Origin of the sequence: Pseudomonas sp. O230, from assembly GCF_045447035.1 — a bacterium.
Taxonomy (GTDB): domain Bacteria; phylum Pseudomonadota; class Gammaproteobacteria; order Pseudomonadales; family Pseudomonadaceae; genus Aquipseudomonas.
The window spans coordinates 111,572-169,242 of the sequence record NZ_JBJGXN010000014.1 but is presented as its reverse complement, the minus strand read 5'-3'; the positions used below and the strand labels follow the sequence as shown (position 1 = coordinate 169,242).

Below are 57,671 nucleotides of genomic sequence, written 5' to 3'. Positions count from 1 at the left end.
GACATCGACGCGATATCGTCGATGGTCAGATTCAACTCCTGGAAACTGAAGCCGCCCGCCTTGCGAATGGCCCCGCCGAGCAACTGATTGCCGGTGATCGACAGTGGATGGCTTTCGGACCAGGCCGTACCGTCCAGCTTGCGCTCGACGCCCAGAAAGCCGTTGGCATCCAGTCGCAGAATTTTCGCGCCCATCACATCGACCGCGTGCAACGCATCCCCGATGATCATCTGTTGCGCAGCGAAGCTTGGGTCCAGCCAGTTGAGCGAAGGCTGGCCTTCCTTGAAATAATGCAGATACACCCAGCGCCGCGGCTTGCCGTCGACACCGATCACCACGGGCGTTGCACTCCAGTCGGTTTCCTTCACTCCCGGCTCGAAGAAAATCACCCGCTGTAACTGACCGACGATGTAATGCTTGTCCCGCAACGCATCGACCTGCAGCGGACCGAGATTCTGTGCATCGCGCCCCTCGAGCACATCCGGCAGCAACGGCCAGTCTTCTTCGCGGATTTCCACCATATGGTAGAGCCCCGGATAGTCCTCATAGGCCATCTCCGCGAGACGAAAATCCGCGCCTTTACCGGTGTGAGACGGAATCACATCGTCGATGATGACCGCGTTGTGTGCCGCGGCGATTCGGCTCAGCCCTTGCAACTGCGCCTCGGTGCCCAGCTCAGGATCAATGCCGAAGCTGATGCGATCGAAATTACCGTCGATGGTCGGCGTGTGCTCGCACCCCTGCAAACCACCTGAGGTTTTCAATGGCCCGTTGTGAATGCCTTGAATGCCGATTTCCGACAGTGCATGCCAAAGCGTTTCATTGCTTAGCGCCTGCAAGACCGTCTCGCCTTCTGCGGTGATAATCGACGCGGGATATGCGGTGAACCACACAGAAGCGAGTGCCGAGGCATCGCGGGGCCGGGTATGGGCGAAGGGTTGCTGCCACATTCGCCCTTGCCCGGAGTACAGTTTCGCTCGCTGTCTGGCCGTATTCAGCATCGATTGCTCAACCAGCCAAGCCACATAATCCTTGTCTGCCATCGTCATAAGCCCATTCACTCGCAGTCGGAACCCAGGCGCGGGTAGTGTTTATATGAGCCTGCGAGCGGCCGATCGTTGCATGCCGAATTCAAACCACCCGGTGCGTGGGCGCCTTCGCCGAAAAAAAGGCACAAAAAAAGAGGCCTGAGCCTCTTTTCCGAAGACGAAATGACAAATAGCACACAAACAAAAACGCCACTCATTGAGTGGCGTTTTTGTAAATCTTGGAGCGGGAAACGAGACTCGAACTCGCGACCCCGACCTTGGCAAGGTCGTGCTCTACCAACTGAGCTATTCCCGCGTCTTGGTGTGGCGCATTCTATAGAATCCAGAAGCCCCGTCAACCCTTTGATTCAAAAAAGTTTATTTCTTTTCCACGTCGGTCTTCAGATGCGGCCAGGCAGCCCGCAAATATTGGACCATGGACCACAATGTCAGGCCCGCAGAGATCAGCAGCAAGGCGTACCCCACCAGAACCCAGAACGTGAAGTCCGACGGATTGGCCAGCAGGATCACCAGCGCGAGCATTTGCGCGGCCGTTTTCCATTTGCCCAGGTTCGACACCGCGACGTGAGCGCGAGCACCGAGCTCGGCCATCCACTCGCGTAGCGCCGAGACGACAATCTCGCGCCCGATGATCACGGCGGCCGGCAGTGTAAGCCACAAATTACCGTGCTCCTGCACCAGCAGCACCAGCGCCACGGCGACCATCAGCTTGTCAGCCACCGGATCGAGGAACGCCCCGAACGGTGTACTTTGCTCCAGACGGCGCGCCAGGTAACCGTCCAGCCAGTCTGTGGCAGCGGCAAAAGCGAAGACCGAAGCGGACGCCAGGTAGCTCCATTGGTAAGGCAGGTAGAACAGTAAAATGAAGATCGGAATGAGCAGGACGCGTAGAACGGTAATCAGATTAGGGATATTCATCGGCACAACTGGCTACGAGGTGAGGTGGCATTCTACTCGCTGTGCAGATTTGCATAAATCAACTCTGCGAGCTTTTTACTGATCCCGGGTGCTTTGGCGATCTCTTCGATGCTGGCACGAGACAGCTCCTGCAATCCACCAAAATGTTTCAACAAATCGCGCCGCCGGGTCGGACCCACCCCGGCTACGCCCTCAAGCGTAGACGTGCGGCGCGTTTTGCCACGACGGGCACGGTGCCCGGTAATGGCGAATCGGTGGGCTTCATCGCGGATCTGCTGAATCAAATGCAGCGCCGGAGAATCGCCGCGCAAGGTAAATTCGTGGGCGGCATCGTTGAGGTACAAGGTTTCGAAACCGGCCTTGCGTGTCGCGCCCTTGGCCACGCCCAGCAAAATCAGGTCCGGCACCGCCAGTTCGTTGAGTACGTCGCGCGCCATGGATAACTGCCCCTTGCCGCCGTCCACCAGCAGAATGTCCGGCAGCTTGCCCTCCCCGTCCTTCAGTTTACTGAAGCGTCGGGTCAACGCCTGGTGCATCGCGGCGTAGTCATCGCCCGGCGTGACGCCTTCGATGTTGTAACGACGGTAATCGGACTTGATCGGACCTTCGGGACCGAACACCACGCAAGACGCCACGGTCGCTTCGCCGCTGGAGTGACTGATGTCGTAGCACTCCAGGCGCTGCGGCGGCTCATCCAGCTTCAGTACGTCGGCCAGCGCCTCGAAACGTGCCGCAACATGTTGGCGGTTGGCCAGACGTGCGCCCAGTGCCTGCTCGGCGTTGGTCACGGCCAATTGTTGCCAGCGTGCCCGCGTGCCACGAACCCTGTGGCTGATGGTCAGCTCGCGACCACGCAGCTCGTCGATGGCGGCGATCAGGGTCGGGAAGTCTTCGTGAACCACGTTGACGATCAGCTCGCTCGGCAAATCGCGCTCGGGGCTGCTGACGTAGTACTGACCAAGAAATGCGGCCATGACCTCAGAAACGTCTTCTTCAATACCCACCTGCGGGAAAAAGTTCTTGCTCCCCAGCACCCGCCCCCCGCGCACGCTGATCAAATGAACACAGGCACCGCCCGGGTTGACGAACGCTGCGATGACGTCGACGTCCCCCGTCCCGCCTTCCATGCTCTGTTGATCCTGGACCCGACGCAGCAACGAGATCTGGTCGCGCAATTCGGCGGCACGCTCGAACTCGAGGTTGATCGCCGCCTCTTCCATGCCGGCGGACAACTCGTCGGTCAGCGCATTGCTGCGCCCTTCGAGGAACATCACCGAGTGACGAACGTCCTCGGCGTAGACCTCCGGTTCCACCAGCCCCACACATGGCGCCTTGCAGCGTTTGATCTGATATTGCAGGCACGGCCGCGTGCGGTTCTTGTAGTAGCTGTCTTCACACTGGCGAACAAAAAAGGTCTTTTGCAACAGGCTCAGGCTTTCGCGAATCGCCCCGGCGCTGGGATAGGGACCGAAATACTTGCCCTTGGCCTTTTTTGCGCCGCGATGAATGCTCAATCGCGGGAACTGGCCATCCGAAAGAAACACGTAAGGATAGGATTTGTCGTCGCGCAGCAGGATGTTGTAGGGCGGACGCCATTCCTTGATCAGCGTCTGCTCAAGCAGCAAGGCTTCGGTTTCGTTGGCCGTGATCGTCGTTTCGACCTGGGCAATACGCGCTACCAGCGCAGCGGTCTTCGGTGCGAGGCCGGACTTGCGGAAATAACTCGACAGCCGATTCTTGAGGTTCTTGGCCTTGCCGACGTAGAGCAGGCGTGCCTCACTGTCGAACATGCGATAGACGCCGGGGCGTCCGCTGACCGTCGACAGGAAAGCACTTGGATCGAAGGTGTCAGTCATTTTCAGAGGCTGGCATCAACCATGCCGTGACGAACCGCCAACAGCGTCAATTCGACATCGCTGCTGATCGAAAGCTTTTCGAAAATTCGGTAACGGTAGGTGTTCACGGTTTTGGGCGACAGGCACAGTTTGTCGGAAATGATCTGGACCTTCTGGCAGCCGACAATCATCAACGCGATCTGGATTTCCCGCTCCGACAGTGCGTCGAAGGGCGAATCGTTGGTCGGCTGAAAGGATTTGATCGCCAGTTGCTGGGCAATCTGCGGGCTGATGTAGCGCTGCCCGGCAAACACCAGACGGATGGCCTGGACCATTTCCGGCAACCCGGCGCCCTTGGTCAGGTAGCCTGCGGCCCCGGCCTGCAACAAACGTGTAGGAAACGGATCTTCTTCGCACACAGTGACCGCGACAACCTTGATATCAGGATGACTGCGCAACAGTTTGCGCGTTGCCTCAAGACCACCGATTCCCGGCATCTTGACGTCCATCAGCACCACATCGGGTTTCAACTCACGCGCCTTGAGCAGGGATTCTTCCCCGGACTCAGCCTGGCCGACTACTTGCAGGCCATCGATGTCAGCCAGCATTCGTGTAATGCCTGTACGAACGAGATCATGGTCATCGACTACTAGCACCCTAATCAAGCAGACACCTCGCGATATGGTCTTATTGAGTTGCCGACACCTTAGCAAAAAGCGACTGGCAGACCTAGCGGCAAGCGTCATATAAAAAGTATCAATACGTCTGGAAAGGCTTGTTTTATGCGTGTTTCAGCGATACGAGGTATCGACATCACGCTGCATTCTCAGGAAACACTCATCTTTGCCTGCCACTGTCAGGCCCTTTCGCTCATATAACGCTTTCGCCGGATTATTTTCAAAAACCGTCAGGCGCAATGCCGGGCGTCGCTCCTTGCACGCCATTGCCAATACCTGATCAATCGCCCAGGAACCGGCGCCCTGCCCCCGGAACGCTTCGAGCACGTGCAACTCACGGATGTACAACGCCCTTGCATCTCGACTCAGGCTCACATAACCCAGCCGCACATCCTCACGGACGATCAGCCAGTTTTCCCGCCCGGCCCAGGCCACATCGAAGGCCTCGTCCTGCCACAGCAGATCGTGCTGGATGTAATAGCGGAGCATGGTTTTACAAGTCAGTTCACGAGCAAAGTCGAGGTCCCGCGACGTCGCCGGACGTAATTCGAACCCCATCAGGCCTCCGCCACGGCGACGACTCGCCCCGCCCAGCCGTCAGCCTTGCGGCTTGCAACGACCAGAAGATTGCCAGTACCGGGTGCAGCGGCAATCAACGAACCGTCCGACGCCCAGATGGCGCTGCGTCCTGCCGTCCCCCAGCCACCCGTCGCACCGCCATGGTTGGCCATCAGCACCACCATCGAATGCGTGACGGCATAGCCTTGCAACAACGCGGTATCGGGGGCGTAGCCGTTTTCGGTGATCAACACGCCTGCGGCATACAGGTCGGCACCCTGTTTCGCCGCTGCGGCCGCATGGCTGGCGTGGGAAAAGTCGGCGCACACTGCCAGGGCGACCGTATCGTCGCCGAGGGTCAGGGTCGAACCGCCAGCGCCCGGTGAAAATGCGACTTCCTCGCCAGGATGCAGATGCTGTTTGCTGTAGACACCGAGTGAACCATCGGCGCCCAGTACCAGCGCCCCAATCAACACTGGCGAGTTATCCGACAGACGAATCGGCATCCCGACCACAGTCGTTACGCCGATTTCCTGCGCAAAATCCCGCAGCGGCTGCAGCACAGCGTCCTCCGGCGCAATGGCCAGCTCAGCGGCCAACTCACGCTCATACCCGGTCAGCGACAGTTCCGGAAACACCAGCAACTGTACGCCCTGCTCCGCCGCCGTCTGCATGAAGCGTTGATGCCAGGCGATATTGGCGACCAGGTCTCCCGCGATAGAGATCGATTGAGCGGCAGCGATGGTCAGAGGCGTCATGGTTCGTCCTTGCGACAGGGTGTTTTTGTTTAAGTGGCGAGTGTGTCACAACCCTCGACGCACTCAAGCGATAGAAAACGCCACGACTGATCGATAGCAATTTGTGATTGAATCCATGTACCGGCCTCTAGTAAGCTCGGCGCATCCATCGGAGACAGACCATGTTCAACACCCTCTCACAGCTTCGTACCGTCAGCGCCCTGCGCTCGGTTGCGGCTGCCCGGGTGAATGACGTTTGCGCTCCGGTCAGCTTTTATTTTGGGTATTGGTTTAGCCACTGGCGCGCCTGATACCCACACGGCGCCCACTTTAAACGGGTCGCCACCAGAGAATTCTCAACCCCCGGTCGGCTTCCCGATCGGGGGTTTTGTTTTTTCGGCCCCAAACTTTTTAGCAACAGCCAGACACTTTGAGGATTTACGACATGAACTACGCCATTTATTACCGTCACGACAGTTTTACCGCCTGGCGATTTAGCAGCCTCCGCTCGGGACAGCCTGCCGCCTCCGATCGGTCACCCACAGGTGGCAAGCAGCACACACACGCAGCCAATCCGGCCAATTGTCGAACACCCCAGTAGGGCCGAGCGCGCGGGAACAAACCCGCCGCCCGCCCAGGAAGCCTGAACATGAACTCGTCCGTCTCTGCTTTGCCGCTGTCCACCCTGAGCCCTGCCAATGAAGCGCTGACCTTGCGCCTGCCGAGCTCATTGCAACTCAAACAGCAACTGCCCCTCAGCAACGCCCTGACCCGGCAAGTCGCCGCCCACCGCGATGCGGTCCGCGCGATTCTCAACGGTGAAGACTCCCGTTTGCTGGTCATCGTCGGCCCTTGCTCGATTCACGATTCGCAGTCCGCCCTCGAATACGCCAGTCACCTCGCCCGCCTCGCTGCTGACGTCAGCGATGAAATGTTGCTGGTGATGCGCGCCTACGTTGAAAAACCCCGCACCACCGTCGGCTGGAAAGGCCTGGCCTACGATCCGCACCTGGACGGCAGCGATGACATGGCCGGCGGCCTGACCCTGTCCCGGGAGCTGATGCGCGAAATGCTTCGACTCGGCTTGCCGATTGCCACCGAACTGCTGCAACCGATGGCCGCCGGTTACTTCGACGACCTGCTCAGTTGGGTCGCCATTGGCGCCCGCACCACCGAATCGCAGATCCACCGGGAAATGGCCAGCGGCCTGAGCATGCCGGTCGGCTTCAAAAACGGCACCGACGGCGGTGTGGCCGTTGCCAGCGACGCCATGCGCTCGGCCGCCCATCCGCATCGGCATTTCGGAATAGACAGTCAGGGGCACCCTGCAATCATTCAGACCCCGGGCAATCCCGATACCCATCTGGTACTGCGCGGCGGCCATCGCGGCCCGAACTACGACCGCGACAGCGTCGCCCAAGTGAACAGCGACTTGGCCAAACTGAAGATCCCGGCACGGATCATGGTCGATTGCAGCCACGCCAACAGCGGCAAAGACCCGTTGCGGCAACCGGCGGTGTTCAACGATGTGCTTGAACAACGTTTGCAAGGTGATCGCTCGCTGATCGGGATGATGATCGAGAGCCATCTGTTCGAGGGTTGCCAGCCGTTGAGTCCGTCGCTTCAGTACGGAGTATCGGTGACGGATGGCTGCCTCGGATGGGACGGGACGGAGGCGTTGTTGCGTTCGGCGGCGGATCGGTTGCGGGCGACACACGGCTGACAGGCAAATGACATTTCGGAGGTAGGTCATTGCAGAACTCTGCGCTACCTCCGATTGAAGGACGTCCGAATACTCCGAAAAAGACCTCGTGTTGATTCGAGTTTACGTACATTTCCTATTCCGTTTTCACCAGTTCACAGCGGCTTTTTCATACATCGCGCAAACGTTCGAGTGCTTTAGAGTGGGCCTCGAACACACCCACGAACTCCCGCGAAAAGGTACGAACATGCAACGGAATGCAAGCACTCTCCATCCCATCCTGTTGGTCCACGGCCTGTTTGGTTTCGAGCGGATCGGCCCATTCGAACTGTTCCATGACATCAAGCGAACCCTCAGGAGCGCCGGCGCCAGGGTGTTCATCCCGCACCTGTCGGCTACCCATACCAATGAGGCTCGCGGTGAACAGCTTCTGGCACAGATCGAACGGGTGCTGGAAGGCACCGGTGCAGACAAGGTCAACCTGATCGGACACAGCCAGGGTGCGCTGGCCGCCCGATATGCCGCAGCGATAGCGCCGGAGATCGTTGCATCGGTGACCTCCATCAGCGGGCCCAACCATGGTTCGGAATTGGCGGATTTTTTGCGCAAGGCGCTGACGCCCGGGCACCTGCCGGAGCAGGTCGCCGAAAAGGTGGCCACTTTATTCGCTGACTTCCTTTCCTTACTGAGTGGCGACCGCCATCTGCCGCAAAACGCGATCGCAGCGCTCAATGCCTTGACCACTGAAGGCGTCAGTGCGTTTAACGAGAAGTATCCTCAAGGGCTGCCGAAGACCTGGGGTGGTAAGGGCAGCGAGCGGGTCAACGGCGTTCGCTACTACTCCTGGAGCGGCACCCTTCAGGGCAACCTCCTCGATGAAGGGCTCAATGCACTTGACCCACTGAATGGATGTTTCCGGGCTTTTGCCCGGTACTTCACCATCGAGGCCGAGCAGAACGACGGCATGGTCGGCCGTTTCAGCTCTCATTTGGGCAAGGTGATCCGCTCCGACTATCCGCTGGATCATCTGGACAGCGTCAGCCAGACAGTCGGTCGGGCTCGTAAAGACATCGATCCGATTGAACTGTACGTGCGACATGCCGAACGTTTGCGCACGGCGGGTCTGTGAGCCGGTCGGAACTTTGAGGAGAAATAGACTACTGAATCCGGTAGGCTGAGCACCTTACTGAACATTGAAAGGAGTATTTTTCCATGGCTAAAGCCACTGCCCGTCACATCCTGGTTGCCAGCGAAGACAAGTGCAACGAACTCAAAGCCCAAATCGAGGCTGGCGCCGACTTCGCCGACGTTGCCAAAGCCAACTCCACTTGCCCGTCGAGCCGTCAGGGCGGTGATCTGGGTTCGTTCGGTCCAGGCCAGATGGTCAAGGAATTCGACACCGTGGTCTTCAGCGCACCGATCAACGTCGTGCAAGGCCCGGTCAAGACCCAGTTCGGTTTCCACTTGCTCGAAGTGACCAGCCGTCAGGACTAAGTGATTCGCGAAGTTTCAAGCACAACGGCCCGCCTTTTGGCGGGCCGTCGTGTTTCGGGTACGTGATACGGCTGGCGAGGGACGCGCCGCTAGCGTACAAATTACGGTTATCGATTACCCGGCTCTAAGGCTGACAATGCGACTGGCTTTCCCTACTTTGTTGTTCACTGCCGTGGCCCTGTTGTTGGGCGCCGCCGGTGTGAACGCCGCACCGCAACATGCGCTGACCGTCTACGGCGAGCCGGCGAAATACCCTGCCGGCTTCAGTCATTTTGCCTACACCAATCCGCAAGCGCCCAAGGGCGGCACGATGCGTCGCTCGGCGATCGAGATCGGGCATTTCGACCATGTCCTGCCTTATATAGACAAAGGCATCGGCGTGTCGCAGATCGACGGCTTGATCTATTCGCCGCTGGCCCAGCGCTCGCAGGACGAGCCTTACACCGTATACGGTCTGGTGGCGCAGAAAATGGAGCGTTCGGACGACGGGTTATCGTTGCGCTTCTACCTCAACCCCAAGGCCCGCTTCGCCGACGGCAAGCCGATCACCGCCGAAGACGTGCGCTACACCTTCGACCTGCTGATGACCCAGGGCAGCCTGCGTTATCGCACGCAATTCGCCGACGTCAAAGGCGTCGAAGTGGAATCGCCGGGCACCGTTCGTTTCGACTTCAAGAGCAACGAAAACCGCACCCTGCCCCTCGACATCGCGACCTTGCCGGTGTTTCCCGAGCACTGGTGGAAAACCCGTGACTTCGCCAGCGGCGGTGGTTACGAGCCCCCCCTGGGCAGCGGCCCGTACAAGGTGAGCAAGGTCGATTCCGGACGCAGCATCACCTTCGAACGCAATCCGGACTGGTGGGGCAAGGACCTCCCAGTCAGCCGTGGGCTCTACAATTTCGATCACTTCAGCATCGAGTACTTCGGTGATACCGATGTGGCGCGTCAGGTGCTGCGCGGCGGAGCCTACGACTACAACCGTGAATTCTCCGCCACCGGTTATTCCATCGGCTACGAAAGCCCGGCCCTCAGCGACGGTCGCCTGCAAAAGTCGCACCTGGCCAGAGAAGCGCCGCAGCCGGCCCAGGGCTTTGTGTTCAATCTGCAAAACCCGATGTTCCAGGATCGCCGCGTCCGTCAGGCGCTGGTGATGCTGTGGGATTTCGAATGGAGCAACCGGCAGATGATGCGCGACCTCTATATCCGCCAGCAGAGCTTTTTCTCCAACACCGACCTCGCCGCCCGTAGCCTGCCGGATGCCGCCGAACTGGCGATTCTTGAACCCTTGCGCGGACAGATCCCCGACGAAGTATTCACTAAAGTCTTCGAGGCACCGAAAACCGACGGCAGTGGCGTTATCCGCGACAAACAACTGCAAGCGCTGGCGTTGCTCGAACAGGCCGGCTGGACACCCGATGGCGATCAACTGGTGAATACCGAGGGCAAGCCGCTGAGCTTTACCTTCCTGGTCAGCCAGAACGGCATGGACCGTCTGCTGCTGCCCTACAAGCGAACGCTGAAGCAAATCGGCATTGACCTGAACATCCGCCGCATCGACTCGTCGCAGTACGTCAATCGCCTGATGTCCCGGGATTACGACATGATCGTCACCGGCTACCCGGTCACCACGTCGCCGGGCAACGAGTTGAACAATTACTTTGGTTCGGCAGCGGCCAACGATCCGGGCTCCAACAATTACATGGTGTTGAAGAATCCGGCGGTCGATACGCTGGTCAACGGCCTCGTCCGCGCCACCACCCAGGCCGACATGTTGCGCTACGCCCACGCCCTCGACCGGGTGCTGCAATGGAACTACTACTGGATTCCCAACTATTACCCGCCGGGCAGTTCGACCGTGTGGTGGAACCGTTTCGGCATTCCCAGCGTGCAAGCGGCCAATGACGAAGCCATCGAGAGTTGGTGGGAAGTGAGCACCACGCCGCTGACCAACCAACAAATGACCGCCGAACTGATCAAGCGCGGCAAACCCGGAGGGCCGCACTGATGTGGGCTTATATTCTGCGGCGCCTGCTGCTGATCATTCCGACGCTGGTAATCATTCTGCTGGTCAACTTTGTCATCGTTCAGGCCGCACCGGGCGGCCCGGTGGAACAGGCGATCGCGCACCTGCAAGGCATCGGCGGCGCCAGCGTCGGCGGCGGGTCCAGCGAAGTCATGAGCGGCAGTTCGCGAGCCAGTCGCGGCCTCGACCCGCAACTGATCAAGGAGATCGAAAAACAGTACGGTTTCGACAAACCGGCCCACGAACGCTTGTGGCTGATGCTCAAAAGCTATGCGCAACTGGACTTCGGCAAGAGCTTTTTCCGTGGTGCCACGGTCACCGACCTGATCCTCGAAAAAATGCCGGTGACCATTTCCCTCGGACTCTGGGCCACGCTGATCACCTATCTGGTGTCGATCCCGCTGGGCATCCGCAAAGCCGTGCACCACGGCAGCCATTTCGATATATGGAGCAGCACCGCGATCATCATTGGCTACGCGATGCCGGCGTTCCTGTTTGCGATGTTCCTGATCGTGGTGTTCGCCGGCGGCACGTCGCTGAACTGGTTCCCGGTGCGCGGCCTGGTCTCGGACAACTTTGAATCGCTGTCCACCGTGGGCAAGATCGCCGACTACTTCTGGCATCTGGTGTTGCCCGTCACGTCGCTGGTGATCGGTGGATTTGCCACATTGACCATCCTGACCAAAAATTCCTTCCTCAATGAAATCACCCGCCAGTACGTGGTCACGGCGCGGGCCAAAGGCATGAGCGAACGCCGCGTGATCTACGGCCACGTGTTCCGCAACGCGATGCTGTTGGTGGTATCGGGGATTCCCCAGGCGTTCATCAGTGTGTTTTTCGCCGGCTCACTGCTGATCGAAGTGATCTTCTCCCTCGATGGCCTGGGCCGCATGAGCTACGAAGCGGCGGTGTCGCGGGACTATCCGGTGGTGTTCGGTTCGCTGTTCATCTTCACGCTGTTCGGCCTCCTGATAAAACTGGTTGGCGACCTGTGCTACACGCTGGTCGACCCGCGCATTGACTTCGCCGCGAGGAACGCCTGATGCTCAAGCTTTCGCCGTTGGCGCGTCGCCGTTTCGAACGATTCAAGAAAAACCGCCGTGGCTGGTGGTCGCTGTGGTTGTTTATCGGCCTGTTTATGCTGACCCTCGGCGGCGAGCTGATCGCCAACGACAAACCGCTGGTGGTCAGTTATCAAGGCTCGCTGTACTTCCCGGCTTTCAAGCGTTACACCGAGCAGGAATTCGGCGGGCAATTGCCGTTCCAGGCGGATTATCGCAGCGACTATGTGCAGAAGCTGATCAAAAAGGACGGCGGCTGGTTACTGTTCCCGCCGATCCCTTTCAGCGACGACACGCCCAACTATGACTTGAACAAACCCGCGCCGAGCCCACCCTCGAATGTGAATTGGCTGGGCACCGACGACCAGGCGCGCGACGTGTTGGCGCGGGTGATTTTTGGCGCGCGGGTGTCGATTCTGTTTGCGCTGATGCTGACCGTTGTCAGCGCACTGATCGGCATCGCCGCCGGCGCGCTGCAAGGCTATTACGGCGGCTGGGTCGACCTGATCGGTCAGCGTTTGCTGGAGGTCTGGTCGGGTCTGCCGGTGTTGTACCTGCTGATCATTCTGTCGGGGTTTGTCGAGCCGAATTTCTGGTGGCTACTGGGAATCATGGCGTTGTTTTCCTGGCTGGCGCTGGTGGACGTGGTGCGTGCCGAGTTCCTGCGCGGGCGCAACCTCGAATACGTCAAAGCCGCGCGTGCATTAGGCCTGACCGACCGCAAAGTCATCGTGCGGCACATCCTGCCCAACGCGATGAACGCGACGCTGAGCTACCTGCCGTTCATTTTGACCGGGGCCATTTCGACGCTCACCGCGCTGGACTTCCTCGGCTTCGGCATGCCGGCCGGCAGCGCCTCGCTGGGCGAATTGATCGGTCAGGGCAAGCAGAACCTGCAAGCGCCGTGGCTGGGATTGACCGCGTTTTTCACCCTGGCGCTGATCCTGTCTTTACTGGTGTTTATCGGCGAGGCGTTGCGAGATGCCTTTGACCCTCGATCCTGACGCGGACTGTTGATATGAGTAACAACCTGATCGAAATCCGTGACCTCAGCGTGGCCTTCAGCGGCCAGACCGTGGTGCGTAACCTGTGTCTGGACATCCGCCCCGGTGAATGCCTGGCGCTGGTGGGTGAGTCGGGTTCCGGCAAATCGGTGACCGCGCACTCGATTCTGCAATTGCTGCCCGAGACCGGCACCGAAACCACCGGCAGCATCCGCTATCGTGGCAAGGAGCTGCTCGGCGCCTCATCGAAGGTGTTGCGGGAGTTGCGCGGTAACCGCATTGCGATGATCTTCCAGGAGCCGATGACCTCGCTCAATCCGCTGCACAGCATTGAAAAGCAGATCGGCGAAACCCTGCTGCTGCACAAGGGTCTGACCGGCAAAGCCGCGCAGGCGCGGATTCTGGAGTTGCTGCACCTCGTGGGCATCCAGAAGCCCAAAGAACGGCTCAAGGCTTATCCGCATCAACTTTCCGGCGGGCAACGGCAACGGGTGATGATCGCGATGGCACTGGCCTGCGAGCCGGAGTTGCTGATCGCCGACGAACCCACCACCGCGCTCGACGTTACGGTGCAGCGCAAGATCCTGATCCTGCTCAAGTCCCTGCAACAACGGCTCGGCATGTCATTGTTGCTGATCAGCCACGACCTCAATCTGGTGCGCAGCATCGCTCAGCGCGTGTGCGTGATGAAAGCCGGGGAAATCGTTGAACAAGCGCCGTGCGAAACGCTGTTCACCGAGCCGAAACACCCCTACAGCTGCGTGCTGCTGAACGCCGAACCGGAAGGCCAGGCGCTGCCCCGGGACGAGCGCGAGAATGTTCTGGAAGTGGACAATCTTTGCGTGCGCTTCGCCCTCAGTGGCGGACTGTTTCAGCGCAAAACGTACTTGCAGGCCGTGGACGGCATCAGCCTGAATGTCCAGCGTGGCAAGACATTGGGCATTGTCGGTGAATCCGGCTCGGGCAAGTCGACGCTCGGCCAGGCGATCCTGCGTCTGCTCGACTCCGAAGGCAGTATTCGTTTTCAGGGTGAAGCGCTGGACGGTTTGACACAAAAGCAGCTGCGGCCGTGGCGCAAGAAAATGCAGGTGGTGTTCCAGGACCCTTTCGGCAGCCTGAGCCCACGAATGTCCGTGGCGCAGATCATCAGTGAAGGCCTGGAGGTGCATAGCCAGTTGACGGCGGAGGAATGCAAGGCCGAAGTGATTCGGGCACTGGAGGAAGTCGGTCTCGACCCGCAAAGTCGTCATCGCTATCCCCACGAATTCTCCGGTGGCCAGCGCCAACGCATCGCCATCGCCCGGGCACTGGTGCTGAAACCGGCACTGATCCTGCTCGACGAACCGACCTCGGCGCTGGACCGCACGGTGCAAAAACAGGTGGTTGCCCTGCTTCGCCAGCTCCAGGAAAAACACGGCCTGACGTACCTGTTTATCAGCCACGACCTGGCGGTGGTGCGCGCCCTCGCCCACGACATGATCGTGATCAAGGACGGCAAGGTGGTGGAAAGTGGTGCCAGCCACGACGTGTTTGATTCGCCGCAGCATCCGTACACCAAAGAGCTGTTGGCGGCGGCGCATCTGCAGTAGGCATAATCCAGTGCCCGGCTTTGGACCGAGCCGCCGCCGTCGCGGGCAAGCCCGCCTCCCACAGGTTCTGCGGTGCTCACCAATACAGTGGTCACACCGCGACACCTGTGGGAGCCGGGCTTGCCCGCGATGGCGTCAGTACAAGCAATACACAATCAGGATCAGCCGACATGAACACCACCGAAAGCCTCAAGGATTACCAGCGCGTTCGCCTGCTGGCGATCCGTTCGCTGTTCGAGATCATCGAGCAGTCCAGCGAAGGCACGGTGATTGTCGATCGCGACGCGAACATCGTCTGGATGAACGAACGTTACGCCCGACGCTTCGGCCTGGAGTCGGCGCAAGTGGCGATCGGCAAGGCCTGCGAAAGCGTGATCCCCGGCAGCCTGCTGCGTGAGGTGGTGCGCACCGGACGGCCGATTCTGCTCGACATGCAGGACACCCCCAAAGAACCGTTGGTGGTGATGCGCCTGCCGATCCACGACGACGCCGGCGTGGTGATCGGCGCGATTGGCTTTGCGTTGTTCGATGAGTTGCGCAGCCTTTCGCCGATGCTCAAGCGCTACATGAGCATGCAGGAGGAACTGGCCTCCACCCGCTCGCTGCTGCGCGCGCGGCAAACCAAATACAACTTCGCCCATTTTATCGGCACCAGCGCGGCCAGCCTCGAAGTCAAACGCCGGGCCCGGCGCAGCGCCAGTGCTGACTCTCCGGTTTTGCTGCTGGGCGAAACCGGCACCGGCAAAGAGCTGCTGGCGCAGGCGATTCACGGGGCGTCGCCGCGTGCGCACAAGGCGTTCGTCAGCATCAACAGCGCAGCGATTCCCGAGGCGCTGCTCGAGGCCGAATTCTTCGGCACCGCCCCCGGCGCGTTTACCGGTGCCGATCGCAAGGGCCGCGTCGGCAAGTTGCAGATTGCCCAGGGCGGCACGCTGTTTCTCGATGAGATCGGCGACATGCCACTGCCGCTGCAAAGCAAGTTGCTGCGGGTGCTGCAGGAAAAGGAATTCGAACCGGTCGGGTCCAACGAAGTGATTCAGAGCGATGTGCGGGTGATCGCCGCGACCTCCACCGACCTTGAAGCCGCGATCAAACGCGGCGAGTTTCGCGCCGACTTGTATTACCGCCTCAATGTGCTGCCGATCCAGGTGCCGCCGCTGCGTGATCGTCTCGACGATTTGCCGGCACTCAGTGAAGCCATCCTTGAGGAGTTGCGCAGTCAGCACGAACTGAACCGCGAGGCGCTGGCGTTGCTGGCTGAACACGCCTGGCCGGGGAATATTCGCGAGTTGCGCAATGTGCTGGAACGGGCGGCATTGCTCAGTGACGATCTGATGTTGAATGCCATGGATATCCGCACGGCGATTGGCACGTTCACGCCGGTGGAGCGTGTAGCGCCGTTGAAGGCTGCGTCACACGAGACGTTTAGTGAAGCGCGTGAACGATTTGACCGGCAACTGATTGAATCGGCCCTCGCGCAATGCGGAGGCAAGGTGATTGAAGCGGCGGCACGGTTGGGGCTTGGGCGGTCGACGTTGTACAAGAAAATGGTGGCGTTGGGGATTGTCGAGTCTCTTTAAAGAGACATTAATCTCCATTGCTGGACATGCCCTTGGAGCGCTGCGCGCTCATCGCCGGCAAGCCGGCTCCTGCAGGTTTGGTGGTGTGAATGCGATCTCGTGTAGGAGCCGGCTTGCCGGCGATGAGGCCATCAACATCACAAAAATCTCAAAATAGAGACATATCTTTTAGTCCGCCTCTAAAAAACCCATAAAAATCCTTATATTTCAACATGTTGCATGTCTGGCACGAAACTCGCTAAAGCCCTCCCCACACAGTTTCACCCCACAAAAATAACAATCCAGGAGACACACCATGAGTGTGATCATTGCCTTGGCAGCTCTCGCGCTGCTGATGCTTGCGGCCTACCGTGGCTACAGCGTTATCCTCTTTGCCCCGATTGCCGCCCTCGGCGCCGTTCTGCTCACCGATCCTTCCGCCGTCGCCCCCGCCTTCACCGGGGTGTTCATGGAAAAAATGGTCGGCTTCATCAAACTGTATTTCCCGGTGTTCCTGCTCGGTGCGGTGTTCGGCAAACTGATTGAGTTGTCGGGTTTCTCGCGTTCCATCGTGGCGGCAGCGATTCGCTTGCTCGGCACCCGTCAGGCAATGCTGGTGATCGTGCTGGTCTGCGCCCTGCTCACTTACGGCGGCGTGTCGCTGTTTGTGGTGGTGTTTGCGGTCTACCCGTTCGCGGCCGAAATGTTCCGCCAGAGCAATATTCCCAAGCGCCTGATCCCGGCGACCATCGCCCTCGGCGCCTTCTCGTTCACCATGGACGCCTTGCCCGGCACCCCGCAAATCCAGAACATCATCCCCAGCACCTTCTTCAACACCACCGCGTGGGCGGCGCCGTGGCTGGGTTTGATCGGCTCAATCTTCGTGGTCTGCGCCGGCATGTTGTTTCTGCAGCGCCAACGCAACAAGGCTCAGCTTTCGGGTGAAGGCTACGGCACCGAACTGCGCAACGAGCCGGAAACCGCTGCTGACATCAAACTTCCCAATCCGTGGATCGCGCTGTCGCCGCTGTTGGCCGTCGGCATCATGAACCTGTTGTTTACCCAGTGGATTCCCCAGTGGTACGGCAAGACCCACAGCCTCGCGCTGCCCGGCATGGCGGCACCGGTGACCACCGAAGTCGCCAAACTCACAGCCATCTGGGCGGTTCAGGCAGCCTTGCTGGTCGGCATCATCATGGTGCTGGTGTTCGGCTTCCAGGCGATTCGCGGCAAGTTGGCCGAAGGCAGCAGAAGTGCGGTCAGCGGTTCTTTGCTGGCAGCGATGAACACCGCGTCGGAGTACGGTTTTGGTGCGGTGATCGCCTCGCTTCCGGGCTTCCTGGTGCTGGCCGACTGGCTCAAAAGCATTCCCAACCCGCTGGTCAACGAAGCGATTACCGTGACCCTGCTGGCCGGCATCACCGGCTCCGCCTCGGGCGGCATGAGCATCGCGCTGGCCGCCATGGCCAATGACTTCATCGCCGCAGCCCATGCAGCCAACATCCCTCTGGAGGTGCTGCACCGGGTGGCCGCGATGGCCAGTGGCGGGATGGACACCCTGCCGCACAACGGCGCAGTCATCACCTTGCTGGCGGTCACCGGCCTGACCCACCGCGAAGCCTACAAAGACATTTTCTGTATTACGCTGATCAAGACCCTGGCGGTTTTTGTGGTGATCGGTACTTTCTACGCCACTGGCATTGTGTGAGGTATTCATGACGACTCTTTCGGGCAAGACCGCTCTGGTCACCGGTTCCACCAGCGGCATCGGCCTGGGCATCGCCCTCAGCCTGGCCAAGGCGGGCGCCAACCTGATTCTCAACGGTTTCGGCGATGCCTCGACAGTGATTGCCGAGGTCGAACAGTTCGGCGGCAAGGTCGGTCATCACCCCGCCGATGTCAGCGACCCGGCGCAGATTGCCGACATGATCGCCTACGCCGAGCGCGAGTTCGGTGGCGTGGACATTCTGGTCAACAACGCCGGCATTCAGCACGTGGCGGCGGTGGAAGATTTTCCCGTGGAGCGCTGGGATTCGATCATTGCGATCAACCTGTCGTCGGTGTTTCACAGCACCCGTTTGAGCCTGCCGGGCATGCGCGCCAAGGGGTGGGGCCGGGTTATCAATATCGCCTCGGTGCATGGCCAGGTGGGTTCGGTGGGCAAGGCAGCGTACGTCGCGGCCAAGCACGGGGTGATCGGTTTGACCAAAGTGGTCGGCCTGGAAACAGCCACCACGAATGTGACCTGCAACGCAATCTGTCCGGGCTGGGTGTTGACCCCGTTGGTGCAGAAGCAGATTGACGACCGCATCGCCAAAGGGGTTGATCCGCAGCAGGCGCAGCACGATTTACTCGCCGAAAAGCAGCCGTCGCTGGAGTTCGTCACGCCGCCGCAACTGGGGGAACTGGTGCTGTTTTTGTGCAGCGAGGCCGGCAGCCAGGTGCGCGGTGCGGCGTGGAATATCGATGGTGGGTGGTTGGCGCAGTAATCTGCCACTGGACCGCGTTATCGTTCATCGCTGGCAAGCCAGCTCCTACAGGTCATGCGTCGCTCATGAAAACACCGATAACCTGTAGGAGCTGGCTTGCCAGCGATTGGATCTCGAGATAAAAAAAAGAGGCAAAAAATGTCCGACATCCTCTGGCAGCCTGACACCAAACGCATCGGCAAGACCCGCATGGAGGCCTTTCGGCACTCCATCAATCAGCGACACCACCTCGACATTGCCGACTATGCAGCCCTGCACCAATGGTCCATCGATCAACGGGTCGACTTCTGGCAGGCCATCGTCGATTTCTTCGACATCCGCTTCCACACGCAACCGCACGCCGTGCTGATTGAAGGCGAGCACATGCCCAGCGCCCAGTGGTTTCCCGGTGCGACGCTGAACTTCGCCGAACACCTGCTGCGCCGACGTGACGATGCCGTCGCCGTGATCGCCATCGGCGAAAATGGTCAGCGCGAACAACTGACCTGGGCCGAACTGGCCGAGCATGTCGCCGGTTTCCAGAACAGCTTGATCGCCGCCGGTGTCGGCCTCGGCGACCGCGTCGCAGCGTGCATGCCGAACACCTGGCAAACCCTGGTCGCCATGCTTGCCACTACCAGCCTCGGGGCAATCTGGTCCTGCTCCTCGCCGGATTTCGGCACCCAGGGCGTCATCGACCGCTTCGGCCAGATCGAACCGACAGTGCTGATCGCCTGCGCCGGTTACCGTTATGCCGGCAAAGACATCGACCAGCGCGCCAAGGTCAACGAAATCCTTGAACGCCTGCCCTCACTGCAACAGCTGATCGTGGTGCCTTACGCACGCCCCCAGGCGCGCATCGAAGACTTCCGTACCCACGCGGACGTGACACTTTGGGAGGCGTTCTACGAACCGGGCGGCGAACCGGAGTTCGTCGCCGTACCCTTCGCCCATCCGCTGTACATCCTCTATTCCAGTGGCACCACCGGCGTGCCCAAATGCATCATCCACAGCACCGGCGGCGTGCTGTTGCAACACGTCAAGGAACACGGCCTGCATTGCGATCTCGGGCCCGGCGACCGGTTGTTTTACTACACCACCTGCGGCTGGATGATGTGGAACTGGCTGGTGTCGGCCCTGGCCGTGGACAGCGCCGTGGTGCTGTACGACGGCTCGCCCTTTCATCCCGGCCCGGAGCGCTTGATCGACCTGATCGACGACGAGCGCATCAGCGTGTTCGGCACCAGCCCCAAATACCTCGCGACCCTGGAAAGCAACGGCGTGAAGCCGCGGCAAACTCATGATCTGGGCAGCCTTGAAACGCTGCTGTGCACCGGCTCTGCGCTGTCGCCGCAAAGCTACGACTACGTCTACCGCGACCTCAAGGCCGACGTGTGCCTGGCGTCGATGTCCGGTGGCACCGACATCGTTTCATGCTTCGTAAACGGCAATCCGTTGTTGGCCGTGCGTCGCGGCGAAATCCAGGGCAAGAGCCTCGGTATGGCCGTCGAGGTCTGGAACGATGCCGGTCTTGCGGTCATTGGCGAAAAAGGTGAACTGGTCTGCACCCGACATTTCCCGGCCATGCCCATCGGCCTGTGGAACGACCCGACCGGGGAAAAGCTGCGCGCCTCTTACTTCAGCCTGTTCCCCGGCGTCTGGGCCCAGGGCGATTACGCCGAACAACTGGCTCACGGCGCGATGATGATCCACGGGCGTTCGGACGCGGTCCTCAACCCCGGTGGCGTGCGCATCGGTACGGCGGAGATTTACCGTCAGGTGGAGAAAGTCCCGCAGGTCACCGACAGCGTGGCCATCGGCCAGCAATGGCAGGACGACGTGCGCGTGGTGCTGTTCGTGCGCCTGGTCGAGGGGGTCGAACTGGACGAGGCGCTGCAACAGCAGATTCGCCAGGTCATCCGCGCCAACACCACGCCGCGCCACGTACCGGCGAAGATTGTCGCGGTGACCGACATTCCGCGCACGATCAGCGGCAAAGTGGTCGAGTTGGCGGTGAGGAATGTGGTGCAGGGCGAGCCGGTGAAAAACACCGATGCGCTGGCCAATCCCGAAGCGTTGGAGCAATTCCGCAATCGCCCCGAGCTCAACACCTGAAACACGCCCGCTTTGCAGGAGCCGGCGCCTGCAGAGGGGGATATGGGTCAGTCCATCAGGCCCCATTCGCCGGGCGGAGCATGGGGGCCGGGTGACGCTTCGGCATGCAGCTTCAGCCGCAGGCGCAAGTTGTTCACCGAATCAGCATGTTTCAACGCCTCTTCTTCATCGATCGCACCTTCGATCACCAATGCGTACAGCGCGCAATCAAACGTCTGCATGCCCTGCTCCGTCGACTTTTCCATGATGCCTTTGAGCTCGTCGAATTCATTGCGCCGTATCAGGTCGCCAATGGTCGGCGTGCCCAGCATCACCTCTACCGCCGCCCTGCGTTGTCCGTCACGGGTGCGCACCAGACGTTGGGAAACGAACGCTTTAAGATGGTTGCCCAAGTCATGCAGCAGTTGTGTCCGCCGTTCTTCCGGAAACAAATTGATAATGCGATCCAGCGCCTGATGGGCGTTATGGGCATGTAACGTAGAAATCACCAAATGCCCGGTGTCGGCAAACGCCAGCGCGTGTTCCAGGGTCTCGCGATCGCGGATCTCGCCGATCAGCACCACGTCGGGTGCCTGGCGCAGGGTGTTTTTCAACGCTGCACGAAAACTGCGGGTATCGACGCCGACCTCGCGTTGATTGATGATCGATTTTTTGTGCCGGTGGATGTACTCGATCGGGTCTTCAATGGTGACGATATGGCCGCTGCTATGACGGTTGCGGTAATCGATCAACGCCGCCAGTGAGGTCGACTTGCCCGAGTTGGTGGCGCCGACGAACAGCATCAGCCCTTGTTTGAGCATCACCGTTTCCAACAATACGCTGGGCAACTTGAGGTCTTCGAAACGCGGAATGTCGAGTTTGATATTGCGCACCACAATCGACACCTCGTTGCGTTGCTTGAAAATATTGACCCGAAAACGCCCGACACCCGCCATAGAGATTGCCAGGTTCATCTCCAGCTCTCGATCGAACTCCAGTCGCTGTTCGGCGTCCATGATGGACGCGGCAATCGCGGCGATTTCCCCCGGTTTGAACGGCTGATCGGACAAGGATCTGATTACGCCGTCGAACCGTGCGCAGGGTGGCGCGCCGGTGGACAGGTACAAATCGGACCCTTCCTGGCTGGACAGGATCTTCAACAGCGCATCGATTTCCATGGCAAAAAGCACTCGCGAAGCATTCAATGAACAGAGATGACCGAGAAAACCGGTCATTCAGCGTCTACCTCCCCTAGGATAGTAGACGCCGTCACACCGACCGACGTGCAGGACACCTTGATGAACGCAACATTCACCGGCAGCGATGCCCAGGCCTTGATTGCCAGACTGGACTGGACACGCACCCCACTCGGCGCCGCCAGTGCCTGGCCGCAGAGCCTGCGCACGGCGGTGGACATCGTGATTCATTCACCGATGCCGATGCTGTTGCTCTGGGGGCCGGAACTCACGCAGATCTATAACGACGGCTTCGCCCTGCTGGCCGGCAGCAAGCATCCGCACGCTTTCGGACAACCGACGCACCAGATCTGGCCAGAACTCAAAGACTTTACCGACCCGATTTACAGCGCCGTCCTACAAGGCCAGGTGCGGACCTACAGCGAACAGCGCTTCACCCTGCAACGTGAGGGGGATGATTCCGACTTCTGGCTGGATTTGACCTACAGTCCGATCCGCGATGAACACGCCGAGGTCGCCGGGATTCTGGTCACGGCCATCGAAACCAACGAACGCCGGCGCATTGCTCTCGAACTGGAGCAGCGTTCGGCCGCCAGCCTGAAAGCTCAGCGCGAGACCGAGGAACGCCTGCAACTGGCGCTGGCCGCCACCGACGCGGTCGGCACCTGGGACTGGGACATCAGCGAAGACCGCTTCATCGCCGATGCGCATTTCGCCCAATTGCACGGCATCGACCCGCTACTCGCCAGCCAGTTGCCCATCAGTGCTTATCTCGAAGCGGTGCACCCGGAAGACCGCTCGATGGTCACTCGCGGTATCAAGCAGTGCATTACCCACGGCAGCGAATACGCCGAGGAATATCGCCTGTTGCAACCCGACGGCCAGTTGCACTGGGTATTTGCCCGGGGCCGTTGCTACAAGGACCACCATGGCCGGCCGATCCGTTTCCTCGGCGCCGCGCTGGACCTGACCGAACGAAAACACATCGAACAGGCCTTGCGCCAGAGTCAGACCGAGCTGCAACTGATCATCAACGCCATGCCGATCCTGATCAGTTACGTCGACAGCGAAGAACGCTTTCGCCTGAACAACGCGGCCTACCTCGACTGGTATGGCCTGACTCCTCAGGAGCTTTACGGTCGGACCATTCATGAGGTGCTGGGGGAAGAAGCCTACGCCTTGCGCGCCGAATACATCGCCGACGCACTGGCGGGCACAACCTGCTGCTTCAGCATCAGCACGCCGCACCGCGATGGCAGCACCCGCCAAGCCTTGATGAATTATCTGCCGCGCCACGGGCCGGATGGCGCGGTGAACGGTTTCTACATCTTCGTCATCGACGAAACCGTGCGCAAACAGACCGAAGAAGCCTTGCGCAACCTCAATGAAACCCTTGAGGAACGCGTCGCCGCCCGCACCCAGCAATTGGCCGAAGCCAACCAGCGCCTGCAGAACGAAATGTTCGAACGCGAGCGTGCCGAAGACGCCTTGCGGCATGCGCAAAAAATGGAAGCGGTCGGCCAGCTCACCGGTGGCATCGCCCATGACTTCAACAACATGCTCACCGGGATCATCGGCAGCCTTGACCTGATGCAGCGCTACATCGCCGAGGGGCGTACCGCCGAGATCGGCCGTTTCACCGAAGCGGCAGTGTCGTCGGCCAATCGCGCGGCCGCCCTGACCCATCGCCTGCTCGCCTTCTCCCGGCGCCAGTCGCTGGACCGCAAGCCGCTGAACGCCAACGAGCTGATTCATTCTCTGGAAGACTTGCTCAGCCGTACCAAGGGCGATCACATCGAACTGAAAATGCAATTGGCCGATGAGGCATGGCCGATCAGCACCGATGTCAGCCAACTGGAAAACGCCCTGCTCAACCTGGTGATCAATGCACGGGATGCCATGCCTGATGGCGGCGAGTTGCGCATCGAAACCGCCAATGTCTATCTGGACAGCAGTGACATAAACACTCTGGAACCGGTCAAGGCCGGCGATTATCTGATGATCGCCGTCAGTGACAACGGCACCGGCATGACCCCCAAAGTGTTGGCCAAGGCGTTCGATCCATTCTTCACCACCAAACCTATCGGCCAGGGCACGGGGTTGGGTTTGTCGATGATCTACGGTTTTGCCCAGCAGTCGGGTGGCCACGTGAGCCTGTTCAGCCTGCCCGGCCAGGGCACCAGCGTGCGCCTGTTCTTGCCGCGATTGCACGGCGTGGAGCAGAAAGATGTGCTGTCACCGACCATCGGCGAAGCGCCGTCGGCGATGGCCGGGGAAACCGTGGTGTTGGTCGAAGACGATCCGGCGGTGCGCATGCTGGTATTCGATCTGCTCAAGGAGCTGGGTTATCACGCCCACGAGGCCGAAGATGCGAAGGCGGCCCTGCCCCTGCTCGAATCCGGTCTGCGGATTGATCTGCTGGTAACCGATGTCGGGCTGCCGGGCATGAACGGTCGGCAACTGGCAGAAATCGCCCGTCAGCACCGTCCCGAGCTCAAAGTGCTGTTCATGACCGGTTACGCGGAAATGGCCGCCGAGCGCCAGGGTTTCCTTGAAGAAGGCATGGACATGGTGGCCAAACCATTTTCGGTTGACCTGCTGGCCAACAAGATTCGCACGATGATCGGCCAACCCGAGTGAGTTAAGGCATAATCGCGCGCCCCGCTGGCACCCACATAGCCACCACCGTTGCAAGGTACCTGCCCCAATGAAAGCGCAAGCCCGCCATATTCTGGTGAAAACCTCGGAAGAAGCCGAGCAGCTCAAACAACGCATCGCCAAGGGCGAAGCCTTCGATGTGCTGGCCAAGAAGTATTCCACCTGCCCGTCCGGCAAGCGCGGCGGTGATCTCGGTGAAGTACGGCCCGGGCAGATGGTCGGGGTGATTGATGCGGTGATTTTCAAAAAACCGTTGCGGGTGGTGCATGGGCCGATCAAGAGCAAGTTCGGCTATCACCTGGTGCAGGTGTTTTATCGCGATTGATGGGTTGGCTTAAGGGCCTCATCGCTGGCAAGCCAGCTCCCACAGATTTGCGTTGACCACGCATATGCGTACGACACAACCCTTGTGGGAGCTGGCTTGCCAGCGATCCGGTGGCGCAGCCAGCGGCCATTCAACCCTTATCGGGGAATCAACGCCCCCGGCACCTGAATCACCCGGCTCGCCAACCGATGACCGGCCTGCGCCGCTTCGACCGGGCTACCGCCCTTGAGCCGGCTGGCCAGGTACGCCGCACTGAACGAATCCCCCGCCGCCGTGGTGTCCACCACCCGTTCAACGCGCTGCGCAGGGACTTCGAACGACTCACCCTCACAGCGAATCAGGCAGGCTTCGGCGCCGCGTTTGAGCACCACTTCCGGTGTACCCACCTGCTCGTAAGCAGCAAACACCGCGTCACAATCGGAAAAATGGAACAGCGCCTGCTCGTCATCGACGGTCAGCAACGCCAGATCGACATACGGCAACACCCTGCGATACGCCGCCCGAGCCTCCTCGATCGACGCCCACAGACGTGGCCGGTAGTTGTTATCAAACACAATCCGCGCATCCCGCTGCCGCGCTTCGATCAGGGTTTCCAGCAACTTCTCCCGACCTTGCACGCCGAGCACCGCCAGGGTGATACCGCTGAAGTACAGCACGTCGTAATCCGGCAGCGCCGCGAGGATCGGCGCGGCGGCCGGGGTGGTGAAGCAATCGCGGACGGCGGCTTCGTTGCGCCAATAGAGAAAACGCCGTTCACCGGCGGCGTCGGTCTGGATGCAGTACAAACCGGGCAAGCGACCGGGTAAACGCTGGACCCTGTCCAGGCCAATGTTTTCGGCGGCCCAGCTTTGGCACATGGCATCGCTGAAGCTGTCATCGCCCAGCGCGGTGACGTAATCCACCGAACCGGCCGTGCCCAGTTCCCGAGACAGGTAGACCGCGGTGTTCAAGGTATCGCCGCCGAAGCTCTGTTGCAGACTGCCGTCGGCGCGGTGTTGCAACTCGATCATGCATTCGCCGATCAGGGCGATGCGCGGGATGTTGGGGCCGAGGGTGTTGATGGTGTTCATGTGTGGGGTCTCTGGCGTTGCAATGCTGTCTGGTCGGCCGTCATCGCGGGCAAGCCCGCTCCCACAGGTTTCGTGTGTACGCATATTCTGCGTTCGACATGGAACTGTGGGAGCGGGCTTGCCCGCGATTGCAGCACCTCGGTTTCAAGGCTAGAAACAGGTTTCCATGGTTTCGATGACATTCAATTGCTCATCCACCAGACAACCCGTGCGCCACTTGTCGAACGTCAGGCACGGGTGCGACGTGCCGAACGAAATAATGTCGCCCACCCGCAGCTCAACCCCCGGCGCGACGATCATGAATGCATGCTGATCCATCACCGCCGTCACCTTGCAGGCACTGACGTCGTCACCCGTTGCCGGCACCACACCGGCCTTGTAACGCAGCAACGGCACCGGCAGACCGGCGTCATAGGCCACATCGCGCTTGCCCAGAGCGATCACCGCAAAACCCGGTTCCGGCAACGATTGCACATGCGCCCAGACTTCCAGCGCCGGGCGCAAGCCTTCGTGCAGGTCGCTGCGCCGGTCAAGCACGCAACATTGCGCTTCTTTATAAATGCCATGGTCGTGAGCCACGTAACTTCCCGGGCGCAACACGCTGAGGAAACGGCCGCCGGCGTTCTGTGCTTCGAACGACTCGGCGATCAGGTCGTACCAGGCCGAGCCCGACGCCGTGATGATCGGTTTGGCAATGGCGAAGGCGCCGCTGTCCTGCAACTGCACCGCCAGGCGCACCAGCGACGCGGCGAACTCACGAATGCCGGCGACCGCATGATCACCGTGAATCACGCCTTCGTAACCTTCGATGCCCGTCAGCGCCAATGCCGGTTGGGCGCTGATGGCTTTGGCCAGGGCGATCACTTCCTCTTCGGACCGGCAACCGCAACGGCCACCCACCACGCCGTACTCGATCATCACGTTCAGGCGCACACCGCGCGCGGCGAAATACGCGCCGAGGTCAGCGACGTTGTCCGGATGATCGACCATGCAATGGAACTCGAACGTCGGGTCCGCCAGCAGGTCGGCGATCAGCGCCATGTTCGGCGTCCCCACCAGTTGGTTGGCCATCAACACCCGTCGCACGCCATGGGCGTACGCCGCACGGGTTTGCGTGGCGCTGGCCAGGGTAATGCCCCAGGCACCCGCGTCCAGTTGGCGGCGAAACAGCGCCGGGGTCATGCTGGTTTTACCGTGCGGCGCGAGTTCGGCGCCGCTGTTGCTGACGAACGCCTGCATCCAGCGAATGTTGTGTTCCAGCGCCGCGCGATGCAGCACCAGCGCCGGCAGGCTGACGTCACGCACCAGGTTGGCACCGGCCTGGGCAAAGCCCTTTTCCACGGCGGCAGAATTTGGGGCAGAAGACATGGTCGAACTCCTCACATTTTCGCGGCCGCGAACAGCCGCTGTTATTCGTTAATGCGACGGGCCAGGCGGTTGGCGTTGTCGATCAACACCCGGCGATAGTCGTTGTAATGCGTCTTGGCATCGGCCCGCGGGGCGACGATGCACAGGGTCGCAATGGCCACGCCGTTCGGGTCTTTGACCGGGGCGGCGAAGCAATGGGTAAAGGTGTCGGCGACGCTATCGAAGGAGAAAAACCCGTCGATACCGGCCTGACGGATTTCCCCGAGAAACTGCTCCAGCGGCAGGCGTTCGCCGTTGGGCAGGATGAAGTCGTCGTGATCGATCAGGTCGATGATTTCCTGGTCGCTCAGGTGCGCCAGCAACAGGCGCCCGGACGCGGTCCAGGGGATCGGGGCGTTCTCGCCGATGTCCGAGGAAATGCGGAAATGCCGCTCGCCCTCCTTCATCAATGCCACCGTGTATTTACGCCCGTTGAGCAGGCACATCTGCGCGGTTTCATGGGTCTGGCTGACGATTTCCTGCAAGGCGTGATCGGCCTCGCGGGTCAGGTCGAAATGACGCAAATGCGCCTGCCCGAGGAAGTACAGCTGACGACCGAGATAGACGTGACCGTCCTTGCCCACAGGCTCGAGAATCCGTCGTTCCAGCAGCGAGGCCACCAGTTCGTAGACCGTGGATTTCGGGCTGCCGATGCCACTGGCGATTTCATTCGGGCGCAGGGGCTGGCCGATTTCCTTGAGGAAATCGAGGATATCGAACGCCCGGTCCAGACCGCGTGCCCGGCGCTTGATGGTGTCTTCGGTCATGTTTCAAAATTCCCATTCAAAGTGCCGGGAGTTTAACCAGAGTGCCGTGTTGACCGTTAGGCCGCCTTCGCGAGCAAGCCCGCTCCCACATTGGAATGCGTTCTATCTGTGGGAGCGGGCTTGCTCGCGAAGAATTCACCGCAACTCTCAGGCCTTTTTCTTGTACGCAATGCAGTCGATCTCGACCTTGCAGTCGACCATCATGTTCGCCTGCACACAGGCGCGAGCCGGGGCGTGTTCGGGTTTGAAGTACTCGGAGAACACCTTGTTGAAACTGGTGAAATCCCGCGGATCTTCCAGCCACACCCCGGCACGCACCACGTCTTCCAGGCCATAACCAGCCTCTTCGAGAATCGCGATCAGGTTCTTCATGGTCTGGTGGGTCTGCTCGACAATGCCGCCCACAATGATCTCGCCATCCACCGCAGGCACCTGGCCGGAAACATGCAGCCAGCCATCGGCTTCAACGGCGCGAGCGAATGGACGAGGCTGGCCGCCAGCGGCGGTGCTGCCGGTGCCGTAACGAGTAATGCTCATGAGTGTTTCTCCTGATTGAAAGGTGGACGTTTTAAAACCGCGTGTTCTTGAGAAATTCCGCAAGGCGCGGCGATTGCGGGCGTTCGAACAGCTCCTTGGGTGGCCCCTGCTCTTCGATCCGCCCCTGATTCATGAAAACGATCTTGTCCGAGACCTCGAACGCAAATCGCATTTCGTGGGTCACCAGCAACATGGTCATGCCTTCATCCGCCAGGCCCTTGATCACGTTCAGCACTTCGCCCACCAGTTCCGGGTCGAGGGCCGAAGTGACTTCGTCGAACAGCATCAGGCTCGGGTTCATCGCAATCGCCCGGGCAATCGCTACGCGCTGCTGCTGACCGCCGGACAACTGACCGGGATAGTGATCACGGCGCTCCAGCAAACCGACGCGCTCGAGCCATTTCTGGGCGAGCGCGACAGCCTCGTCCTTGTGCAGCTTTTTGACCTTGAGCAAACCGAGGGTGACGTTCTGCAACGCCGTCAGGTGCGGAAACAGGTTGAACTGCTGGAACGCCATGCCGGTCATGGCCCGATGCCGGGCAATGACTTTTTCCGGGTGGCGGACACGCTTGCCGTTGACCTCGTCGTAGCCGATGGATTCGCCATCGAGCACGATCTGCCCGCCCTGGAATTCTTCGAGCATGTTCACGCAACGCAACAGCGTGGTCTTGCCCGAACCGCTGGAACCGATCAGCGTGACCACATTGCCGCGTTGCAGGGTCAGGTCGACGCCCTTGAGCACTTCGAGCTTGCCGTACTGTTTGTGCAGGCCGCGAATGTCCAGCAGGGCCTGAGCGTTTTGAGCGTCTTGTACGTTAGAGAGCGAAGGTTGAGTCATGGCAAGGCCACCCGCTTTTCAATTTGCCGGCCGAGTAATTCGATGGCGTAGTTGATGACGAAAAACAGAAATCCGGCGAACAGGTAAAACTCCAGCGTCATGAAGGTCCGGGCGATGATCTGCTGGGTGCTGAGCAGCAATTCGGCGACACCGATCACCGACAGCAGCGTCGAGGCCTTGACGATCTCGGTCGAGGAATTGACCCAGGTCGGCAAGATCTGCCGCAGCGCCTGAGGCAACAACACGTAACCGAGCGATTGATAAAACGTCAGGCCAATCGCCTTGCTCGCCTCCATCTGCCCGCTGGGCAATGCTTGCAGCGCCCCACGCACAATCTCGGCGACGTGCGAGCCGCAAAACAGCGTCAGCCCCAAGGCACCGGCCTGGAACGCGCTGATCTGCCAACCCAGCGCCGGCGCCATATAGAAGCAGGCCAGCACCAGCACAAACACCGGCGTGCCGCGAATAATGTCCACATAAAAACGGAACGGCGCGCGCATCCAGAACTTGCCGTAGGTCAGCACCAGACCGGCAACAATGCCGACCATCGTGCCCAGCAAAATCGCCAGGGCCGAGACCTGCACACTGGTCAGGAAGCCTTGCCACAACACTTCACGGGCAACCCATAACTCATGCAACCAACTGGGTGATTCGTACATGAGGGCCTCCTATCGGCGGATCGCCAGACGCTGTTCGAGGTAACGCAGCATCATGGCAATGAGGTAACAGGCCGCAACATAGAGCGCTGTGGTCACCAGCCAGGTTTCAATCACCCGGTAGCTCTCGACATTGATCTTGCGCGCGTAATAGGTCAGCTCCGGCACGGCAATCGCCGCCGCCAGCGAGGTGTCCTTGAACAGCGAAATGAAGTTGTTCGACAAGGCCGGCAGCACGTTGCGCAACATCACCGGCACGGTGACGTACGCCTTGACCTGCCACTCGCCGAGCCCGATGGCCAGCCCGGCTTCGCGCTGGCCCTTGGGGATGCTCAACAGCCCGCCACGGAACACTTCGGTCAGGTACGCCCCGGCATACAACGACAGGGTGATGATGAACGACGGGATCTTGTCCAGCCGAATCCCCAGGCTCGGCAACGCGAAGTAGATCAACAGAATCAACACCAGAATCGGCGTATTACGGATCACCGTCACATACACCGACGCCATCACCCGAAGCGCGCGGTGCTTTGAAAGCAAAGCAAACGCCATCATCAGGCCGATCACGCAACCGATGGCGATCGACACCAGCGCCAGCTCCAGGCCCAGACCGAGCCCCGCCAGCAAGGTGTCGAAATCGCGCCACACGGCGGCAAAATTCAACTGATAGTTCATGGTCAGCAGTACCTTGAACGGGGCGCGTTATGGGCGCCCCACTCTCACGGGGTCATTTGAATTCGACGGGGAAACCAATCGCGGGTGTTGGCAAATCGACACCGAACCACTGCTTGAAGGACGCCGCGTAGGTCGGGAATTCAACGCCGGTCATGGCTTCATGCAACGTGGTGTTGACGAAGTTCAGCCAGTCCTGGTCGCCGCGTTTAACCGCGCACGCGTAGGTTTGCGGGCTCCAGGCGTAAGCCGGGCTGCGATAGCGGCCGGGGTTCTGCACCATCAGGTACTTGACCGAAGACTGGTCGGTGGCAGCAGCGTCGGCACGGCCGGAGTTCACGGCCTGGTACATCAGGTCGACGCTGTCGTACTGATCGACCTTGGCTTTGGGCAGCGCCTGGTGCACCAGTTCTTCGGCGTAAACGTTCTGCAGCACGGCCACGGTCACGCTGTCATTGGCCGCTTTGAGGTCTTCGATTTCCTTGTACTTGCTGTTGGCCGGCAACAGCAGGCCGACACCTTCGCGGTAGTACGGCAACGTGAAGGCCACTTGCTGCGCACGGCTGGCGGTCACGGTAATGAACTGGCAACTCATGTCGACCTTGTCGGTCAGCAGGTTGGGAATCCGCGCATCGGACGACTGCACCACAAACTCGACCTTGCTCGGATCGTTAAACAACCCTTTGGCGACCATCCGCCCGATGTCGATATCGAACCCCTGCAACTTGCCGTCCGCCCCCTGAAAATGCCACGGCGCATTGGTACTGCCCGTGCCTACGATCAGTTTCCCACGGGCCAGCACGCTATCGAGCTTGCTGTCGGCCGCCTGGGCAACGCCCATGGCAGCAGCCGAAGCTGCAAAGAGAAAAACACACGCTTTAAACAAGGAAGGTCGGCGATGCATGGCAAGCACTCCAGGATGATGTGTATTCCGCTATACCGGAACCCAGTATGTAACAACGGAACAGACAGCAGAAAGTGTGCCACAGGTCATGGAGAGAATGTTGGTGAGATTGAAAAGCTTTTGGAATCAGAGGGATGCGCGAACGCGCGGAAAAGGTGTTACGGAACGCGCAGAGGGGAAGCGCTACCGTTGGCTACGGAGGGCGGGTATCAGGTTCACAATGGGTGCTTCAGTGCCCATACAAGAGCATCCGTTACGCGCACAACTACCCGCTTTTCAGCAGGTCCTCGTACCCCGTTGAATCGAATGCTTTACTTCGCAAATCGAACAACTAGCATATGGCCGACAGCCACCCGCCCGGCGGCTCAAAGACAGGGATGTTTTACAGGTGTGTGAGCGACCATTTCCTGTAATTCGTTCTTGGCGGGGTAGCCATTATCGACCGGGCATTCGCGGCAATTGATTGACATCAATCAAGCAGCGAACCGAATTGGACAAGCTCCGATCCGGCTGCTTTCATTTATATTTCAGCAAGCAGTCAAGCGCTGCCGGCCTTGAGCCAGAGCCTTTTCACATTCCCGGGAGGGGACAATGTCTTTCAACATCATGATGGTTTTCGGTACGCGTCCGGAGGCCATCAAGATGGCGCCACTCGCCAGAGTGTTGCGTCAATGGCCAGGGGTCAAACTGAACATCTGCTCCACCGGCCAGCACCGTGAGATGCTCAAGCAAGTGCTCGACTCCTTCGAACTGACGGTCGACGAAGACCTGCAGGTCATGACCCAGGGCCAGACCCTCAACGGGTTGTCGCAACAACTGCTGATCAACCTCGATCAGGCTTATGAGCGGACGAAACCCGACATCGTGCTGGTTCACGGTGATACCACCACCAGTTTCATCGCTGCCCTCGCCGCCTTCAATCGTCAACTGCCCATCGGTCATGTCGAGGCCGGTTTGCGCACTGGGAACTTGCGCGCGCCGTGGCCGGAAGAAGCCAACCGCCGCCTGACGGGCGTGATTGCCGACCTGCATTTCACGCCGACCACCAAGGGCGAAAACAACCTGCTGCGCGAAGGCGTGCCCAAAGCCAACATTGAAGTCACCGGCAATACGGTGATCGACGCGCTGCTGTGGATGCGCACCCATCAACACGACGTCAACTGGCACCCTGCCGCCGATTCGTCGCTGGCGGTGCTTGAAGACGATCGACGCCTGGTGCTGATCACCGGCCACCGCCGGGAGAATTTTGGCGACGGTTTTCGCAACATCTGCCAGGCGCTCGCCGACCTCGCCGTGCGCTACCCGGATGTGCAGTTCGTCTACCCGGTGCACCTGAATCCGCAGGTGCAGAAAGCGGTATATGGCGTGCTGTCGGACAAGCCGAACATTTATCTGGTGGCGCCGCAGGACTACCAGCATTTTGTCTGGCTGATGGGCCGTGCGCATTTCATCCTCACCGATTCGGGCGGCATTCAGGAGGAAGCCCCCGCTATCGGCAAGCCGCTGCTGGTGCTGCGCGATGTCACCGAGCGGCCGTCCGTGCTCGAAGGCGGGACCGTGTTGCTGGTGGGCACCGACACCGACCGCATCGTCAAGGAAGCCAGTCGTTTGCTGGATGACGAGGTTCACTTCGAACGCATGAGCCGCGTTCACAGCCCCTATGGCGACGGCCACGCCAGCGAACGCATTGCCACTCGATTGTGTGAGTGGCTAAGCGAGCGCTCGGCGGCGGTCAAAGCGCGATGAGTTTCAGTTTTGTCGATTTTTTTGCCTATGTCCTGTTTGGTCTCAAATACCTCGCGATCGCCCTGGCGTTTTTGATGTTTCTCCTCGGGCTCGATGACCTGTTCATCGACCTCGTGTACTGGGGACGCAAGCTGGTCCGGCGCTGGCGGATCTACGAAAAATTCAAGCGCGCGGATGAAGAACGCCTGTACGCCATTGCCGAAAAACCCCTGGCAATCATGGTCCCGGCGTGGAACGAAGTCGGCGTGGTCGGTGAGATGGCGCGCCTCGCGGCGTCGACCCTCGATTACGAGAACTATCAGATTTTCGTCGGTACCTACCCCAACGACGCCGAGACGCAGGCTGACGTCGATGCGGTCTGCCAGCACTATCCCAACGTGCACAAAGTGGTCTGCGCCCGTCCTGGCCCCACCAGTAAGGCCGACTGCCTGAACAACATCATCGACGCGATCCTGCGCTTTGAAAGCGAGGCGAAGATTCAGTTTGCCGGGTTCATTCTGCACGACGCCGAAGATGTGATTTCGCCGATGGAATTGCGCCTCTTCAACTACCTGCTGCCGGCCAAGGATCTGATCCAGATTCCGGTCTACCCCTATGCGCCGGCGTGGCGAGGCTTCACCGCCGGGCATTACGTCGACGAGTTTGCCGAGAACCACGGCAAGGACGTGATCGTCCGCGAAGCCATGACCGGCCAGGTGCCCAGTGCCGGGGTCGGCACCTGCTTCAGCCGTAAAGCCATCAGCGCCCTGCTCGAAGACGGCGACGGCATTGCCTTCGACGTGCAGAGCCTGACCGAAGACTACGACATCGGTTTCCGCCTCAAGCAAAAAGGCATGAAGTGCATCTTCGCCCGTTACTCGGTGACCGACCCGAAACTGGCGCTCGAACAGCCCTGGGCGTTCGGTATGGACCGTGTATTTTCCCAGGTGATCTGTGTTCGCGAGCATTTCCCCCGGGACTTCCAGCATGCCATCCGCCAGAAATCGCGCTGGATCGTCGGCATCGTCTTCCAAGGCACCAAGAACCTTGGCTGGAGCCCCACGGGCGTGCTCAACTATTTCCTCTGGCGCGACCGTCGCGGCATGATCGCCTACCTGCTGAGTTTCCTGGTCAACCTGCTGTGCATCGTGCTGCTGGCGATGTGGCTGATGACGGTGATTGCACCAAACGCCTGGCGCTATCCGTCGATCCTGTCCAACAGCCCGGTGCTCGCGACGCTCTTGTGGCTCAACGGTTTGATGCTGATCAATCGGTTGTTCCAGCGTGGCTGGTTCGTCACCCGTTACTACGGACTGGTCGAAGGCCTGCTGTCGGCACCGCGCATGATATGGAGCAACTTCATCAACTTCTTCGCCAACGTGCGGGCGCTGCGCCAGGTCATGGAAATGGGCGATTCGCGCCGCGTGGCCTGGGACAAGACCACCCACGAATTCCCGGCCCTGACCAAGACCCAGCGCACGCCGCTGGGTCAGCGTCTGGTGGAAAAAGGCCTGCTCACCGAAGAACAACTGGAAGCGGCGATCACCAACCCGATTCGCCGGCGCCTGGGCCACGAACTGCTGTTGCGTAAACACATCAACAGCACGCAACTGGTGGAAACCCTCGCCGAGCAGCTGGACCTCGAATGGGCGCCACTGAACCCGTTCAAACTCGACAAGCGCCTGATCGACGCCGTGCCGCGCAAGATCGCCTCCCACTACGGTGTGCTACCCGTGGCCGAGGAAGGCAACACGTTGGTGCTGGCCTCCGAAGGCCCGGTGAGCCAGGTCTCCCTCGGCGCCATCAGCCGTCAATTGAAACGTCCGGTGCGCTGCCGTCTCGCGCCGCAGGGCCGGGTCACGCTGGGTATCCGCTACTGGTACGCCAGCCCCCGTCAGAATGAGGAAGTACGCCACATGCTCGAAGTGCTTGAGCGTCATCAGGACGATGAAGCCTTGCTCGAACGCGTCAGCCATCACCAGGTGCTGCTGGGCAATCTGCTGCAAGTGCGCGGCATGGTCCCGCCGAGCCTGTTCAATCAGGCTTTGATCGACTTCGATGCCGAGCACATGTCCTTGGGTGAACACCTCATTTCACGCGGCATGATCACTCAGGAAGTGCTCGAACAGGCCCTGGTGGACCAGGCCAGCGAACAACAAGCTGCCTACCGCATTGTCCGGGAGGTCGCATGAAGCCTGATCGTCATGCCCTCCTCATCGGCAGTCTGTTGCTGAGCCTGGCAACCAGTTCCTGGGTACAGGCTGAACCGCTGACCGAGTTCGAACAATTTCGCAGTTTCCCCTACATGGATCGCAGCTACCGCGAAGCGAAAAAGGGCAACTGGGCCGAAGTCGAACGGCTGATGCGCCACCTGCTGGCGAAAGTGCCGAAAAACGATGAAGCCCGGGCCCTGCTCGTGGAAGCGCTGGCCAAGCAACGCAGGTACAAGGATGCCGTGCAAGCGCTGCCGGATAACCCGGACAACAACGACGCCCTGCTCAACCTGCGCCTGACCTGGATCGAACAGGATCCACCGGGCAGCGAGCAGGTAGAACAATGGATCGCCGAGAGCAACCTCAGTCAGCGGGTACGCCTGTGGCAGGCCTATAGCTTGAGCCTCGCGAAGTTTGGTGGTGCCGGCAGAGCCCGCGATTGGCTGGCGCAACTGGCGCCCAAGGGTGACGACGACATTCTGCACCTGGCCCGTTCCAATTGGTCCGAGCAATTGCGCGACTGGAACGGCACCATTGAGCAACTGGCGCCACTGGCCGCCAGCAAGCAACTGGACGCCGAAGGCTGGCAGCGACTGGCCAATGCCTATGTGCAGAAGCTCGACGAACAGCCTTTGCAGCAATTGTTGCAGCAAGCGCCAACGCCCGAAGCCGCGCGCAAGGTCCGCCTCGCGATGATCGATCGGGCAATCGCCATGGGCCAGGTGCAACAGGCCCAACGCTGGATTCAATCATTGCCCGCCAGTGACCTCGCGGATCCGGCGCAACGCCAGCGCCTGTGGGAGCTGGCACGGCAGAGCGGCGACGTGCCGACCGTGCAACGCTTGAGTGGCGAATTGCAGCGTCCGTGCCTGGAGACGGCCGAATGGTTGTCCGGTCGCGATCCGCAAGCCGCACTCACACAGTTGCGTGGCTGCCAGCCGAACGATGACCCGCAAACCTGGTTGATCCTGGCCCAGCGCCTGCAAGCCACCGAACTGCTGCAAAGCACGCGCCTGCCCGAACCCTGGGACAGTCGGCGCCAGGCACGGCTGCTGGACATCTGGCAGGACCAGGGCGAGACCGACAAAGTCATGGCCTGGCTCGCCGGCAAGCCACAGACGGCTGACGTGATCAAACGCCGGGCCGAACTGGTGCAAGCGCTGGGGCGCAACACTGAAGCCGCAACGCTCTGGGAGCGGCACTACCAGCAGACCGGCAACCTCGGTTCGCTCAATCAGGCGACGTATCTGGCGCTGAACGCTGGTCAGCGCGATCACGCGCAACAGTTGCTCGAAAGCGCCTATGACCGTCATGGCGGCCAGTTGCCCGCGGCCCTGCTGCAACGGCTGGCGGGGCTCTATGCCTCGTCGACGCCGACCCCGGCGCAGCAGAAACGCATGGTGTCGCTGCTCAATCGCGTCGATCCCGCTACGCGTGGCCAACTGCTGGCGCAACTGGCCGAGAAAGGTCAGTGCGATGCGGTGCAACAAGCCATCGGCGCTCAGCCGAACGTCGCAGGTGACTACCGGGCATTGGGCCGTTGTGCCATGCCAAATCGGCCGGGTGAAGCCGTCGTCTACTACCAGACTGCGGAACAACTCGGCGACCGTGACAGCCGTCTGCCACTGGCGTATGCGCTGGAAGCGGCCGGTGATTCGTCGGGCGCCCTGGCCATCTGGCGCAGCCTGCCGGAGGCCGAGCTGAGCGACAACGCCAAACTGACGGCCAGCCGCAGCGCCCTCACTGCGGGCGACACTCAGGTCGCAGAACGTTACTGGCAACAAAGTCGCGCACGGGGTGCCAATGAGTGGGCGCTGGGTGCGGCGATTGCCGACGCACGCGGTGATCATGTCAAAGCCATGCAGCGTCAGCGTTCAGCCTTGCAGCAGGCGCCGGATGCCGGGCATTTTTACGCAGCGTCGGTCACCGCACAAAAGGCCGGCGAGCTGGAGCAAAGCACCGCGTGGCTCGCCGAAGCCGTACGCCGCGAGCCAGACAACCCGCGTTTTCGCGCCGATTACGGCATGCGCCTGGCCGGGGCCGACACCCGGGAACTGCGCGCCCGCGCCATCCCTTATCTGCAAAGCGCCACCCGCGATTTCCCGGAAGACTATCGCCTCGGCGAAACCCTGGCGCTGCGTTATGACGAAGCGAAGGACAGTGCGGCGGCGCGTAAGGAATTGCGTCGGGTCATTGATCTGGAACAGCACCCGGTGGCCGCCGACGATGAGGACGGCAGCATGGAAGCCAGGCGCTATCGCCAGCGTCGCGCGCACGAAACCCTGTCCCGTCGTGACAGCCGCACGCTGGCCAGCACCTGGTCACCGGCCGGGGTCTCGACCAACGACAGCTTCAGCCCCAACGGCACCCTGCGCGACACCTCACGACGCGCCACCTCACAGAACGTACAAGTGGCGATCTGGGACCATGCGCTCGGTGAAGAGCCGAGTCGCGCCGGCAGCGCGTTGTCGGTCTATGGCCGTGTACTGCTTGGCGGTCGAGGCCGGTCGAGTTACGGCGAATCCCTCGGCACCGGTGTGGGTCTGCGTTACAAGCCCTGGGGCACGGCGAACATCAACTTCTACGGCGAGCTCTACAAGCAGAGCTCGTTCGATAGCAATGACAATCAGCACCTGAGCCTGGGCCAAGTGCTGATTCCTGAAAAACTCGCCGACCAGTTCAACGATCACCGCCAGGACGGCCACACCAGCACCGATTACCTGCTGCGCGCCACGGCCTCGTTTCTTGATCAGGGACGGTTCCGCAACGATTGGCGCATCGATGAAAACGATTGGGAGGAGCGTTCGCTCTATCTCGACGCGGCGTGGTGGACCAAGGCCGGTGATCACCAATGGTTGTCGCGCTTCCAGCAAGGCCACACCTGGAAGCTGCCGTTTAACGGCGCACAAACCGTCATGCCGTACGGCTTTCTCGAGTTCGCCAGCCAGGACCCGAACAACGACTGGCGCCAGGACCTGCGCACCGGTATCGGCCTGCGCTGGCAATGGTGGTTCGACGACGACATCTACAACGCTTACCGCGCGCACCTGACGGTTCGTACCGAGTATCAGCAATCCCTGAGCGGCAACCTGTATGAAGGCGGCAACGGTGTGCTGCTGGGTGTGGAGTTGAATTTCTGATGACGCGTTTTCTCCTGGTTTTCTGCCTGTTACTGAGCAGCACAATGGCCCGCGCTGATGAGCGGATTTTTTACCAACCCCTGAATGTCGACGCCAGTCTGAACCAGGCGCAATGGCAACGGATCTGGCAAGACACCGCCAAACAAGGCGTGCAGACCGTCATCGTGCAATGGACGGCGTACGGTGATTCAAATTTCGGCGGCGTCGATGGCTGGCTCGCCAACAGTTTGAAACTGGCCCACGAGCAAGGCCTGAAACTGGTGCTGGGCCTGAACATGGACCCGGCCTATTACCAGCGTATCGATGAACTCGACAGCGCCGGGCTCGCGACGTATTGGCAGGCGCAACTCGGGCAGTCGCTGGCTCAGCAACAGCGGCTGCGCCAGGACTGGAAGCTGCCAGTGAGCGGTTGGTACCTGCCGATGGAGCTGGACGACCTTCACTTCCTGGCGGTCGATCGACGGCAAACCCTGCAACGCCAGCTCGAGGATTTCGCCGGCAAACTGGACGCACCGTTGCACGTCAGCGCCTTCACCGCCGGCAAGCTCGCACCGCAGGTCAATGGCCAATGGCTGGGTGGCCTGGCGAGCGCGGGTATTCACGTGTGGTGGCAGGACGGCGCGGGCACCGGGCGTTTGCCGCCACTGGTGCGCAACGGCTACGCCAGCGCCCTGCCCTGTCCGGTCGGTATCGTGCGCGAGGCGTTCCGCAAGGTTAGCGCCGAGGGCCAACCCTTCCGCGCGGAGCCCGCCACCCCGGACGCCACGTCGGCAAGTTGCCATCCGACGGCGGTGTTTTCCCTGCGTTATCGACCGTGGGGCGAGGTGATTCTCGACAACCAACGCAAGCATCAGGTCGGCGATGTTTCAAAACATTCAGGAAAGGATCGGACGACCTTTCATCAATAGGGTTTGAGTCGTTTGGGAGTCAGCCATCGCGAGCAGGTCGAATCGTCGTACCTGCTTGCGAAGAACCCTCAAACCCCGCGCAACGTCACCCGCCGATCCGCGCCAGAAACACCCGCGTCACCCGCCGCTCCTCAACCGCCATCACTGTCATGCGCCAGCCTTCCCACTCATGGCTGTCGCCAATTATCGGCAGACGATCCAGCAAGCTCATCACCAGACCGGCCAAGGTCTGATAGTCCTCGGTCGGTTCCGCGGCGAACCCGGTGCGCTGGCGAACCCGCATCAGGTTCAACGCACCATTGACCCTGAACCCGCCCTGCTCTTCAACCACATCCGGGCCCTCGATTTCGCTGGCATCGGGCAACTCACCGGCAATCGATTCGAGAATGTCGGTCATGGTCAGCAAACCGACGAAGTCACCGAACTCATTGACCACAAAGGCAATGTGCGTCGAGGCTGTGCGCATCTGTTCCAGCGCGTTGAGAATCGAATAGCTGTCCAGCAAGTTGATAGTTTTGCGTGCCAGATGCTCGAGGTCTGGCTCGTTGCCGGCCAGGTATTCCTTGAGCAGTTCCTTCTTGTGCACGAAGCCCAGCGGCTCATCCACCGCACCGTCGCGAATCAACGGCAAGCGCGAGTAGGACGAATGCATCAACCGTGTGCGAATGGCTTCTGCGTCGTCGGACAGGTCGATGTGATCGATGTCGGCGCGGACCGTCATCAACGTGCGAATCGGGCGCTCGGCCAGTTGCAGCACGCCGCTGATCATCACCCGCTCGCGACGGTCGAACAGCTCTTCGCTCGGCGCCTCGCCGTTATCGAGCAAGTCGGCGATCTCTTCGCCGACCTCCTCCACCGCCAATTGCCGACCACCGAGCAAACGCAGGACCGCGTGGGCCGTGCGCTCGCGCATCGGGCGCAGCCCCTGGATGGATTTTTTGCGGCGCGCCCGGGCGATCTGGTTGAACAGCTCGATCAGGATCGAGAAACCAATGGCCGCGTACAGGTAGCCCTTCGGAATATGGAAGCCCAGGCCTTCAGCGGTCAGCGCGAAACCAATCATCATCAGGAAGCCCAGACAGAGCATGATGACCGTCGGGTGGGCGTTGACGAAACGGGTCAGCGGCTTGCTGGCGACGATCATCAGACCGATGGAGATGATCACCGCGATCATCATCACCGCCAGTTCATCGACCATGCCCACGGCGGTAATGACCGCGTCGAGGGAGAACACCGCGTCGAGCACCACGATCTGCGCGACGATTGGCCAGAACAGCGCGTAAGCCGTGTTGGACGAGCGCTGGCCGACATGGCCTTCGAGTCGCTCGTGCAATTCCATTGTTGCTTTGAACAACAGGAACACACCGCCGAACAACATGATCAGGTCACGACCGGAGAAACTGTGTTCGAACACTTCGAACAGCGGCTGCGTCAGGGTCACCAGCCAGGAAATACTCGCCAGCAAGCCCAGGCGCATCAGCAAGGCCAGGGACAAGCCGATGATTCGCGCACGGTCACGCTGCTCAGGCGGCAGTTTGTCCGCAAGGATGGCGATAAACACCAGGTTGTCGATGCCGAGCACCAGCTCCAGCACGATCAACGTCAACAGGCCCAGCCACGCGGTGGGGTCAGCTATCCATTCCATAAAACGTCTCGATCTCTTAGTGAATTCAGAATGCCGGGCACGGCAAGGCACGGCGCAGAGGCCGTGGAGTTGCAATGTCAAAGCTGTTCAGAAGGCGAAAGACCGGGTGTTTCGCGTGGATCAGGCGCGCGCGGTGGCGCCGGGAGGAAGGATAACTGGGAGGCTCCGAGAGGCTGTTCATGCAAGTCCTGAAAGGAAAAAGGCCTTGGAGCGTACAGGTGAAAGTAACTTTTCCCACAGCCAGAAATCATTACAAAATCTGTACACCTCTGGATTGCCGTTGTCCCGACCGCCGCCTTCGCGAGCAGGCTCGCGCCCACAATGGATCTTCGGTGTTCACAAAAAGTGTCGCGAAAGGCGTTTCAATGTGGGAGCGAAGCGGTTGCTTTTAGCGGTTTTTCACCCGCTCGATATACCGCACCACCGCCGCCGACTTCTCGAACCGCCGATAAACCAACGACAACCACGAACTCGCCTCACCCCCCTTGATCGACCGGTAAAGCACACCCGGCAACCCGACATGCCCGACCACCGACTCCGGCACCACCGCCACGCCCTGCCCCAGCGACACCAGCGCCAGCACGGCCACCAACCCGCCCGGTTGCGCTCCGAGTTTCGGCGCAAATCCGCCCTCGGCCGCGACTTGCAAGGTGCCGCTGATCTGCTCCGGCAGGATGAACCTCTCCCCCTGCAAATGCTCCGGGCCGATCTCGGGCAAACGGCACAGCCACGACTCACTCGACAGCGCCAGCACAAAACCTTCGGCGTCGAGGCGAATGGCTTCAAGCCCCTCGGGCAACGTCAGGGGTGAGCGCACGTAACCGATATCGAATCGACCTTCGAGCACCATCGCCGGCAACGTCGCCATCGGACTTTCGCGCACGTTGAGGCTGACGTCCGGACATTCGCGACTGAACGCTTGCACCTGTTTCTGCAACAAACCCGAGTACACCGCAGAGGCCACGTAACCCAGCTCGATATGACCAATATCCCCTCGCCCGGCGCGCTGGGCGTTGCGTTGGGCGTATTCAAATTGGCGCACCGTCGCCTCGGCTTCGATCAGCAGTGCGGCGCCCGCTTCGGTCAGGCTGACCTCACGGGTCTGACGCACGAACAGCCGCGTGCCGAGCTCGTTCTCCATGTCCTGGATCTGCCGAGTCAAGGTCGGCGGTGCGATACCGAGTTGTTCGGCGGCACGAGTGAAGTTGCCTTGTCGGGCAACGGCCAGAAAGTAGCGGAAATGCCGTATGTCCATCGGTTGATTAGCTCAAAGGTAATGAAGTGCCGGTTTTCGGCTAACGAAGCCTGTAAGCGGACGCGATAAGCTCATGTGGCAATCACAGTAGAGAGCCCACACCATGCACGTCAAACCTCTTATCGCCGTTATGACCCGCCGCATTGCGCAAAAGGCAATCCGGTCATGAGCCGCGTCAATCCGCGCCTCACACTGTTGACAGCCTCTGGCGTCTGTTCGTTGATCGTCCTCGACACCAACATCGTCGCCGTCACCTTGCCGACGATTGCCCGGGACCTGGGCGCAAACTTTGCCGACATCGAATGGGTGGTCAGCGCCTACATGCTGGCGTTCGCCGCCCTGTTGTTGCCGGCCGGCAGCATCGCCGATCGCTTCGGCCGGCAGAAAACCCTGCTCTGTGGCCTGGTCATTTTCATTCTGGCGTCCATCGGTTGCGGCGCTGCGCCCAATGCGTTGTTTCTCGACGTCGCGCGGGCGATCAAGGGTGTCGGCGCGGCGCTGCTGCTGACGTCGGCACTGGCCTCTATCGGCCATACGTTTCACGATGAAGTGGAACGGGCCAAAGCCTGGGCGTTCTGGGGCGCGTGCATGGGCGTGGCGATGACCGCCGCACCGACCATCGGCGGGCTGATTACCGAGTACATCGGCTGGCGCTGGATCTTCTACCTGAATTTGCCGGTGGGCCTGTTCCTGATGCTGATGGTCTGGCGCGCTGTGCCGGAGTCTCGCGACCCGCAATCCGCACGCCTCGATCCGTGGGGCAGCCTGGCGTTCAGTGGCAGCTTGCTGTGCCTGATCTGGGGCCTGATCGAAGCCAACCGGATCGGCTGGAACAACCCGAGCACTTACGCCCGACTGATCGGCGGCGCGCTGTTACTGGGGTTGTTCGTCGTGATCGAGCGGATGCAGCGGCGGCCGATGGTCGACCTGCAATTGTTCAAACATCCGCGCTTCATCGGCGCCTTGCTGGGCATGTTTGCCTACGCCGGTTGTGCTCAGGTGATGATGACGTTGCTGCCGTTTTATCTGCAAAACGGCCTGGGTTTCTCGGCCATCGCCTCGGGATTGGGCATGTTGCCGTTTGCCCTGACCCTGTTGATTTGCCCACGTATCGGTGTGCGTATGGCCAGCCGATTTGCCCCGGCCACGTTGATGGCGACCGGTTTGAGCCTGGTCGGCATCGGCAATTTGCTCAGTGCCTGGGCGGTCAGCAGCGGCGGTTACCTGCCTTTCGCCCTGGCCATTGCCGTGACGGGCGCGGGGGCCGGGCTGCTCAATGGCGACACCCAGAAAAACATCATGGCCTGCGTACCTCGGGAGCGCACCGGGATGGCCTCGGGCATGAGCACCACCATGCGTTTCAGTGCGATTGTGCTGGCGATCGGCGTGTACGGCGCGTTGCTGTCCAGCCATGCCGAGCAGTTGTTGCGCGCAGATTTGTCGGCACAAGGCGCGCAATGGCTGGCCCAGACCCAGAGCATCGCGTCACGGGTGGTGGCCGGTGACATGCCGGCAGCGCTGGGCCTGGTGCCGGAGGCGGCGCGCAGCGTGGTCGAACCGTTGGCCCGACAGGCGTTCGTCGGCGGCTTCAGCCTCCTGTTGTGGGTCGCCGGTTTACTCGCGTTGCTCGGGGCATTGGTGGTAGGCACGTTGATGCGCAATCCGATTCCCGCCCCATCGGCTGCCGCCATCAGCGCGAGGGCTTGAAGGACGCCAGCACCCGCTCGGCATTCGCATCGCAGCCCATGCCGTCGGGGCGGGCGTGGATATCGTCGAGCACCGCCAACAGCTTCGCCTTGCTCTGCGCCAGGTGCTGCTGCATTTCTTCGATCTGGTCGACTTTGCGCTTGAGGCCCGCGACCAGTTCGTCGTGCTTGAATTCACCGGTCGCGGTGTCCGGCATCAACTGCTTCAGCTCTTCCAGACTGAACCCGGCCTGCTGCGCACACTGGATGAGATACAGCGTTTGCAACACCTGCTCGGGGTAATGCCGGTAGCCGTTCGCCCGGCGTTCCACCTTCTGGATCAGCCCCTGCGCCTCGTAAAAACGAATGCGCGAGGCGTTAAACCCGCTCAACTGCGCCAATTCACCAATCTTCATAACGGCCTCGTTTGCCTGCTTGACATTAAAGTTAACTTTAAGCTTAGCCTCTGCTCTTCATTGATGAGGAGTCAAGCATGTCGCCTTTCCAAGCGTTGAATTTGCCCAACGGCCAGACCATCGGCAATCGCATTGCCAAAGCGGCGATGGAAGAGAACCTGGCCGACACCGGGCAAGCGCCGTCCGATGCGCTGCTTCGCTTGTATCAGGCCTGGGCCGGGGGCGAAGCCGGGTTGTTGCTGACGGGCAACGTGATGATCGACCGCCGCGCCATGACCGGCCCCGGTGGCGTGGTGCTGGAAGATGATCGCGACATGGCGCGCTTTCGCCAATGGGCAACAATTGGTCGTTCCGGTGGCGCGCAATTCTGGATGCAGCTCAATCATCCGGGGCGCCAGACCATGGCCAACCTCGGCCAGCAAGCCTTGGCACCGTCTGCCGTGGCGCTGGACCTGGGGGCGTTCTCGAAGATGTTTGCCGAACCCAGGCCGATGTCCGAAAGCGATATCAGCGATGTCGTCACCCGCTTCGCCACCAGCGCTGCCCTTGCCGAAAAAGCCGGCTTCAGCGGCGTGCAGATTCATGCGGCACACGGTTATCTGATCAGCCAGTTCCTGTCGCCATTGACCAATCGCCGCAGCGACCGTTGGGGCGGATCGCTGGCGAATCGCGCACGCTTGTTACTCGAAGTGATCAGCGCCGTTCGCCAGGTCGTATCACCGGAATTTTGCGTCTCGGTAAAACTCAACTCGGCCGACTTCCAGCGCGGCGGTTTCGATGCTGACGATGCCCGCCAAGTGATCCAGTGGCTCAACGACCAGCCGATTGATTTGCTCGAGTTGTCGGGCGGCAGTTACGAAGCGCCGGCCATGCAGGGCGAGGCACGTGATGGCCGGACCCTGGCGCGGGAAGCGTACTTTCTGGACATGGCTGGCGAACTGGCGAGCGTGGCGCGCATGCCGGTGATGGTGACCGGCGGGATTCGGCGCCTGGCGATCGTCGAACAGGTGCTCGACAGCGGCATTGCCATGGCCGGCATCGGCACCGCGCTGGCCCTCGAACCGCAGTTGGTGAAACACTGGCGTGAAGGCCGGAACAGCCATCCGCAACTGCCGCCGATCCGCTGGAAACGCAAACCGTTGGCCGCATTGGCGAGCATGGCGGTGGTGAAATTCCAGCTGCAGCGCCTGAGCCGTGGACGCCAGCCCCGCCCCGAGGTGTCGGCGGTGTGGGCGCTGATCCTCGACCGTTGGTACATTGGCCGGCGTACGCGGCAGTATCGTCAGGCGATGGGAAAGTAATCAGGGGGAGGTTCAAAGTTCGGCTGACGCGGGAAAACCGCGTCGCCCCCATCGCCGACACTGTTTTACCGCCCGGAGAATCGCAATCTGGAGAGCTGCCGCAAATCCGCCGCAAGGTAATAATCATCGGTCCAGCTGTCATCCACCTTCAACGGCTGCACCTGCTTGAGCGCCAGCTGCCTGGCAAAGTAGCGAAAGCGGTAATGCTCGTAGAATCGCAGCAATTCCAAGCCATAACGGTCGGCCAGATCGGTATCGCCGCGCACGATCAGGTAGTTCTCGTCATTGCCGTTGCTGGCCGCAACGCTGAGGTTGTGGCTGCCGCTGATGATCGTCGGCGCGTCGCTGGTGAAGTCGGTGACCACGGCTTTGGTGTGCACCAGCAGGTTGCCCTTCTGGCCTTTCATGTTCTCTCGGAGCCAGCCTTCCAGCCCGGTGTTGAGCAGCGCAGTCGCGGCGAATTCGGCACTGCGGTCGGCGTGAAAACCGGTGATGCGGCTGGCGGTGTTTTGCAGGCCGTAACGCAAAATGTCGTCGTGGGGCTGGCCGAGCAGCGCGTTGAGAATCTCGTCGGGCAAGGCGAACGCGGTGACAAACAGTACGTCCTTTTTCGCGGCGTCGATGATCTCGACAAACTCACGCAAATCACCCTGCCCCGAACGCGGGGAGAACCCGGCGAACAACGGCTGCTGCGGGTCCATCGGGTTGTGTTGCGTGAGCCATTGCCGGGTGGCACCGACGTCGGCCGGTGTCGCCCAAATCTGCTCGAAAGTCTGCAGATAGCTGGCGCTGACGCGCGCATCGTCCAGCACATGCACCACGTTGGCCTGGCGGTAAACGCCATTGGGCGTGAAGTTGGTGCTGCCGCACAGCACCGCTTCTGGCTGATGTTGGCCGGCGCCGTCGAGTCGGCTCAGCACCATGAATTTGTTGTGGAAGATGTTGTGAGTCACGCGCCCGCGCTTGTTCGCCGCCGGGATTTTTTCCAGGCTGGTCTGGTTGATGGCGGTGTCCTCATCGTCGGGTTGTGCGTGATACAGCACGCGAACCTTCACGCCCCGTTCGAACGCCGCGTTGACGGCATCGACGATCACCTGCAACTCATATTCGTAAATGGCAATGTCCAGCGCCCACTGACCATCCAGCGCCCGTTCGATAAACCCCAGCAAGCGCCCGAGCAGACCATTTTCCAGCCATTGCCGAGGGGCATCGGACCAGGCTTCGATAGGCAGGTTTTTGTTGGCGCTGATCAGCGCGTCGAGCTCGGGAAACTTGCGCTGGAATGCCTGACTCGCGGCCACCGCGCGGTTGAAAATCACGCGTTGATTGTGCGGCAGGCCATTGTCGGACGTGACGGTCACTTCCAGAGATTCGCCCAGTTGCGGTGCCTCGGCGCTGCCATAGGCGAGGTGGATGCGGTAATGGATCGTCATCCCCGGATTGACGGCGTAATCGGCCCAGCGAAATTTCTGCAAGGGTGCGAGGTCGCTCCGGGTGGCGTGAAACTGCGGGAACGTATGGGTCTTGCCGGGGAACGTCAGGCTATTGAACAGGAACAGCCAGGGCTTGCTGCCCTGCTGTTTTTCGATGGCGAAACCAAGCAGGCCTTTGCGGCGGGATTCGGCCAGGTCCATGGCCAGCAACACGCCGTTGGTACCCGCGTAGGCTTTGACGCGGAAATCATCCTGACTGTTTGTGGCGAGAACACGCATGCTTCACTCCTGTGAATGGCGGCTTTCAGAGCATAGGGCAGCGCTGCGGGTTATGGGGACAATGCTGTAACCGAGTGGATGCTATCGCGGGCAAGCCCGCTCCCACAGGATTTGTGTATTGACCAACAATTTTGCGAACGACACAAACCCTGTGGGAGCGGGCTTGCCCGCGATGCGGCCCTTTGAGACGCGGCAACTTTCAGCCTGAGATCAGCTCATCAATATGCCGATAATCTGTTTGCAGATCGGCTGCCAACTGCCGCGCCCGCCCCAACCGAATCGGCCCGCGCTCAATATCAATCAGCAACCCCGGACACTCAAGCACCGGCAACCCCGACCATTCCTTCAACCGCCCATCCGTCACCAGCAACAAGCGCTGCTGTTCCGCCGGAAAGCGTTTTTGCCGCACCGCGAGCCATCGCCCCGCCTCGCCGAGCGCCGCCAGCAACGGCGTGCCGCCGCCCGCGCCAAGACCGTCGAGCCAGTGACCTAATCCGCTGGAAGCTTTCAATCCCTGCACCTGCCACTTCGGCGCCTGGCCGCTGGCCGTCAGCAATGCCAGGCGCGCGCGCTGACGGTAGGCGTCGTCAAACAATTGCGCCAACAGCCCCTTGGCATCGCTCAATGCCTGATGACGGCGCGTCGAGGCCGAGGCGTCGACGATCACCAGCCACAGTTCGTGCGGCGAGCGCGTGCGCAGATGAAACAGCACATCCTGGCGTTGGCGCGGGCGGCCGTTAAGCAAGGTGCCGGGCCAATTGATCGAACCGTTGCGGGCGGCATGACGCTGACCGTGTTTGCCGTGGTCCAGCTGTCCGGCGCGGGGTCTGGCATTCGCCCCCGCGTCAGATCGAGGGCGAATGCCTAGGGCTTTTTTGGCCAGCTCGGCACTTCACGTCGAGCGCCGACTGGCAGCGCCTGCGCGGGCATTTCACCCCACTGGCCCTGACCTTCGCTCGGGTTGGGCTGTTGTGGCGAGGGCTGCCGGTCCTGTTGCGGCGCCGGTGGCGACTGTTCGCGACGACGATGGCGCAAGGCGAACTCGGCAACCGCGTCGATATCGTCCTCGGCAATCGCGCTCGCCCCCCGCCATGCCGCATGGGCACGGGCGGCGCGCAGCCAGACCAGATCGGCGCGCAGGCCATCGACGCCGGCGGCAAAACAGCGCTCGGTAATCTGCGCCAGCGCCTCATCGTCGAGGGGGATGCTCGCCAAGGTGCTGCGCGCTGTCTGGCAACGTTCCCGCAGCGACTGCTGCTGGCTTTCCCACTCGGCGCAGAAGCGTTGCGGATCGCTGTCGAAATCCAGACGCCGACGGATGATCTGCCCACGCTCGGCCGGGGCGGTATGGCCGCTGAGGGCGACGTTCAGGCCAAAGCGGTCGAGCAATTGCGGACGCAACTCGCCCTCTTCCGGGTTCATGGTGCCGATCAGCACGAACTTCGCCGAATGCCGATGGGAGATGCCGTCGCGTTCGATCAGATTGGTGCCGCTGGCGGCGACGTCGAGCAGCAAGTCCACGAGGTGATCGGGCAGCAGGTTGACTTCATCGACGTAGAGCACGCCACCGTCAGCCTTGGCCAATACACCGGGAGAAAATTGCGCGCGACCTTCGCTCAGGGCGGCGTCGAGGTCGAGGGTGCCTACCAGGCGCTCTTCAGTGGCGCCCAGCGGCAAGGTGACAAACTGGCCGCTGGCAAGCAGATCCGCGAGGCCTCGGGCCAGGGTCGATTTGGCCATGCCACGCGGGCCTTCGATCAACACGCCGCCGATTTTCGGGTCGATGGCGGTGAGGTACAGGGCGAGTTTCAAGTCGTCGGCGCCGACCACGGCGGATAAGGGGAAATGCGGGGTGTCGGTCATCTTCAATACTCGTTCATGGTCGGTGATCTATCAATAAATCTCACAGGCGCCTTAATCCCTGTCGGAGGCGCATCAACTGTCTTCTTCTATGTCCAGCAGCAGATTTTCCAGAGCCTCTTTATATGCTCCAGGTTCCTGCCACATCCCCCGCTGCTGCGCTTCCAGCATGCGCTCGGTCATGTCGCGCAACGCATGGGGATTGTGCTCACGGACAAAATCCCGCGTCGCCGGGTCCAGCAAGTACGCATCGGCCAGCAACGCGTATTGGTGATCGTCGATCAACTGCGTGGTCGCGTCGAACGCGAACAGGTTATCGACCGTCGCCGCCAGTTCAAACGCACCTTTGTAGCCGTGCCGTTTGACCCCGTCGATCCACTTCGGATTGGCCGCTCGTGAGCGGATCACCCGGTTCAATTCTTCCTTCAACGTGCGGATTTTCGGCAAGTCCGGCTGACTGTGGTCGCCGTGGTAACTGGCTGCCGCTGCGCCGCTGAGGCTTTCCACGGCCGCGAGCATACCGCCCTGGAACTGGTAATAGTCGTTGGAATCGAGCAAGTCATGCTCACGATTGTCCTGATTTTGCAGCACAGCCTGAACCTGGCTCAGGCGCTGGGCGAACTGCTCGCGGGCCGCCGTGCCTTCGTCGGAACCGCCGTAGGCATAGCCGCCCCAGTTCAGGTAGACCTCGGCCAGGTCCTCGCGGCTCTGCCACAAACGACCGTCGATAGCCCCTTGCACGCCAGCGCCGTAAGCACCGGGTTTGGCGCCGAAGATGCGCCAACCGGCCTGCCGCTTGGCCGCTTCCTCATCAAGGCCCGATTGCAGCAACGCTTCGCGTTCGGCGCGGACCTTGGCTGCCAATGGATTGAGATCGTCCGGTTCATCCAGCGCAGCGACCGCTTGCACCGCCGCATCGAACAGGCGGATCAGATTGGCAAAGGCATCACGGAAGAACCCGGACACGCGCAAGGTCACATCCACGCGCGGGCGGTCGAGCAGGCTTAGCGGCAGAATTTCGAAGTCATCGACCCGCTGACTGCCCGTCGCCCAGACCGGGCGCACACCCATCAGCGCCATGGCTTGCGCTATGTCGTCGCCGCCGGTGCGCATGGTCGCGGTGCCCCAGACCGACAAGCCGAGCTGACGCAGGTGATCGCCGTGATCCTGCAAGTGCCGCTCGAGAATCAGGTTCGCCGACTGGAAACCGATGCGCCACGCGGTGGTGGTCGGCAGGTTGCGCACGTCCACCGAATAGAAGTTGCGCCCGGTTGGCAACACGTCGAGACGACCACGGCTCGGCGCGCCGCTGGGGCCGGCGGGGACGAAGCGGCCGCTGAGGGCGTCGAGCAGGCCGCGCATTTCCGCCGAGCCACAGGCGTCCAGGCGTGGCGCGACGACTTCGCGCAGGTTGTCGAGGATGGCCTTCACCTCAATCCAGTTTGCGTCCTGTGGGAGCGAGCTTGCTCGCGAAAGCGGTGTGTCAGGCAAATCAATGTCGACTGAAACTCCGCTTTCGCGAGCAGGCTCGCTCCCACAGGGTTTAGGGCTGGCACTCAAAACTTGCGAGATCAGTTGAGCGGCGAACAACTCCAGACGTTCACGGGCATCCCCCGCCGTGCGCCAGACTTCATCGCTGATCGATTGCAGTTCATCAGGACGCGCACCGGTCCACGGATCGGCCAATGCACAATCCAGCGGATCGAAACCCAACTCGAACGCCTTGGCCAACGCCCGCAGCAGACTCGACTGCGCGCCACGGCCATCGCCACGTGGAATCCGCAGCAGCGCCAATAACGTGTCGATGCGCAGACGCCCGCTCGGCGACTCGCCAAAGATGTGCAGGCCATCACGGATCTGCGACTCCTTCAAGTCGCACAAATAGGTGTCCAGACGCGGCAGCCAAATGGCTGCATCGGCGTCGCTGTCGAGCTTCTCGTCCAATTGCAGTTCACGGTCGATGTGCGTGTCGCGCACCAGTTGCAGAATGTCGCGCTGCAATTCACGGGCGCGGCGCGGATCGAGCAATTGCGCTTCGTAATATTCGTCGGCGAGCAGTTCGAGGTTGCGGAGCGGGCCGTAGGTTTCGGCGCGGGTCAGCGGCGGCATCAGGTGATCGATAATCACCGCTTGCGTGCGGCGCTTGGCCTGGGCGCCCTCGCCCGGGTCGTTGACGATGAACGGATAGATGTTCGGCAGCGGCCCGAGCAACGCGTCCGGCCAGCAATTCTCCGACAGCCCGACGCCTTTGCCCGGCAGCCATTCGAGGTTGCCGTGCTTGCCGACGTGGATCACGCCGTGTGCGCCGTAGGTGTTGCGCAACCAGAAGTAAAACGCCAGATAACCGTGGGGCGGCACCAGGTCCGGGTCGTGATAGACCGCGCTCGGGTCCACCTGATAACCCCGCGCCGGTTGAATGCCGACAAAGGTCAGGCCGAATCGCAGCCCGGCGATCATCATCCGCCCGCCGCGAAACATCGGATCGCCTTCGGGCGTGCCCCAGCGCTCCAGCACGGCGTGGCGGTTGGCCTCGGGCAAGGCGTCGAACATCGAGTTGTAGTCGTCCAGCGCCAGGCTTTGATGACACGGACGCTGGTCGAGGGTGTCGAGGTCGTTGCTAACGCCGCCGAGCAATTGCTGGATCAGCGCGGTGCCGCTGTCCGGGAGTTCGGCGGGCAACGGATAACCTTCCGCGCGCAACGCACGGAGGATGTTCAACGCGGCGGCAGGTGTATCGAGGCCGACGCCGTTGCCGATACGACCGTCGCGGGTCGGGTAGTTGGCGAGGATCAGGGCGATGCGTTTTTCGCGGTTCGGCACCCGCGCCAGATCGATCCAGCGCCGCGCCAGTTCGGCGACAAAATCCATGCGCTCAGGTGCAGGCCGGTAGCAAACCACATCGGATTGGCTACGCTCGCTGCGCCATGCCAGATCCTTGAAGCTGATCGGCCGGCTGATGATCCGCCCGTCCAGTTCCGGCAGCGCGATGTGCATCGCCAGATCCCGCGGCCCGAGGCCCTGCTCGCTGGCACGCCAACCGGGTTCGTTGTCCTGGGCGCAGATGGCCTGGATCACCGGGATATTGCGTCGGAACGGCCGCAAGTGCGGCGCTTCCGGGCTGGACTGGGCGAAACCGGTGGTGTTGAGAATCACCGAGGCGTCGACTTCATCCAGCCAGTCCTCGACCACCGTCAGGCAGCCGGGCTCCTTCAAACTGGCCACGGCAATCGGCAAGGGGTTCAACCCCGCCGCTTGCAAACGCTGGCAGAAAACATCAATGAACGCGGTGTTCGCCGCCTGCAAATGCGAGCGGTAAAACAGCACCGCCGCCACCGGTTGACCGGCCTGCCAGTCGGCGTGCCAATCTTTCAGTGCGGCGGGGCTTTTTTGCGGGTGGTAGATCGCGGTGCGCGGCAGGGTCTGCGGTTCGGCCCACGCATAGTCGCGATCCAGCCAGCGATTGGCCAGGCAGCGAAACAGGTCGAGGGCGTTGGCCATGCCCCCCTGGCGCAGGTAATGCCAGAGCCGGTCGCGGTCTTGCGCAACCACCGTGCTCAGGTCGCTGAGCTCCGGGTCCGGGCGATCATCGCCGGGCACCAGAATCAGTTGCACCCCGCGCTCGGACAACTCGACCAACCGCTCGACGCCGTAGCGCCAATACGCGATGCCGCCGTGCAACGAGATCAAAATCACCTTGGCATGACGCAGCACTTCGTCGACATACAAGTCGACCGAGGCGTGGTTCTGCACCTGCATCGGGTTGGCCAGACGCACGCTCGGATAATCGTCCGGCAACTGCTGCGCGGCTTCGGCGAGCAGCGCAAGGCTGGAATCGCCGCTGCACAGGATCACCAGTTCGGCGGGGGTTTGTCCAAGGTCGGCGATGTTGTCATCCGAGACGAAACCGCCGGGCTGGGTCCTGAGCAGGTGCATGGGTTAAACGCTGAGCGCGGCGCGCAGTTGCGCTTCGAGTTGCGCGGCGTCGAGTTCCTGGCCGATCAACACCAGACGCGTGGTGCGCGCTTCGTCGGCGCCCCACTGACGGTCGAAATGCTTGTCGAAACGCGTGCCCACGCCCTGAATCAACAGGCGCATCGGTTTGTTCGGGATCGCCGCGAATCCTTTGACCCGCAGGATGCCGTGCTTGACCACCAGTTGAGTCAGCGCGTCCATCAGCAAACTTTCATCGGCTTGCGGCAGTTCGATGGAAATGGAGTCGAACGCGTCGTGATCGTGGTCATCTTCGCCTTCATGATGGTGATCGTGATGGCTGTGACGGCTGTCGATGTGTTCTTCGGAGCCGGCACCGAGACCGATCAGCACGTCCAGCGGCAGGCGACCGCTGCTGGCTTCGATGACTTTGACTGCCGGTGGCAACTCTTCGGCGACTTCCAGGCGCACGCGGGCCAGGTCTTCAGGGCTGATCAGGTCGGCCTTGTTGAGAATCACCAGATCGGCGCTGGCCAGTTGGTCGGCGAACAACTCGTGCAGCGGCGATTCGTGATCCAGGTTCGGATCGAGTTTGCGCTGGGCGTCCACTTGATCCGGGAACGCGGCGAAAGTGCCAGCGGCAACGGCTGGGCTGTCGACCACGGTGATCACCGCGTCAACGGTGCAGGCACTGCGGATTTCCGGCCACTGGAAGGCTTGAACCAGCGGCTTTGGCAGGGCCAGACCCGAGGTTTCGATCAGGATGTGATCGAGGTCGCCGCGACGGGCTACCAGTTCACGCATCACCGGGAAGAATTCTTCCTGAACGGTGCAGCACAGGCAGCCGTTGGCCAGTTCGTAGACGCGGCCGTTGGCTTCTTCTTCGGTGCAACCGATCGAGCACTGCTTGAGGATTTCACCGTCGATGCCCAGCTCGCCGAACTCGTTGACGATCACCGCGATGCGGCGGCCTTGCGCGTTGTCGAGCATGTGCCGCAGCAAGGTGGTTTTGCCCGAGCCGAGGAAGCCGGTAACGATGGTGACGGGGAGTTTGGCCAGTGTTTTCATCGGATGCCCTTTGGCAAGGTGGCGGGCGTACGGGACGACGACCGCAACGACAGGCGCGCGGAAGAGTTCGCCACCGGATCACCCCGCCCGGTTGTAGTGAGAATTCGTATCGAGGCAGGTCTCCTGGCTGACGGTGTGCCTGTCGCGAGACTGGCGTTGGCTGCGCCTTCCCGCGGGCTCCAGGGCTGGAGCGTGCAGTGGCGTGGCAGCGAACATCACCGTTCACAGTTGCGGGGGCAGCCGCGGCATCGACCGCGTTCCCTTCTTAGCTCCGGCAGACGCCGGAGAACCTCGAATGCTCAAGGCTACGCATCGTCTTGGGGCGGGTCAATGTTCGCTTGAGATCTGCAGAGGCAGGAATGCCGCCTTCGCGAGCAAGCCCGCTCCCACCCGGGAGCGCATTCCAAAATGTAGGGGCAGGCTTGCTCGCGAAGGGCGCGCACCGGTCTCGAGTTGAGAACCCCTGCCAATTGACGCCCAACCCCCGCCCATGCTCTCCTACACACCTTGTTACGGGTGCCCTTCACAGGGTGAAACGGGAAACCGGTGAATCATGTGCTTTACTCAAAGCCATGTCAGTCCGGTGCTGCCCCCGCAACGGTAAGCGAGCGAAGAATCAAATCCACTGTGCCAGCAGTTTGGTATGGGAAGGTGGTTCTTGCAGGTTTCGGCTGACGCCCAAGCCCCTCGTGAGCCCGGAGACCGGCCCGCAACACAAAGTGACGATTACGTTCACTGAATAACAAACCCGCGGTGGGCGGGCGCTGTTTGAACCTCTGCGAGCCCGATTCGCAGGGGTCTTCCATGCGCTCTATTCACCCGCTGACAGACCAGAGGGAAGCGCCATGTCGATCATCAGCAGCACCGGCCCGAGCAGTACCGATAAGAGCTCCGCCAGCACCACCCCTGCCACCCTGGCTCAACGCCTGACCGCCGCCGTTTGTGCGTCGATCCTGGGCGCGTGCCTGGTGTACTTTGCCGGTTTCTCACACATCGAAGCGGTGCACAATGCCGCACACGATACCCGTCACAGCTCCGCTTTCCCGTGCCATTGAGACCTGCTGACATGATCAAGCGTATTGCGCAAACCGCAGGTTTCACCGGGCTGCTGGCCGCCCTGTTGCTGACCCTGCTGCAAAGTTTCTGGGTCGCTCCACTGATTCTGCAGGCCGAGACTTACGAAAAATCCGAGCCGGCCGCTGTTGCAGTTCATGAACACGCCGCCGGTGCCGCCGCTCACACCCACGACGCCGAAGCCTGGGAGCCGGAAGACGGCTGGCAGCGCGTGCTGTCCACCACGGGTGGCAACCTGGTGGTTGCCGTCGGTTTTGCGCTGATGCTCGCTGGCCTCTACACCTTGCGCGCACCGACCAAAACCTCCCAGGGCCTGCTCTGGGGCCTGGCCGGTTACGCAACTTTCGTCCTCGCACCAACCCTCGGTCTGCCACCGGAACTGCCAGGCACAACGGCGGCGGATCTGGCACAACGGCAAATCTGGTGGATCGGCACCGCAGCGTCCACTGCGGTTGGCATCGCGCTGATCGTATTCAGCCGTCACTGGCTGATGAAGATTCTCGGCGTGGCCATTCTGGCGGTTCCACACGTGATCGGCGCACCGCAACCGCAAGTGCACTCGATGCTTGCACCGGAAGCCCTGGAAACCCAGTTCAAAATCGCTTCGCAGCTGACCAACATGGGATTCTGGCTGGCTCTGGGCCTGATCAGCGCCTGGTTGTTCCGCCGCAAAAGCGATGGCCAATACCACGCATGACCAACACCCGCACAGCGCCGACGTTAGTGGTCGGCCTGGGCTGCCAGCGCGGCTGCCCTGTCAGCACGCTGCGGGCGTTACTCGATCAGGCGTTACAGGCGCATCACATCAAACTTCACCAGATCAAGGCCCTGGCCAGCATCGACCTGAAGCGTGATGAACCTGGCCTGATCGAACTCGCTGCACAACTCGAACTGCCGCTGACGTACTTCAGCAGTGAACAACTGGCCGGTTTTCAACCGCGACTCAGCCACCGCTCGGACATCGCCTTCGAACGCACCGGCTGCTATGGCGTAGCAGAAAGTGCCGCCCTCGCCCTTGCCGAACAACTGGCCCAGGCGCCGGCAAAACTGCTCATTTCGCGACAAAAATATGCTCAGGCCACCCTGGCATTGGCCTGCGCCGCGCAAAATCCCCGATAATCCTCGCCCTCGATCATGAGCAATCTTCATCTGAAGCCTTGCCCAACCCCTTTTTCAGACAGGAAACGACGATGACCGTCTACTTCATTGGCGCAGGTCCCGGCGACCCGGAACTGATCACCGTCAAAGGCCAACGCCTGATCCGCAGCTGCCCGGTGATCATCTACGCCGGCTCACTGGTGCCCACCGCCGTACTGGAAGGACACAACGCCGAACAGGTGGTCAACAGCGCTGAACTGCACCTGGAACAGATCATCGAACTGATCAAAAACGCCCATGCCAACGGCCAGGACGTGGCTCGGGTGCATTCCGGCGATCCGAGTCTGTATGGCGCGATCGGCGAGCAGATTCGCTACCTGCGTGAGCTCGACATTCCGTTTGAAATCATCCCCGGTGTTACCGCGACAGCGGCGTGTGCGGCACTTTTGGGGGCGGAGCTGACCTTGCCGGACGTGTCACAGAGCGTGATTCTGACTCGCTACGCCGACAAGACTGCGATGCCGGCGGGTGAGGAGCTGGGGAGTCTGGCGCAGCATGGGGCGACCATGGCCATTCATTTGGGGGTGAATCATCTGCAGAAAATCCTGATCGAATTGCTGCCGCATTACGGCGCGGATTGCCCGATTGCGGTGATTCATCGGGCGAGCTGGCCTGATCAGGATTGGGTGGTGGGGACGATTGCGGATATTGCCGGGAAGGTTGAGGCCAAGGGGTTTCGTCGGACGGCGTTGATTCTGGTGGGTCGAGTGTTGGGTAGTGATCAATTCAGCGAGTCGTCGCTGTACCGTGCCGGGCATGCACATCTCTACAGACCATAGAGCC

General features: G+C 61.0%; 47 protein-coding genes, 1 tRNA gene and 2 riboswitches (1 of these 50 cut by a window edge). Of the genes, 24 read left to right on the top strand and 24 right to left on the bottom strand.

Annotated elements, in window-relative coordinates; translation table 11 throughout:
- The 7 genes from treS to ACI77H_RS27840 all read right to left on the bottom strand — a co-directional run.
- Positions 1 to 1,049, bottom strand: partial view of a maltose alpha-D-glucosyltransferase gene (treS, locus tag ACI77H_RS27870; RefSeq protein WP_407014988.1) — the 5' portion only. The gene continues 1,018 nt to the left of window position 1, outside the view; the window shows 1,049 of its 2,067 coding nt (coding positions 1–1,049); it begins with the start codon at positions 1,047 to 1,049; its stop codon lies beyond the left edge, outside the window.
- A 219-nt stretch (positions 1,050 to 1,268) separates the two neighbouring features.
- A tRNA-Gly gene (locus ACI77H_RS27865) sits at positions 1,269 to 1,344 on the bottom strand.
- A gap of 62 nt (positions 1,345 to 1,406) precedes the next feature.
- Positions 1,407 to 1,967 (bottom strand): CDP-diacylglycerol--glycerol-3-phosphate 3-phosphatidyltransferase, encoded by a 561-nt coding sequence (pgsA, locus tag ACI77H_RS27860; protein ID WP_017339130.1) that lies wholly within the window; start codon positions 1,965 to 1,967, stop codon positions 1,407 to 1,409.
- Positions 1,968 to 1,999: 32 nt separating this feature from the next.
- Positions 2,000 to 3,823 carry an excinuclease ABC subunit UvrC gene (gene uvrC / locus ACI77H_RS27855; RefSeq protein WP_407014986.1) on the bottom strand — a complete coding sequence of 608 codons (1,824 nt, stop codon included), beginning with the start codon at positions 3,821 to 3,823 and terminating at the stop codon, positions 2,000 to 2,002.
- Between the two features lie 2 nt (positions 3,824 to 3,825).
- Positions 3,826 to 4,467, bottom strand: a complete 642-nt coding sequence (gene uvrY, locus ACI77H_RS27850; RefSeq protein WP_008015884.1) for a UvrY/SirA/GacA family response regulator transcription factor — start codon at positions 4,465 to 4,467, stop codon at positions 3,826 to 3,828.
- Between the two features lie 126 nt (positions 4,468 to 4,593).
- A complete protein-coding gene (locus ACI77H_RS27845; protein WP_407014985.1) occupies positions 4,594 to 5,037 on the bottom strand; it encodes a GNAT family N-acetyltransferase in 444 nt (147 codons plus the stop codon).
- Positions 5,037 to 5,795 (bottom strand): carbon-nitrogen hydrolase family protein, encoded by a 759-nt coding sequence (locus ACI77H_RS27840; RefSeq protein ID WP_407014984.1) that lies wholly within the window; start codon positions 5,793 to 5,795, stop codon positions 5,037 to 5,039. The genes ACI77H_RS27845 and ACI77H_RS27840 overlap by 1 nt, the downstream gene beginning before the upstream one ends.
- 161 nt (positions 5,796 to 5,956) lie before the next feature.
- Here ACI77H_RS27840 and ACI77H_RS27835 point away from each other — a divergent pair, with 161 nt between their 5' ends.
- The 12 genes from ACI77H_RS27835 to ACI77H_RS27780 all read left to right on the top strand — a co-directional run bounded on the left by ACI77H_RS27835 (position 5,957) and on the right by ACI77H_RS27780 (position 20,789).
- Positions 5,957 to 6,085, top strand: coding sequence for a hypothetical protein (locus tag ACI77H_RS27835; protein ID WP_256581310.1), 129 nt, complete (start codon positions 5,957 to 5,959; stop codon positions 6,083 to 6,085).
- Between the two features lie 338 nt (positions 6,086 to 6,423).
- A complete protein-coding gene (locus tag ACI77H_RS27830; RefSeq protein WP_407014983.1) occupies positions 6,424 to 7,497 on the top strand; it encodes a 3-deoxy-7-phosphoheptulonate synthase in 1,074 nt (357 codons plus the stop codon).
- Positions 7,498 to 7,723: 226 nt separating this feature from the next.
- Complete coding sequence (locus ACI77H_RS27825; RefSeq protein ID WP_407014981.1) at positions 7,724 to 8,605, top strand: esterase/lipase family protein; 882 nt, start codon at positions 7,724 to 7,726, stop codon at positions 8,603 to 8,605.
- Positions 8,606 to 8,688: 83 nt separating this feature from the next.
- Complete coding sequence (locus ACI77H_RS27820) at positions 8,689 to 8,970, top strand: peptidylprolyl isomerase (RefSeq protein ID WP_407014980.1); 282 nt, start codon at positions 8,689 to 8,691, stop codon at positions 8,968 to 8,970.
- Positions 8,971 to 9,106: 136 nt separating this feature from the next.
- Positions 9,107 to 10,975, top strand: coding sequence for an extracellular solute-binding protein (locus ACI77H_RS27815; RefSeq protein ID WP_407014978.1), 1,869 nt, complete (start codon positions 9,107 to 9,109; stop codon positions 10,973 to 10,975).
- Positions 10,975 to 12,036 (top strand): microcin C ABC transporter permease YejB, encoded by a 1,062-nt coding sequence (locus ACI77H_RS27810; RefSeq protein WP_407014977.1) that lies wholly within the window; start codon positions 10,975 to 10,977, stop codon positions 12,034 to 12,036. Before ACI77H_RS27815 ends, ACI77H_RS27810 begins: the two co-directional genes overlap by 1 nt.
- Positions 12,036 to 13,058 carry an ABC transporter permease gene (locus ACI77H_RS27805; protein WP_150630039.1) on the top strand — a complete coding sequence of 341 codons (1,023 nt, stop codon included), beginning with the start codon at positions 12,036 to 12,038 and terminating at the stop codon, positions 13,056 to 13,058. The genes ACI77H_RS27810 and ACI77H_RS27805 overlap by 1 nt, the downstream gene beginning before the upstream one ends.
- A 14-nt stretch (positions 13,059 to 13,072) precedes the next feature.
- Entirely contained in the window at positions 13,073 to 14,647 is a 1,575-nt protein-coding gene (locus tag ACI77H_RS27800; RefSeq protein WP_407014976.1) for an ABC transporter ATP-binding protein, read from the top strand.
- A 170-nt stretch (positions 14,648 to 14,817) separates the two neighbouring features.
- Positions 14,818 to 16,227 (top strand): sigma-54 interaction domain-containing protein, encoded by a 1,410-nt coding sequence (locus ACI77H_RS27795; RefSeq protein ID WP_407014975.1) that lies wholly within the window; start codon positions 14,818 to 14,820, stop codon positions 16,225 to 16,227.
- 295 nt (positions 16,228 to 16,522) lie between these two features.
- Complete coding sequence (locus ACI77H_RS27790; protein ID WP_407014973.1) at positions 16,523 to 17,914, top strand: GntP family permease; 1,392 nt, start codon at positions 16,523 to 16,525, stop codon at positions 17,912 to 17,914.
- A gap of 7 nt (positions 17,915 to 17,921) precedes the next feature.
- Entirely contained in the window at positions 17,922 to 18,695 is a 774-nt protein-coding gene (hbdH, locus tag ACI77H_RS27785; protein ID WP_150630047.1) for a 3-hydroxybutyrate dehydrogenase, read from the top strand.
- 138 nt (positions 18,696 to 18,833) lie between these two features.
- Positions 18,834 to 20,789, top strand: a complete 1,956-nt coding sequence (locus ACI77H_RS27780; protein WP_407014972.1) for an acetoacetate--CoA ligase — start codon at positions 18,834 to 18,836, stop codon at positions 20,787 to 20,789.
- A gap of 47 nt (positions 20,790 to 20,836) precedes the next feature.
- On the opposite strand, the gene ACI77H_RS27775 is transcribed toward ACI77H_RS27780, so the two are convergent.
- The gene (locus tag ACI77H_RS27775) at positions 20,837 to 21,946 is read right to left on the bottom strand and encodes a PilT/PilU family type 4a pilus ATPase (protein WP_407015009.1); all 1,110 of its coding nucleotides are present in this window, start codon (positions 21,944 to 21,946) and stop codon (positions 20,837 to 20,839) included.
- A 120-nt stretch (positions 21,947 to 22,066) separates the two neighbouring features.
- On the opposite strand from ACI77H_RS27775, the gene ACI77H_RS27770 reads away from it, so the two are divergent.
- Positions 22,067 to 24,604 (top strand): PAS domain-containing protein, encoded by a 2,538-nt coding sequence (locus ACI77H_RS27770; protein WP_407014970.1) that lies wholly within the window; start codon positions 22,067 to 22,069, stop codon positions 24,602 to 24,604.
- Between the two features lie 67 nt (positions 24,605 to 24,671).
- Positions 24,672 to 24,947, top strand: a complete 276-nt coding sequence (locus ACI77H_RS27765) for a peptidylprolyl isomerase (protein WP_007898282.1) — start codon at positions 24,672 to 24,674, stop codon at positions 24,945 to 24,947.
- A 137-nt stretch (positions 24,948 to 25,084) separates the two neighbouring features.
- Here the strand turns inward: ACI77H_RS27765 and ACI77H_RS27760 are convergent, their stop codons facing one another.
- From ACI77H_RS27760 to ACI77H_RS27725, 8 genes are all read right to left on the bottom strand, one after another.
- The gene (locus ACI77H_RS27760) at positions 25,085 to 26,017 is read right to left on the bottom strand and encodes a sugar kinase (RefSeq protein WP_407014969.1); all 933 of its coding nucleotides are present in this window, start codon (positions 26,015 to 26,017) and stop codon (positions 25,085 to 25,087) included.
- A gap of 150 nt (positions 26,018 to 26,167) precedes the next feature.
- Entirely contained in the window at positions 26,168 to 27,385 is a 1,218-nt protein-coding gene (locus ACI77H_RS27755; protein WP_407014967.1) for an amino acid deaminase, read from the bottom strand.
- A gap of 41 nt (positions 27,386 to 27,426) precedes the next feature.
- Positions 27,427 to 28,191, bottom strand: coding sequence for an IclR family transcriptional regulator (locus tag ACI77H_RS27750; protein ID WP_008033782.1), 765 nt, complete (start codon positions 28,189 to 28,191; stop codon positions 27,427 to 27,429).
- 147 nt (positions 28,192 to 28,338) lie between these two features.
- On the bottom strand, positions 28,339 to 28,728 hold the full coding sequence (locus tag ACI77H_RS27745) for a RidA family protein (protein WP_407014966.1): 390 nt from the start codon (positions 28,726 to 28,728) through the stop codon (positions 28,339 to 28,341).
- Positions 28,729 to 28,759: 31 nt separating this feature from the next.
- A complete protein-coding gene (locus tag ACI77H_RS27740; protein ID WP_407014964.1) occupies positions 28,760 to 29,566 on the bottom strand; it encodes an amino acid ABC transporter ATP-binding protein in 807 nt (268 codons plus the stop codon).
- Entirely contained in the window at positions 29,563 to 30,225 is a 663-nt protein-coding gene (locus ACI77H_RS27735; protein ID WP_407014962.1) for an amino acid ABC transporter permease, read from the bottom strand. Before ACI77H_RS27735 ends, ACI77H_RS27740 begins: the two co-directional genes overlap by 4 nt.
- Before the next feature lie 9 nt (positions 30,226 to 30,234).
- Positions 30,235 to 30,897 carry an amino acid ABC transporter permease gene (locus ACI77H_RS27730; RefSeq protein ID WP_008033038.1) on the bottom strand — a complete coding sequence of 221 codons (663 nt, stop codon included), beginning with the start codon at positions 30,895 to 30,897 and terminating at the stop codon, positions 30,235 to 30,237.
- Positions 30,898 to 30,949: 52 nt separating this feature from the next.
- Positions 30,950 to 31,798, bottom strand: a complete 849-nt coding sequence (locus ACI77H_RS27725; protein ID WP_407014961.1) for a transporter substrate-binding domain-containing protein — start codon at positions 31,796 to 31,798, stop codon at positions 30,950 to 30,952.
- Positions 31,799 to 32,389: 591 nt separating this feature from the next.
- Here ACI77H_RS27725 and wecB point away from each other — a divergent pair.
- From wecB to ACI77H_RS27705, 4 genes are read left to right on the top strand one after another with little or no spacing between them, the layout of a single operon-like run.
- Positions 32,390 to 33,544, top strand: a complete 1,155-nt coding sequence (gene wecB, locus ACI77H_RS27720) for a non-hydrolyzing UDP-N-acetylglucosamine 2-epimerase (RefSeq protein WP_407014959.1) — start codon at positions 32,390 to 32,392, stop codon at positions 33,542 to 33,544.
- On the top strand, positions 33,541 to 35,715 hold the full coding sequence (nrfB, locus tag ACI77H_RS27715) for a cyclic di-3',5'-guanylate-activated glycosyltransferase NrfB (protein WP_407015008.1): 2,175 nt from the start codon (positions 33,541 to 33,543) through the stop codon (positions 35,713 to 35,715). Before wecB ends, nrfB begins: the two co-directional genes overlap by 4 nt.
- Positions 35,712 to 38,876 carry an NfrA family protein gene (locus ACI77H_RS27710; protein WP_407014957.1) on the top strand — a complete coding sequence of 1,055 codons (3,165 nt, stop codon included), beginning with the start codon at positions 35,712 to 35,714 and terminating at the stop codon, positions 38,874 to 38,876. The genes nrfB and ACI77H_RS27710 overlap by 4 nt, the downstream gene beginning before the upstream one ends.
- The gene (locus tag ACI77H_RS27705) at positions 38,876 to 39,784 is read left to right on the top strand and encodes a DUF4434 family protein (RefSeq protein WP_407014955.1); all 909 of its coding nucleotides are present in this window, start codon (positions 38,876 to 38,878) and stop codon (positions 39,782 to 39,784) included. Before ACI77H_RS27710 ends, ACI77H_RS27705 begins: the two co-directional genes overlap by 1 nt.
- An 85-nt stretch (positions 39,785 to 39,869) precedes the next feature.
- Here the strand turns inward: ACI77H_RS27705 and ACI77H_RS27700 are convergent, their stop codons facing one another.
- Entirely contained in the window at positions 39,870 to 41,429 is a 1,560-nt protein-coding gene (locus ACI77H_RS27700) for a TerC family protein (RefSeq protein WP_407014954.1), read from the bottom strand.
- 388 nt (positions 41,430 to 41,817) lie between these two features.
- A complete protein-coding gene (locus tag ACI77H_RS27695; RefSeq protein WP_407014953.1) occupies positions 41,818 to 42,684 on the bottom strand; it encodes a LysR family transcriptional regulator in 867 nt (288 codons plus the stop codon).
- A 165-nt stretch (positions 42,685 to 42,849) separates the two neighbouring features.
- Between ACI77H_RS27695 and ACI77H_RS27690 the strand changes: the two genes are divergently transcribed.
- Positions 42,850 to 44,391 carry an MFS transporter gene (locus ACI77H_RS27690; RefSeq protein ID WP_407014951.1) on the top strand — a complete coding sequence of 514 codons (1,542 nt, stop codon included), beginning with the start codon at positions 42,850 to 42,852 and terminating at the stop codon, positions 44,389 to 44,391.
- Here the strand turns inward: ACI77H_RS27690 and ACI77H_RS27685 are convergent.
- A complete protein-coding gene (locus ACI77H_RS27685) occupies positions 44,375 to 44,785 on the bottom strand; it encodes a MerR family transcriptional regulator (protein WP_407014950.1) in 411 nt (136 codons plus the stop codon). The two genes, ACI77H_RS27690 and ACI77H_RS27685, sit on opposite strands and share 17 nt — an antisense overlap.
- A gap of 77 nt (positions 44,786 to 44,862) precedes the next feature.
- On the opposite strand from ACI77H_RS27685, the gene ACI77H_RS27680 reads away from it, so the two are divergent.
- Entirely contained in the window at positions 44,863 to 46,086 is a 1,224-nt protein-coding gene (locus ACI77H_RS27680) for an NADH:flavin oxidoreductase/NADH oxidase family protein (protein ID WP_407014949.1), read from the top strand.
- A gap of 65 nt (positions 46,087 to 46,151) precedes the next feature.
- On the opposite strand, the gene ACI77H_RS27675 is transcribed toward ACI77H_RS27680, so the two are convergent.
- The 5 genes from ACI77H_RS27675 to cobW all read right to left on the bottom strand — a co-directional run bounded on the left by ACI77H_RS27675 (position 46,152) and on the right by cobW (position 54,656).
- Positions 46,152 to 47,798 carry a phospholipase D-like domain-containing protein gene (locus ACI77H_RS27675; RefSeq protein WP_407014947.1) on the bottom strand — a complete coding sequence of 549 codons (1,647 nt, stop codon included), beginning with the start codon at positions 47,796 to 47,798 and terminating at the stop codon, positions 46,152 to 46,154.
- Positions 47,799 to 47,997: 199 nt separating this feature from the next.
- Positions 47,998 to 48,609 carry a vWA domain-containing protein gene (locus ACI77H_RS27670; RefSeq protein WP_407015006.1) on the bottom strand — a complete coding sequence of 204 codons (612 nt, stop codon included), beginning with the start codon at positions 48,607 to 48,609 and terminating at the stop codon, positions 47,998 to 48,000.
- Positions 48,610 to 48,662: 53 nt separating this feature from the next.
- On the bottom strand, positions 48,663 to 49,661 hold the full coding sequence (locus ACI77H_RS27665) for an ATP-binding protein (RefSeq protein ID WP_407014946.1): 999 nt from the start codon (positions 49,659 to 49,661) through the stop codon (positions 48,663 to 48,665).
- Positions 49,662 to 49,733: 72 nt separating this feature from the next.
- Complete coding sequence (gene cobN, locus ACI77H_RS27660) at positions 49,734 to 53,591, bottom strand: cobaltochelatase subunit CobN (protein WP_407014944.1); 3,858 nt, start codon at positions 53,589 to 53,591, stop codon at positions 49,734 to 49,736.
- A gap of 3 nt (positions 53,592 to 53,594) precedes the next feature.
- The gene (gene cobW, locus ACI77H_RS27655) at positions 53,595 to 54,656 is read right to left on the bottom strand and encodes a cobalamin biosynthesis protein CobW (RefSeq protein ID WP_150634481.1); all 1,062 of its coding nucleotides are present in this window, start codon (positions 54,654 to 54,656) and stop codon (positions 53,595 to 53,597) included.
- Between the two features lie 95 nt (positions 54,657 to 54,751).
- Positions 54,752 to 54,965: riboswitch (cobalamin riboswitch) on the bottom strand.
- A gap of 188 nt (positions 54,966 to 55,153) precedes the next feature.
- Positions 55,154 to 55,382: riboswitch (cobalamin riboswitch) on the top strand.
- 119 nt (positions 55,383 to 55,501) lie between these two features.
- Here cobW and ACI77H_RS27650 point away from each other — a divergent pair.
- From ACI77H_RS27650 to cobM, 4 genes are all read left to right on the top strand, one after another.
- On the top strand, positions 55,502 to 55,711 hold the full coding sequence (locus ACI77H_RS27650) for a CbtB domain-containing protein (protein ID WP_407014942.1): 210 nt from the start codon (positions 55,502 to 55,504) through the stop codon (positions 55,709 to 55,711).
- An 11-nt stretch (positions 55,712 to 55,722) separates the two neighbouring features.
- Complete coding sequence (locus ACI77H_RS27645; RefSeq protein ID WP_407014941.1) at positions 55,723 to 56,427, top strand: CbtA family protein; 705 nt, start codon at positions 55,723 to 55,725, stop codon at positions 56,425 to 56,427.
- Complete coding sequence (locus ACI77H_RS27640) at positions 56,424 to 56,849, top strand: cobalamin biosynthesis protein (RefSeq protein ID WP_407014940.1); 426 nt, start codon at positions 56,424 to 56,426, stop codon at positions 56,847 to 56,849. Before ACI77H_RS27645 ends, ACI77H_RS27640 begins: the two co-directional genes overlap by 4 nt.
- A gap of 71 nt (positions 56,850 to 56,920) precedes the next feature.
- Positions 56,921 to 57,667 (top strand): precorrin-4 C(11)-methyltransferase, encoded by a 747-nt coding sequence (gene cobM / locus ACI77H_RS27635; protein ID WP_407014939.1) that lies wholly within the window; start codon positions 56,921 to 56,923, stop codon positions 57,665 to 57,667.
- Positions 57,668 to 57,671: the final 4 nt, after the last annotated feature.

What these genes read in the sequence shown, in the direction of transcription:
- cobM (WP_407014939.1), top strand. Translation starts at nt 56,921, where the DNA reads ATGACCGTCTACTTCATTGGCGCAGGTCCCGGCGACCCGGAACTGATC.
- ACI77H_RS27645 (WP_407014941.1), top strand. Translation starts at nt 55,723, where the DNA reads ATGATCAAGCGTATTGCGCAAACCGCAGGTTTCACCGGGCTGCTGGCC.
- ACI77H_RS27680 (WP_407014949.1), top strand. Translation starts at nt 44,863, where the DNA reads ATGTCGCCTTTCCAAGCGTTGAATTTGCCCAACGGCCAGACCATCGGC.
- ACI77H_RS27685 (WP_407014950.1), bottom strand. Translation starts at nt 44,785, where the DNA reads ATGAAGATTGGTGAATTGGCGCAGTTGAGCGGGTTTAACGCCTCGCGC.
- cobW (WP_150634481.1), bottom strand. Translation starts at nt 54,656, where the DNA reads ATGAAAACACTGGCCAAACTCCCCGTCACCATCGTTACCGGCTTCCTC.
- ACI77H_RS27725 (WP_407014961.1), bottom strand. Translation starts at nt 31,798, where the DNA reads ATGCATCGCCGACCTTCCTTGTTTAAAGCGTGTGTTTTTCTCTTTGCA.
- ACI77H_RS27795 (WP_407014975.1), top strand. Translation starts at nt 14,818, where the DNA reads ATGAACACCACCGAAAGCCTCAAGGATTACCAGCGCGTTCGCCTGCTG.
- ACI77H_RS27845 (WP_407014985.1), bottom strand. Translation starts at nt 5,037, where the DNA reads ATGGGGTTCGAATTACGTCCGGCGACGTCGCGGGACCTCGACTTTGCT.
- ACI77H_RS27810 (WP_407014977.1), top strand. Translation starts at nt 10,975, where the DNA reads ATGTGGGCTTATATTCTGCGGCGCCTGCTGCTGATCATTCCGACGCTG.
- ACI77H_RS27740 (WP_407014964.1), bottom strand. Translation starts at nt 29,566, where the DNA reads ATGACTCAACCTTCGCTCTCTAACGTACAAGACGCTCAAAACGCTCAG.
- ACI77H_RS27755 (WP_407014967.1), bottom strand. Translation starts at nt 27,385, where the DNA reads ATGTCTTCTGCCCCAAATTCTGCCGCCGTGGAAAAGGGCTTTGCCCAG.
- pgsA (WP_017339130.1), bottom strand. Translation starts at nt 1,967, where the DNA reads ATGAATATCCCTAATCTGATTACCGTTCTACGCGTCCTGCTCATTCCG.
- ACI77H_RS27665 (WP_407014946.1), bottom strand. Translation starts at nt 49,661, where the DNA reads ATGACCGACACCCCGCATTTCCCCTTATCCGCCGTGGTCGGCGCCGAC.
- ACI77H_RS27825 (WP_407014981.1), top strand. Translation starts at nt 7,724, where the DNA reads ATGCAACGGAATGCAAGCACTCTCCATCCCATCCTGTTGGTCCACGGC.
- ACI77H_RS27820 (WP_407014980.1), top strand. Translation starts at nt 8,689, where the DNA reads ATGGCTAAAGCCACTGCCCGTCACATCCTGGTTGCCAGCGAAGACAAG.
- ACI77H_RS27780 (WP_407014972.1), top strand. Translation starts at nt 18,834, where the DNA reads ATGTCCGACATCCTCTGGCAGCCTGACACCAAACGCATCGGCAAGACC.
- ACI77H_RS27765 (WP_007898282.1), top strand. Translation starts at nt 24,672, where the DNA reads ATGAAAGCGCAAGCCCGCCATATTCTGGTGAAAACCTCGGAAGAAGCC.
- ACI77H_RS27745 (WP_407014966.1), bottom strand. Translation starts at nt 28,728, where the DNA reads ATGAGCATTACTCGTTACGGCACCGGCAGCACCGCCGCTGGCGGCCAG.
- cobN (WP_407014944.1), bottom strand. Translation starts at nt 53,591, where the DNA reads ATGCACCTGCTCAGGACCCAGCCCGGCGGTTTCGTCTCGGATGACAAC.
- ACI77H_RS27840 (WP_407014984.1), bottom strand. Translation starts at nt 5,795, where the DNA reads ATGACGCCTCTGACCATCGCTGCCGCTCAATCGATCTCTATCGCGGGA.
- ACI77H_RS27805 (WP_150630039.1), top strand. Translation starts at nt 12,036, where the DNA reads ATGCTCAAGCTTTCGCCGTTGGCGCGTCGCCGTTTCGAACGATTCAAG.
- ACI77H_RS27690 (WP_407014951.1), top strand. Translation starts at nt 42,850, where the DNA reads ATGAGCCGCGTCAATCCGCGCCTCACACTGTTGACAGCCTCTGGCGTC.
- ACI77H_RS27710 (WP_407014957.1), top strand. Translation starts at nt 35,712, where the DNA reads ATGAAGCCTGATCGTCATGCCCTCCTCATCGGCAGTCTGTTGCTGAGC.
- ACI77H_RS27705 (WP_407014955.1), top strand. Translation starts at nt 38,876, where the DNA reads ATGACGCGTTTTCTCCTGGTTTTCTGCCTGTTACTGAGCAGCACAATG.
- ACI77H_RS27775 (WP_407015009.1), bottom strand. Translation starts at nt 21,946, where the DNA reads ATGGAAATCGATGCGCTGTTGAAGATCCTGTCCAGCCAGGAAGGGTCC.
- ACI77H_RS27675 (WP_407014947.1), bottom strand. Translation starts at nt 47,798, where the DNA reads ATGCGTGTTCTCGCCACAAACAGTCAGGATGATTTCCGCGTCAAAGCC.
- ACI77H_RS27830 (WP_407014983.1), top strand. Translation starts at nt 6,424, where the DNA reads ATGAACTCGTCCGTCTCTGCTTTGCCGCTGTCCACCCTGAGCCCTGCC.
- ACI77H_RS27770 (WP_407014970.1), top strand. Translation starts at nt 22,067, where the DNA reads ATGAACGCAACATTCACCGGCAGCGATGCCCAGGCCTTGATTGCCAGA.
- ACI77H_RS27835 (WP_256581310.1), top strand. Translation starts at nt 5,957, where the DNA reads ATGTTCAACACCCTCTCACAGCTTCGTACCGTCAGCGCCCTGCGCTCG.
- ACI77H_RS27790 (WP_407014973.1), top strand. Translation starts at nt 16,523, where the DNA reads ATGAGTGTGATCATTGCCTTGGCAGCTCTCGCGCTGCTGATGCTTGCG.
- uvrC (WP_407014986.1), bottom strand. Translation starts at nt 3,823, where the DNA reads ATGACTGACACCTTCGATCCAAGTGCTTTCCTGTCGACGGTCAGCGGA.
- ACI77H_RS27815 (WP_407014978.1), top strand. Translation starts at nt 9,107, where the DNA reads ATGCGACTGGCTTTCCCTACTTTGTTGTTCACTGCCGTGGCCCTGTTG.
- ACI77H_RS27750 (WP_008033782.1), bottom strand. Translation starts at nt 28,191, where the DNA reads ATGACCGAAGACACCATCAAGCGCCGGGCACGCGGTCTGGACCGGGCG.
- ACI77H_RS27735 (WP_407014962.1), bottom strand. Translation starts at nt 30,225, where the DNA reads ATGTACGAATCACCCAGTTGGTTGCATGAGTTATGGGTTGCCCGTGAA.
- ACI77H_RS27760 (WP_407014969.1), bottom strand. Translation starts at nt 26,017, where the DNA reads ATGAACACCATCAACACCCTCGGCCCCAACATCCCGCGCATCGCCCTG.
- ACI77H_RS27730 (WP_008033038.1), bottom strand. Translation starts at nt 30,897, where the DNA reads ATGAACTATCAGTTGAATTTTGCCGCCGTGTGGCGCGATTTCGACACC.
- ACI77H_RS27650 (WP_407014942.1), top strand. Translation starts at nt 55,502, where the DNA reads ATGTCGATCATCAGCAGCACCGGCCCGAGCAGTACCGATAAGAGCTCC.
- ACI77H_RS27640 (WP_407014940.1), top strand. Translation starts at nt 56,424, where the DNA reads ATGACCAACACCCGCACAGCGCCGACGTTAGTGGTCGGCCTGGGCTGC.
- hbdH (WP_150630047.1), top strand. Translation starts at nt 17,922, where the DNA reads ATGACGACTCTTTCGGGCAAGACCGCTCTGGTCACCGGTTCCACCAGC.
- ACI77H_RS27800 (WP_407014976.1), top strand. Translation starts at nt 13,073, where the DNA reads ATGAGTAACAACCTGATCGAAATCCGTGACCTCAGCGTGGCCTTCAGC.
- nrfB (WP_407015008.1), top strand. Translation starts at nt 33,541, where the DNA reads ATGAGTTTCAGTTTTGTCGATTTTTTTGCCTATGTCCTGTTTGGTCTC.
- wecB (WP_407014959.1), top strand. Translation starts at nt 32,390, where the DNA reads ATGTCTTTCAACATCATGATGGTTTTCGGTACGCGTCCGGAGGCCATC.
- ACI77H_RS27700 (WP_407014954.1), bottom strand. Translation starts at nt 41,429, where the DNA reads ATGGAATGGATAGCTGACCCCACCGCGTGGCTGGGCCTGTTGACGTTG.
- ACI77H_RS27695 (WP_407014953.1), bottom strand. Translation starts at nt 42,684, where the DNA reads ATGGACATACGGCATTTCCGCTACTTTCTGGCCGTTGCCCGACAAGGC.